Below are 55,825 nucleotides of genomic sequence, written 5' to 3' on the forward strand. Positions count from 1 at the left end.
CTGATCCGCAAGCTGTTCAAGTTCGAGAACGCCCATATCGTGCGCGGTTGCAGCACGCGCCGCTGCTCGCATTCGATCCACGGCCATTCGTACAAGGTCGAGCTGATCCTCGAAGCGCACGCCTTTGACAACGGCCAGATGCTCTACGACTTCGGCCTGCTCAAGGGCGGCCCGCGCGACCTGATCGACGCCTTCGATCACGCCGTCGCCATCTGGGACGGCGACGACGCGGATTATGTCGCTGCCTGCAAACGCTTTTCCGAACGCTGGATCAGCCTGCCGGTGTCGCCCAGCGCCGAGCAGTTCTCGCGTCTGTTCTTCCGCCTGGTCGATACGCTGTTGCGTCTGACCGACACCGTCAACGGCGAGCAGGACGTGCGCCTGCATTCGGTGATCGTCCATGAAACCGAGACCGGCTACGCCCAGTGCTTCCGCGAGGACGCCGACAACCCGCGCATGGGCTTGATCGACCTCGACCGCATCGTTTTTTCCGAGGCCATCACCCAGGCCTGGCGCGACCCGCAGCTGTTCGAAAAGCTCAGGCGCGGCGAGCGCCTGCGCAACCCCTCCGCCGTCTGATTTTGTCTTGAAGGAGAACCCGATGAAAAAGCTCCCCCTGATCCTGGCCGCCCTGCTGCCGGCCCTGGCTTTTGCCCATAACGACCACGCCCATAACCACGGTGTCGGTCAGCTTGGCATCGTCGTCGAAGGCGACCAGCTGACCCTGTTGCTGGAGCTGCCGCAGCACGATGTGGTCGGTTTCGAACGGGCGCCGCGCAACGCCCGCGAGCAACTGACGGTGCAGGCGGCGCTGGAAAAACTGAAGACGCCGGCCAAACTGTTCACGCCGACGGCGGCCGCCCAGTGCGTGGCGAGCGAACAGAAGATCGATGCGCCCCTGCTCGAAGGCGCCAAGGGCCATCACGGCCACGGCGATGTCGAGGTGCGTTACGTTTACCGCTGCGCCCAGCCGGCCGCGCTGACCAACCTCAAGTCCACGGTGTCGGCGGAATTCCCGCGCGTGCGTTCGCTCAACGTCAGCTTCGCCGGTCCCAAGGGCCAGAAGGCCGGCAAACTCGACGCCAAGAACCCGGTATTCGCCTGGTAAACATGACGCCGGCGGCGATCCGCATCGATGATCTGCTGTTTCGCTGGCGTCCCGATGCGGCGCCGGCGGTCTGCCTGCGCGGATTGCAGGTCGACGCCGGCAAAAGTTTGTTCCTGCACGGTCCCAGCGGCGCCGGCAAAAGCACGCTGCTGAATCTGCTTGGCGGTGTGCTGCTGCCCGAACGTGGGCGCATCGAAGTGCTCGGGCAGGTGCTCGGCGACTTGCCGGCGGCGCGCCGCGACGCCTTCCGCGCCGATCACCTCGGTTTCATCTTCCAGCAATTCAATCTCCTGCCCTGGCTGTCGGCGCTGGAGAACGTGCTGCTGCCCTGCCGCTTTTCGCGCCGCCGCGCGCAACGCGCCGGCGACCCGGTGGCCGAGGCGCGCCGCCTGCTCGCCGCGCTCGATCTGGCCGCGCCCGTGCATGACGCGCCGGCCGCCGAACTGTCGGTCGGCCAGCAACAGCGCGTTGCTGCCGCCCGGGCGCTGATCGGTCGGCCGGAAATCGTCATCGCCGACGAGCCGACTTCGGCCCTCGACGCCGCCCGCCAGGATGCCTTCATCGACCTTTTGCTGGCGGAAGCGAAGGCGGTGGCCAGCACCGTCGTTTTCGTCAGCCACGACCAGCGGCTGGCGGCACATTTCGACGCCAGTTTTGCCCTGGCCGGGGAGTTGCCGGCATGAGCGCCTTGCTGCGGCTGGCCCTGGCCAGCGCCTGGAATCGCCGGCTCAGCCTGGGGCTGACCCTGCTCGCCGTGATGCTGGCGGCGACCCTGCTGCTGTCGGTCGAACGCATCCGTGAGGCGGCGCGCGACAGTTTCGCGCAATCGGTCTCGGGCAGCGATCTGATCGTCGGCGCCCGCACCAGCCCGGTCCAGCTGGTGCTGTATTCGGTCTTCCGCCTCGGCGAGGCGACCAACAACCTCGACTGGGCAAGCTACCAGAAAATTGCTGCCGATCCGGCCATTGCCTGGAGCGTGCCCTTGTCGCTCGGCGATTCGCATCGCGGGTATCCGGTGCTCGGCACCACGGCCGATTACTTCACCCATTTCCGCTACGGCGACCGTCAGCCTTTACGCCTGGCCGACGGCGTCGTCTTCGCCGGCATCTTCGACGCAGTGCTCGGCGCCGAAGTCGCCCAGCGTCTCGGCTACCGCGTCGGCGACCAGATCACCCTGAGCCACGGCGATGGCGGCCTGCCCGGCATGGCGCACGACGACAAGCCGTTCACCGTGGTCGGCATCCTGGCGCCGACCGGTACGCCGGTCGACCGCACCGTGCATGTCGGCCTGGCGGCCATCGAGGCCATCCACCTCGACTGGATCGGCGGCGCGCCGGTGCCCGGCTTCAACATCGGCGCCGAGGTGGTGCAGAAGTTCGACCTGACGCCGAAATCGATCACCGCCTTCCTGGTCGGCCTGCACCAGCGCGCCGAGGTCTTCCGCATCCAGCGCCGGATCAACCAGTTTGCCGACGAGCCGCTGCTCGCCGTGATGCCCGGCGTCGCCCTCGACCAGTTGTGGCAGACCGTCGGTGTCGTCGAACGGGCTTTGCAGGCGGTTTCCTGGCTGGTGCTGGCGGTCGGTCTGGCCGGCCTGATGGCGACCATGCTCGCCGGCCTCGACCAGCGCCGCCGCGAAATGGCCATCCTGCGCTCCATCGGCGCCGGACGACGGCACATTCTTGGCTTGTTGCTGCTCGAAAGTGGCCTGGTCAGCCTGCTTGGCTGCCTGCTCGGGCTGGCCGCGGTCAGCCTGTTTGCTGCCATCGGCGGCGATCTGCTGGCCGCTTTCGGTCTGGCGGCCCTGCCGCTGGCGGTGAGCGTGGGCGAAATGAAACTTCTCGGCGCCGTGCTGGTCTGCGGCCTGTCCGTCGGTGTGCTGCCGGCCTGGCGTGCCTATCGTCTGTCGCTGGCCGACGGACTGATCCCCCGTTCATGAAGGAACAAGAATGCTGAAGCCTTGCCTGCTGTTGTTTGCGCTGCTCGTGCCCATGCTGGCCCCGGCCAGCGATTACCGTGTCGGCGACCGGCTGCCTGCCGCCAAGGGGGGCGTCAAGGGATTCAAGGAAATCATGTGGGATGACCTGATGCCCAAGGGCTGGGACCCGATGGCGGCGTTCAAGGGCATCGATCTCAACAAATTGCAGGATAGCGATCCGCGAGCCGCCGAACTGCTTGCCAGCGTCCGCAAGGAATGGGACAAGGCGCCGGTCGAGCCCGCGCTGAATGGCCAGCGCATTCGTATTCCCGGCTTCGTCGTGCCGCTCGAGCGTAAAGGCGACGATGTCATCGAGTTCCTGCTGGTGCCGTATTTCGGTGCCTGCGTGCATGTGCCGCCGCCGCCGTCGAACCAGGTCATCCATGTCGTCCCGGCCAAGCCGGTGAAGGGCATGCGGACCATGGAAACCTTCTGGGTCAGCGGCACCATCAACCTGCAGGGCGGCGACAGCGGCATGGGCGTCTATGCCTACCGTATCGCTGCCGAGCGGGTTGAACCCTATCAAGTGAATCAAGGAAAGAAACGATGAGTACCCTGAGCATGATCCTGCTGGCCTGCCTGGCCGGCGGTTTGATCAGCATGGCCGCAGCGGCGATGGTGGTGTTCCGCCTGTCCCGGCAGTCGACGGCAATCCTGGTGGCGTTTGCTGCCGGCGTCATGCTGTCGTCGGCCTTCCTGCACATCCTGCCGGAAGCCTTCAACTCGCTGCCGCCGGTGGACATCCACGCTGGTCACGACCATGGCCCGGACGACCACGCCGCCATCGCCGCCGAGGAGGATGCGCACGCCGGGCACAACCACGGTGGCCCGTTCGCTACCTTGTTCGCGCTGATGCTGGGCACGCTGTTCACCTTCTTCGCCCTCGAGCGCCTGGCGCTGTGGCGCCACTCGCACGGCGATTGCGCGTCGCACGACGGTCACCACGCAACGGTGACGGCGCCGCCATTGATCCTGATCGGCGATGCCTTCCACAATTTCGTCGACGGCGTGCTGATCGCCGCCGCCTTCATTGCCGACCCGATGCTCGGCGTGACCACGACGGTCGCCATCATCGCCCACGAAGTGCCGCAGGAAATGGGCGACTTCGTGCTGCTGCGCAATGCCGGCTGGAGCAATACCAAGGCCTTCATCGCCAATGCCGGCTCCAGCCTGAGTTCGCTGCTCGGCGGTGCGCTCGGTTTCTTTGCGCTGTCGGCGGCCGATTTCGTCCTCCCCTACGTGCTGGTGATTGCCGCCTCCAGCTTCATCTACGTCGCGCTGGCCGACATCTTTCCGCTACTGCACAAGCAGCGCGAGAGTTTCGTCCGCCAGAGCCTGCTGATCGGGGCCGGGGTGGCGGTGGTGCCGGTGGTGGGGTGGCTCACCCACTGATTTCAGCGCGCCAGGGGTAGCTTCAGACGGGCCCGCAGACCACCGCCCGGGGCATCGAGTAGTTCAAGCTGTCCTTGGTAAAGCGTGGCCAGTTCGCTGACGATGGCCAGACCCAGGCCGGCGCCGGCGACCTTTTCGTCGCCGCGCTGGCCGCGTTGCAGCAGCGCGGCCCGTCGGTCCACCGGGATGCCGGGGCCGTCGTCGTCGATATCGAGATGCAACTGCTCCGCATCGGCCGAAATGGCGATGCGAATTTGGCTGCAGGCCCACTTGCCGGCGTTGTCGAGCAGGTTGCCGAGCATTTCCTGGAGGTCCTGGGCTTCGCCGCGAAACAGCATTTCACGTGCCGTCTCGCCGGGGGTGAAGGTGAAGCTGCGCTCGGGGTGGACGCGCTGCATGACGCGGACCAAGCCCTCGATGACCGGCGCCACTTGGCAGCGCAAGCCTTTATCCTGGGCGGCGGCAGCAACCCTGGCCAGCGCCAGGTGACGGTCGATCTGCTGGCGGGCGGCGATGACCTGGTTGTGCACCAGTTCGGCGAACGGGCCATCTGCCTCGGCGGCAGCGTTGGCCATCACCGCCAGCGGGGTCTTGACCGCGTGGGCGAGATTGCCGGCCTGGTGGCGGGCGCGGGTGACGAAATCGGCATTGCGGCTGAGCACGGCATTCAGTTCGTCGACCACCGGCTCGATTTCGCTCGGGTGGTCTTCGCTCAGTGTTGTCCGTCGGCCGTCGCGCAGCAGTGACAATTCTTCGCGCAGGCGCTTGAGTGGGCGCAGACCAGCGACAACCTGGAAGGCTGCAGCGACCATCAGCCCCAAGGCGAGCAGGGCCAGGGCGCCGATCAGCAGCGTGCGGAAGCGGGCTACGGGCTCGGCCAGCAAGCGTTCGTCGGCGGCGACGATCAGGCGCCAGCTCTGATCCGGGCCTTCGGCCGGTTGCATGACCTGTTCCAGCATGCGCAGCGCTTCCCCGTCCGGGCCGCTGACGCGATGGGTGTGGCGCTCGCCATCGGCCAGCCGGTCGGCGGGCACCGGCAATTGGGCATCCCACAGCGAACGGGAACGCAGGGCGATCACGCCGCTGTTGTCGGGTGCCATGCGCTCGACCTGCCAGTAAAGGCCCGAGTAGGGACGTTCCAGGCGCGGGTCGCTGAGCGGCCGGGCAAGCACGGGATTGCCGCCGGCATCGGTTTCAAGATGGGCGGCCAGTTGGGCCAGGTGCATGCTCAGTTCGTTGTCGAACTGGCGCGACAGTTGTTGTTCGAACATGCTTTGCAAGACCCAGCCGGCAATGCCGACGGTGGCGGCCACCCAGACCAGCGTCCCGACCAGCAGGCGGAAACGCAGCGAGGTGCTGCCTGCCTTCATGCGGGCTGCCCCAGGCGGTAACCGAAGCCGCGTACCGTTTCGATCATTCCGTTGGGCAGTTTCTTGCGCAGCCGGCCGACGAAGACTTCGATGGTGTTGGAGTCGCGGTCGCTGTCCTGCGGGTAGATGTGCTCGGAGAGTTCGCTACGCGAGACGACCTCGCCACGGCGCTGCATCAGGTAGGCCAGCACCTTGAATTCGTGGCTGGTCAGCGCCAGACTCTGACCTTCGACGCTCGCTGCCGCCCGCCGGATATCCAGGCGCAAACTGCCGCATACCAGCTCGTTGCTGGCCTGGCCGGCGCTGCGCCGGATCAGGGCGCGCAGGCGGGCAAGCAGTTCTTCCATGTGGAAGGGTTTGACCAGGTAATCGTCGGCACCGGCGTCGATCCCGGCCACCCGTTCGTGCCAGTCGCCGCGCGCAGTCAGGATCAGTACCGGCATGGTGCGCCCGCCACCCCGCCAGCGTGTCAGTACCGACAGTCCGTCGAGCAGCGGCAGGCCGAGGTCGAGGATCACCGCGTCGAAATCGTTCTCCATGCCCAGATGCAGCGCATCGCGCCCGTTGACCGCGACCTCGACGATGTAGCCCTCGGCCTTCAGCTTGCGGGCGACCTGGAGATTCAGTGTCGGTTCGTCTTCGACCAGCAGGATGCGCATCGATATTCTCCTGGTTATTCCCGATCGAGTGCCTGGTCGTCCATTGAACAGGGGTCGTCAAGCGGTTCGATGTGTGAAGTGATATGCATGCCCGGAATGGCCAGCCGTAATGCGTGTTCGATTTGCTCGGCCCGGTCGTGCGCTCTCTGTACCGACCAGTTACCCGGCACGAGCAGGTGAAAACTGGCGAAGGAGCGTCGCCCGGCCTGCCGGGTGCGCAAGGCATGATAGGTGATGCCGTCTTCGGCGTGTTGCTCCAGTATCCGGGTGATCTGGCCGATTTGTTCGGCCGGAAGGGCGATATCCATGAGACCGGAAGCGGAACGACGCATCAGGTGCCAACCGGCCCAAATGATATTGGCCGCAACGAGCAGCGCAATCGCCGGGTCGAGCCAATGCCATCCGGATAGTGCCACCAGGCCGACGGCCAGGATGACACCGCCCGATGTCCAGACATCGGTCATCAGGTGGTGGGCGTTGGCTTCCAGTGTGATGGAGCGGTGTTCGCGTCCGGCCTTGATCAGCAACATGGCAACGGCCAGATTGATGAGCGAGGCCAGCAGCGACACCAGCAGGCCGACGCCGACCGCCTCCAGTGCCTTTGGCGCCAGAAGTCGCTCAATGGCGGTATAGCCGATACTGATTGCCGCCAGAAAGATGAGAAAGCCTTCGAAGGCACTCGAGAAATATTCTGCCTTGCCGTGACCGTAGGGGTGATTGTCGTCCGCCGGTCGTTCTGCTAGGGAAAGCATCCACAGCGCCATCAACGCTCCCGCCAGATTAACGAAGGATTCCAGGGCATCCGAAAGCAAGCCGACAGAGTCCGTCAGCCACCAGGCCAGGCCTTTGAGCAGGATCGTGGCAACTGCGGCGCCGATGGAAATCCATACGTACGGCTTTAGACTGGTGCTGCTCTGGTTGTCGTCAATCGTCATCTCTTCTTCCTTCTCGTCTTCCTGTTTTTTGTTCGCGACCGGGCATCCGTATGTCGTGTTCGTCGGCGTTTCGATGACATTCGACGCAGTTCTCGAAGTCACGTATACCTTCCTCGATATGCTCCCGACGGATCTTGTCCTGAGTGTGCTCGTGGCAGCCGTAGCAGGTATAGCGGCTGTAGTCATTGCGGATATGGCAAGTCACGCACTGAACGTTGTGGTCCCGGTCCAGTTCGAAGTATTTTTCATGCGCAAAGCTCGCTGGTATCCACTTGTCCTGGCGGTGGCATTGGCTGCAATTGCCGGATATCTGTTGGTGAAGCTTGTCCTTCGGCGATTTGTGGCAGGACTGGCATTGTTTCCTCGCATCAGCCTGGAGCAAGGCATGGTCGAATCTGCCTTCAACACGGAAGCGCTTCACGCCCGCGTGATCGCTATGACAAGCGAGGCAATCCTGCTTCAGCAGATTTTGATGGAATGGGGTACTGGAGCGTGGTTTGCTGATCGCTTGTCCGAGACTCGTCAGTTTGCCGATTTCCTCCGGTTTGTGGCATGCGATGCAGCGTTCGTTGGCTGTTCCAAAGAAAGGCGCATGACAGGCAAAGCAGTCGGTTTCCAGCTTACTGTGTGCGGCGATCAATTTCCCGGGGCCAACCATCAGGTGCGGATAAGCGAAGGTAAGAACCGCTAGTGCGATCAGGTTGATCGCAAGAATGATCTTGAGCGTTTTGCTCATCGCCAACCCCAGAATAGAAAGATGCTGATGATGTGACCAAGGGCCAGAACAGCGAAGGCAATGAAAATCGGAATATGTATCTTGCGCCACCTGGACATGGCATCGAGTGTCACGGCGTCCCAGAAAACTGCCCTTTCGATTTCTTCCTTGGCCATTCCGCGCAACTGATAGTGCTCCCGCTGTCCGATGACGTGCTCACGCGAACGGGCGAGCAACAATTTGCCAACCATGCCGCTGATGACATTGATGCCCATTGCCAGGGTTGCCAGCCAGGGGAGGATGGCGTTGAAGTGAATCCCCGCGTGCAATAGCACCATCAACGATCCTAGCCAGGTGCCGATCTCGTGCATGCTGAGCCATGACTTCACGTTGCCGGCGGTGATCATCTTGCGCTTGCGCAGCGAGTAGAGCAGCGATCCGATGATGAGCAGCGTTCCGGGAATGCCAAGATAACGGCCAACCCAGACCAGATCGAAGCGGTGCAGAAGATAATCTCCGAGCAGGGTTGCTGCAGCGAGTAGGCCGACCAGCAAGGTGAAGGGAAGAATATGGTTGCGCCAAAGCGTGTTGGTCATTTAAGCCTCCAGGGTCACGTTGCTCTTCGGGCTGCAACTACATAGCAGGCAGCTTCCCGGTTCGGGATCAAAGTCAGGCAGATGCTTGTAAGCGACCTCTCCTGAGCGGATGACGGTCTGGCAGCTGCCACAGCTTCCGCTTCGGCAACCGGAGTCGATCTTTACGCCATGCGCCTCGGCAAAATCGAGCAGATTACCGGTCTCTGGTTGCCACGGTAGCTGCTTGCCGGATTTGGCGAAGGTTACGACCAGATTGCTCTGGGTTTCCGCTGCTGCTCCCGGAGTCGTCGTGCTCGACTTGCGTTTGATTGACGCCGGGCCAAAAGCTTCGTAATGGACATGGTTTTCCGCTACCCCCCAGTCTTCCAGCCCCAACACAAGACTTTCCATCATGGCGGTCGGGCCGCAGATGTAGAAATCGAACGGCTTGAGTGGTAATTCACTTCTCAACAGCGGAATATCCACGCGCCCCTGGTGGTGGTAATCACGACCCAATGCTTCGTCCGGCGAGGGGGCGCTGAAACACAGGCGAAGATGGAAATTCGGGTGGGTTGCAGTTTGCGCTTCGAGTTCGCGACGTTTGATCAGCTCAACGCCGTTACGTACGCCATAGAACAGCCAGACCTCGCGTCCAGGCTGTTCTGTCAGGCACCAGTTGAGCATTGAAAGCATCGGGGTGATGCCGATACCCCCACCGATAAGAACGACGGGGGATTGGCTACGGTCAATGTGGAAATGCCCTCCGGGTGCGCGAACCTGCAGGATATCTCCGGGCTTCACATGGTCATGGAAGTGGTTTGAAGAGCGCCCCGGGGGATACTGACTGGCAATCGGCGCAGGTACTCGTTTGATCGACACACGATAAAACTCTTTTCCGGGTGCATCGGACAAGGAGTAGCAACGAACGATCTGCTCGATTTGGCCATCAGGCTTGGGTATGTCGAGTCGAAATGTAAGAAATTGACCCGGCCGGAACGTCGGCAGCGGTAACCCGTCTTCCGGTACCAGGTAAAACGAACAAATGGATTGGGCTCCATCCTCAACCTCTTTGCGCGCTACCCGGAAATTTCGGTAAGCGCCCCATCCTGAAGCGGGAGCAGGTTCGGGAGTCTCAGCGAACTGTGTGCCAGTTCGTATACCGTTACGCAGTGCCTGGTATTCCGCCCAATGCTGCCAGAAGCTTATGCCGAGCCACAGTGCAATCTGCACCATGATCCCCAGCGCGATCCAGAGCAGGAGAGAAGAGGATGTCATTTCGGGTAGCGATAGCATTGACGAGGGTTCTCGTGGTTATTATTTTTGGTTTTCAATCGGCAAATTCCGCCCCCGACGACCGCCGTGCCGACCCTTGACCTCCAGCACCCTGCCGTCGCGCGCGTCGATGATCAGTTTGTTGATGCCGCCGTCGCGGCGCAGCATCTTCACTTCGTAGATCCAGCGGCTATCTTCGTGCTCCAGTTCGACTTCCAGCACGTCGCCGCGGTGCTCGCTCTCGATGCGCGCGAGCACCTGGCGCAGCGACAGAATCTCGCCCGCCTCCAGCGCCCGCCGGGCGACTTCATGATCCTGGCGGCTGTCGGCCTGGACCGGCGCAATGCCGATGCAGGCCGACAGCAGGAACAAGCGGAGCAATCGCAACAACATCATCGGGCTATTGACGACCGCGACCGGGACCCATGCCCTGACCGCCGGCATTCATGCCCGGCCCCATGCCGCCGCGCGGGCCCGCATAAGGCCTTTGTTCCGGTGGCGTGGCCGGCAGGGTGACGCCACGTTCCTGCGCGCGTTGCACCATCTGTTCATGGTGTTTGGCGCGCACGGCCGCGCGTTCCTCCTCGGTACGGGCGCTGCGCATGGCATTGCGGTGCTCGACACGCTCCTGCTCGGTCATCAACTGGCTACCAAAAATCGGTTCGGCGACCGGGTCGGCCGCAAATGCGCCGCCTGAACTCAAGAGCAGGCCAGCAGTGACGAGACTGATCAGTAATTTGCTTTGGGACAACATGATGGACTCCTTCACGAATTGAATGATGGCACAGGCTTGTTCATTCCCCGATTCCCGTTCTACGCCCGTCAACATGAACACGGCCTGAATACTGTCAGTGCCTAGTTCGGGTTGGTCAGACTGACTCCCAGCCGTCTCATCACCGACGCAAATACCCAGTTCTGCCCAGGCGCCGGCACCTACTCCCGGGTCACCAAGTAAATCCGGCGTTCAGGCTGGATTCAGGTAGCCGCAATTAGAGTAACGCCAATCTTTACTCGGACCTATCATTCATGTCCCGTCATTTTTTGATCAAGCCTTATGCCGTAAGCCTGTTCCTCTGCCTGCTTTCTTTGGAGGGCCACGCCGCTGAAACGACCTTACTCAACGCCCGCCAGCTCCAATCTCTGGGTATTCAGACCCGCACATTGCCTCCTGAGGAGGATGTCCGACTACCGGGGTTGCCCGGCCGGGTCGATATCCCTGCTGGACAACTACAAATGCTTGTCGCGCCCCTGGAGGGAACGCTGCAAGAGGTGCTGATCCCCCCCGGGGAGATGGTCAAGAAAGGACAGGTGGTGGCCCGTCTGATCAGCCCGCAGGCCCTGGAACTGCAGCGGCTCCATGTCGAGGCCAGCGCCCGGGCCGCCCAGGCCGGCGCCGCCCGCCAGCGGGATGAGCAGCTGTTCAAGGAAGGCATCATCGCCCAGGCCCGCCTCGAAAGCAGCCGGGCCGCCGCCGCCGAGGCGGGGGCGCAACTGGCCCAGAGCCGCCAGTCCCTGGCCCTGGCCGGCGGCCGTCCCGGTGCGGGCGGAGCCGTGCTGGAACTGCGGGCCGGCCTGGATGGCGTGCTGCTCGAACAGCTGGCCCAGGTGGGGGATCGCCTGCCCGCCGCCACCCCCATTGCCCGCATCGGCCGCCCCGCGCCGCTCTGGGTCACCCTGCAGGTGCCGGCCGGCGTGGCCGCCCGGGTCAAGGCCGGCGACATCGTGCGCCTGCCCCTGCTGGGAGTGGAGGGCAAGCTGCTGGCCGTGAGCCGCAGCGTCGATGCCGCCAGCCAGAACGTCACCCTGCGTGCCCAGGTGGACCGGGGCAGCGAGCAGTTACGCCCGGGCCAGGCGGTGGAGGTGGAAATCCAGGTCAGCGGCCAGCCCGGCCAGGCCCTGCCGAGCCGGGCCCTGGCCCGCCACGAGGGGCAGTTGCTGGCTTTTGTGCAGCAGGGTGGCGGCGAAACCGTTCGCTTCGTGGCCAAACCAGTGAAGGTGCTCTCCCAACTGGGTGACACGGTGATGGTGGCAGGGCTCGTCCCTGGTGAGCGGGTGGCCGTCCAGGGCGTGGCCAGCCTCAAGGCGATGCTCGCCGGGGCGGGGGGCGAGTGATGCTGGCGCACCTGATCCGTTTTTCCCTGACCCAGCGCCTCCTGGTGTTGGTGCTCACCCTGATCCTCGCGGGTCTGGGCCTGAGCGCCTTCCTGCAACTGCCCATCGACGCCTTTCCCGATGTATCCACCACCCAGGTGAAGATCATCCTCAAGGCCCCCGGCATGACGCCGGAGGAGGTGGAGGCCCGCATCGTCACCCCGGTGGAACAGGAGATGCTCGGCATCCCCAACCAGCGCCTACTGCGCTCCACTTCCAAGTACGCGATCACCGACATCACCATCGACTTCGAGGACGGCACCGACATCTACTGGGCCCGCCAGCAGGTGGGCGAACGCCTCTCCAGCGTCATGGACAGCCTGCCCCCCGGCGTTAATGGCGGACTGGCCCCCATCACCACCCCCCTGGGGGAAATGTTCATGTTCACCATCGAGGGGGAACTGCCCCTGGAGGAAAAGCGCAGCCTGCTGGAATGGGTGATCCGCCCGCAACTGCGCACGGTGCCCGGCGTGGCCGACGTGAACAGCCTGGGCGGCTACGTGAAAACCTTCGAAGTGGTGCCCGACACCACGGCTCTGGCCGCCCGGGGGCTTTCCATGGCGCAACTGCGCGAGGCCCTGGCCCGCAACAACCGCAATGACGGGGCCGGACGCCTCAACGACGGGGAGGAATCCCTGCTGGTGCGTACCGAGGGCGCCATCCGCACCCTGGAGGACGTGGCCGCCATTGTGGTGCGCAGCGGTACCGGCGGCGTGACCCGGGTGGGCGACGTGGCCGTGGTGCGCTACGGCCACCTGACCCGCTACGGCGCCGTGACCCGGAGCGGCGAGGGCGAGGCGGTGCAGGGCCTGGTGCTGGGCCTGAGGGGTGCCAACGCCCGGGCCGTGGTGGCCGGGGTCAAGACCCGGCTTGCGGAAATCGCCCCGTCGCTGCCCCCCGGCATCAGTATCGTGCCCTTCTACGACCGCAGCTCCCTGGTGGACCGGGCCGTGCAGACCGTTTCCAAGGCCCTGCTCGAAGCCATCGTGCTGGTGGTGATCCTGTTGCTGGCCTTCCTCGGCAATCTGCGTGCCGCCCTGGTGGTGGCCCTGATGCTGCCCCTCTCGGCCCTGGCCACTTTCATCCTCATGCGCAGCTTCGGCCTCTCGGCCAACCTGATGAGCCTGGGGGGCCTGGCCATCGCCATCGGCATGCTGGTGGATGCGGCCGTGGTGGTGGTGGAAAACGTGGAAATCGAGCTGGCCCACGCCCCGGAAAACCTGCCCACCTTGCACCTGATCTACCGGGCCGCCCGGGAAGTGGCGGCGCCGGTGGCTTCCGGGATTTTCATCATCATCATCGTGTTCCTGCCCCTGCTCTCCCTGCAGGGCCTGGAAGGCAAGATGTTCGGCCCGGTGGCCCTCACCATCGTGTTCGCCCTCTCGGCTTCCCTGCTGCTGTCCCTCACCGTGGTGCCGGTGCTCGCCTCCTGGCTGTTGCAGCGGGGCGTGCATCAGGAGCCCTGGCTGGTCAGAAAGCTCAATGTGGGCTACGATCACCTGCTGGGCTGGGCCCTGAGCCACACCCGGCCCCTGATCATCGGCGCCCTGGTCAGTCTGGCGGCGGCGGGGGGCGCCTATACCCTGCTCGGCAAGACCTTCATGCCCACCATGGATGAAGGGGACCTGATCATGCAGCTGGAAAAGCTGCCCTCTATCACCCTGGAACAGAGCCTTGCACTGGATGGCCGCATCCAGCAGGCGATCATGGAGCAGGTGCCGGAGGTGAAGGCCATCGTCGCCCGCACCGGGGCCGACGAACTGGGCCTGGACCCCATGGGCCTGAACCAGACCGACACCTTCATGGTGCTGAAGCCCCGTAGCGAATGGCGGAAGCCCGACCCGGACTGGCTGGCCGACCAGCTGCGCCAGGTGATGGCGGATTTCCCAGGCATCGGATTTTCCTTCACCCAGCCCATCGACATGCGGGTTTCCGAAATGCTCACCGGGGTGCGCGGCGATCTGGCGGTGAAAATCTACGGCCCCGACCTGGCCGCCCTGAACCAACTGGCCGGTCAGGTGGAAACCGCCATCAAGGCCGTGCCCGGCGCGGAGGACACCTTCACGGTGAAGAACGAGGGGGTGCAGTACCTGCAGATTCGCGTGGACCGCCTCGCCGCCGGCCGTTTCGGCCTCAATGTGGAAGAGGTGCAGGACACCCTGAAGGGGCTACTCGAGGGGCAGGTCGTGGGCACCGTGATCGAGAGCGGCCGGCGCCTCTCCCTGTTCATCAAGGGCACTGCCGACCTGCGCGACAGCCCCGCCGCCTTTGCCGGCCTCTTCATCGCCACCCCGGACGGCCAGAACATCCCCCTCACCAGCATTGCCCGCATCGAACGGGTGGATGGCCCGGTGAAGGTGGACCGGGAAAATGCCCAGCGCTTCGTGGTGGTCCAGTCCAACGTGCGCGGCCGGGACCTGGTGGGCTTCGTGGAGGACGCCCGCCGGGCCGTGGAAGCTGGCATCCAGCTGCCCCCGGGCTACCGCGTCGCCTGGGGCGGCCAGTTCGAGAACCAGCAGCGGGCCGCTGCCCGGCTGGCGGTGGTGGTGCCCATGGCCCTGGCGCTGATCTTCTTCCTGCTCTTTTCCACTTTCCGCTCGGTGCGCCAGGCGGTGCTGGTGCTCTCCAACATCCCCTTCGCCCTGGTGGGCGGCGTGTTTTCCCTGCTGCTGGCGGGCGAGTACCTCTCGGTGCCCGCCTCCGTGGGCTTCATCGCCCTGCTCGGCATCGCCGTCCTGAATGGCGTGGTGATGGTCAGCTACTTCAACCAGTTGCTGGCCACCGGCATGCCCATCGCCCAGGTGGTGGTGGAGGGGGCCAAGCGCCGCCTACGTCCGGTGCTGATGACCGCCAGTATCGCCGCCCTGGGTCTGGTGCCCTTGCTGTTCGCCACGGGTCCCGGCTCGGAAGTGCAACGGCCGCTGGCCATTGTCGTGATCGGCGGGCTGGTGACATCCACTCTGCTGACCCTACTGATCCTGCCCATCCTCTACCGCCGCTTCGGCCTGAGACCCCCAACCCCTTTCCGCGAGGCTGACCGTGTCTGACGCACCCCTGCTCCTCACTCTGATCGTTCCCCACGAACTCGAAGAGGCCGTGGCCGACGCCCTGCTGGCCCGGCCGGACCTGACCGCCGGCTTCTCCTCCATGGCGGCGGAAGGCCACGGCCGTTCCATCCAGCTGGTGGAGGCCGACGAACTGGTCTGCGGCCATGTGCGCCGGAAGCGCCTGGACACGGTATGCAGCAACCGGGAAAAGGCCGACGCCATCCTCGCCATGCTGCGCGAGCAGTTCCCCGGCGCCAATTTCTACTACTGGCTGACCCCGGTGCTGGCCCATGGGAGGCTGGCATGATGCGCCGTACCCTCCTGCTTTCCCTGCTGCTGGCCGCCTGGGGAGCCCTGCCTGCCCAGGCCGGGCCGGCCCTGCCCCCCGAAGCCGCCGTGCGCCAGGCCCTGATGGACCTGCCCTCAGTACGGGCCGGACAGGGCGAAATCGCCCAGGGCGAAGCCCGGCAGCGCCAGCTCGAAGCCGGTCCCCACGAATGGGCCATGACCCTGGAAGGCCAGCGTCGCCACACGCGGGACGCAGGCGGCGGGCCGGACAGCCGCACCCGGGATTGGGCCGTGGGACTGGAGCGGGCCTGGCGCCTGCCCGGCAAGGCCGCCCTGGACAGCCAGCTCGGCCAGGAGCACCGGGCCCTGGCCGAAGCAGCGGCAGAAGAACGCCTGCACGGCGGCGCCCGGCTGCTGCTGGAAACCTGGTTCGCCTGGCTGCGCGCCCGGGAGCGCCTGGTCCAGGTCGAAGAAGCCCGGGCCAGCCTGGAAAAGGAAAACCGCGCCATGACCCGCCGCCGGGAACTGGGTGATGCCTCGGAACTGGAAAGCCTGCAGATGGAAGCGGCCTTTTCCCAGATGCGGGCCGAATACCAGACCCGGGAAGCCGAGTTGCTCGCGGCCCGGGAACGGCTGCAGCAACTATTCCCTGGCTTGCCCCTGCCGGAACAGGTGAACCTGCCGGCGCCGCAACCCATCGCGGGTAGCCTGGAAGAATGGGAAGAAGCGCTCCTGACCCAGGAGCCCGCCCTGCGCCTGGCCCGGCTGGAGTCCAGCCGCAGTCGGCTACAGGCCCAGCGCGCCGATCGGGATCGGCTGGCTGATCCCACCGTGGGAGTACGTGTTGCTCGGGAAAAGGATGGCGAGGACCGGCTGCTCGGACTCACCCTGACCATTCCCCTGATGGGCAGCGCACGCCAGGCCGAGGCTGACCGTAGCCGGGCTGAAGCCAGCATTGCCAGCGAACGGGAAGCCCAGGTGCTGCGTGAAACCCGCGCCGCCGCTCGGGCCGCCTGGCAACAGGCCCGGGGCGCCTGGCAGGCCTGGCAGGCGAGCCAGGACGCCGCCGCCCGCATGATCCGGGCCGCGAAGTTGCAGACTCGGGCTTACGAGCTGGGGGAAGGCAGCCTGGCGGAAATGCTGGCCATTCGCCGCCTGGCTTTCAATGCTGAACTGGACAGCCGCCTGGCCCAGTTGGATGCACTGGAGAAATACTATCGGCTGGAAATTGATCGCCATAAGCTTTGGGATTTCTCCCTGCCGAACTCACCAGAAGTTCAGCCATGATCGCGGTTGACGGCAACTGCCATACGAATGGCAGGCCAAAATCCACCCAGCATCAAAGTGATAACTAATCTTACAAAGTAGAACTAATCGTCTTCGCCATGACCGTGGCGTGCGCGGTAACGTGGCGCTTCGTATGGCGCTTTGGGTTGCTCGCCGAAACCGGCGCGATAAACCTCGGCGCTGGTGAAGCGGCAGTCCTTGCGGACGCCGACCGTCTTCAGCAACTCGGTATCGGGTTTGGGCAGCGTCCCGATCTGGCTGGTGATCCGGGCTCTGATCTGTTCACAACTTTCATCCGGTACCGGGTTGGCAAGGCTGCTTAGGGGCAGAAGCAGCGATAAGCAGAGTACGAGTGGTGTTTTCATGACGGTTTCCTTCGAGTGGAATGTCGCCATGCTCGTTGAGATGAGCTGAATATTCGCTGAACACGCGCTTCAGGTTCCGTTCAGGTGTGCGGCGGCATAGTTCGCTCCATTGTTGATCTGGAGGATGTCCGCCATGAAATTCCGTCTCGCCCTTTCCTGCTTCGTGCTTTCGTTTCACTCACTGCTGGCCAGCGCCGGTCCGCTCGAAGCGCAACTGGCTACCTACGCCACTGCCGCCAAGGCGGCCAACCCGGCGTTTTCGGGTTTCTCCGCCGCTCGCGGCGAAAAGCTGCATGTCACCAATTTTGCCCTGGGCAAGCCGGATACGCCGGCGTGCACCAGCTGTCATGGCAACGATCCCCGCGCTGCGGGCAAGACCCTGACCGGCAAGTTGATCGAGCCAATGGCCCTGTCGGTCTCGCTCGGGCGTTATGCCGATCCGGCCAAGGTCGAGAAGTGGTTCAAGCGCAACTGCAACGAGGTGCTCGGCCGCGAATGCACCCCGCTCGAGAAGGGCGACTGGCTGACTTTCGTCAGCAGCCGCTGAAACAGAACGGAGGAAACGACCATGAAATTCCCGACCCGACCCCTTGCCCTCGGCCTGCTGGCCCTCGGTTTTTCCGCCCTGATCTTCAGCCGCGCTCAGGCCGGCGGCGGTCATTACTATCCGCCGGTCGCCGATCCGCTGGTCAAGGAAGAATGCGGTAGCTGCCACCTGGCGTTCCCGGCGTCGATGCTGCCGGCTTCGTCGTGGAAACGCATGATGGGCGAACTTGACAATCACTTTGGCGACAACGCTTCCGTCGATCCCGAGGTCGCCCGCAAGATCACCGCCTATCTCGTCGCCAACGCCGCCGATACCGGTGGCCAGCGCTACGGCGCCAAGTTGCAGCGTGGTGTCGATCCGGCCTCGGCGCCGCAGCGCATCACGGCCTTGCCCAAGTGGGTGCGCGAACACCGCGAAGTGCCGGATTGGGAATGGCGGCACAAGGACGTGCGCAGCAAGGCCAACTGCACGGCCTGTCATGCCGACGCCGAGCTCGGCTACTACGAAGATTGAACGTTTCAGGGAGATAGCACCATGACTTTTTCGCACCGGATGTTTTCCTTGGCCCTGGTCGCCGCGCTGATGGCCGGCGTGCTGAGCTTTTCTCAACCGGCTCTTGCCGATTCCGAGCGCAGCGGCAACTGGCTGCCGATTCCCCGTCTGATCGAAAAGCTGGAGGCGGCCGGCTATCGCAATATCGAGAAGATCGAGCGCGAGCACGGCCGTTACGAAGTGCGGGCCACCAATCCCCAGGGGGGGCGCAGCAAGCTGCTGCTCGATGCGCGTACCGGCGAATTCGTCGGCGCGCAGCGCGCGTACGAGCGGCAAGATGCTCGCCGCGGAGAAAGCAGCGGCGAGTGCAACAAGCGCCGCTGTCGTGACGACATGCCGGCGACGCCGGCCGGGAGCCGCTGATGGTCAGGGGCGTGCTTGTCTTGCTGACTGCCGCGCTGGCCCTGCTCTGGGGCTGGGATGTGCTGCAGGCACCGGCCTCGCCGGCGCATCCCTGGTGGATCGCGCGGCAGGAGGCGATGTACCTGAGCGGCCTGCTGGCGATTGGCCTGATGTCGCTGGCGATGTACCTGGCGACGCGTCCGGTCTGGCTGGAAGCGCCCTTCGGCGGCATGGACCGCGTCTATCGCGCGCACAAATGGGCGGGCATCGTCGGCGGCAGCTTTGCGATCATGCACTGGCTGGTCGAGATGTCCGACGACATCCTCAAATCGACCATCGGTCGTGCCGGCCGGGTGCCCAAGGAAAAGGCCACCGGCCTGCTCGACAGCCTGCAGGATCTGGCCGAGGACTTCGGCGAATGGGGCTTCTACATCCTGCTGGTGCTGCTGGCGATCACGCTGTGGCAGCGTTTTCCCTATCGCCCCTGGCGTTTCCTGCACCGGGCGATGCCGGTGATCTACCTGCTGCTGGCCTTTCACTCGGTCCTGCTGGCGCCGCGCGATTACTGGACGCAGCCGGTCGGCTGGGTGCTCGCCGGGCTGGTTGCGGCCGGCATCTATGGCGCGTTGCGGGCCTTGCTCGGCAACATCGGACAGGCCCGGCGCGTGCGCGGCGAAATCCTCGCCGTGACGCAGCCGGCCCCCGATGTCGTCGCCGTTTCCTGCCGTTTGCCGGCGGCCTGGCACGGGCATCGTGCCGGACAGTTCGCGCTGGTCACCTTTGACCCGGACGAGGGCGCGCATCCCTTCACCATCGCCAGCGCCGACGGCGGCGACCGGACCGTCGAGTTCCGCATCAAGGCGCTCGGCGACCATACCCGCCAGCTGCCTTCGCTGCTGCGCCCGGGCCAGCCTGTCGACATCGAAGGGCCCTACGGACGCTTCGATTTATCCCGCATCAATCCCCGGGCGCGGCAATTCTGGGTGGCCGGCGGCATCGGCGTGACGCCTTTCCTGGCCTGGCTGGGCGCCTTGCAGAACAGCAGCGCGCCGGCGCCGGCGGCGGACCTGCATTACTGCACCCGCGACCGCGAGCACGATCCCTTCGTGGCCGAACTGCAGGCGCTATGCGCCGGCTTGCCCAGTGTTCGCCTGCATGTCCATGGCAGCGCTCAGGGAGACGTGCTGGATGCGCATCGTCTGCTCAAGGATACCGGTCCCGGCGAAGCAGCCGAAGTCTGGTTCTGCGGTCCGGGTGGGCTGGCCGATTCGCTACGCCGGGGAATTGCCGGGATCGGCAGGCGGCGCCTGAGTTTCCATCAGGAAGCCTTCGTCATGCGCTGAGTAGTCTGTCCTGCTTGGCTTCTCAAGTGTTTCGGGTGCCCAGGGCATCCAGCCCGCCAGCCAGAACCCGGACGTCGAAGCCGCGCTGGCTGAGCAGGAAAGCGGCGGCGCTGCTGCGGCGTCCGCTCTGGCAGAGCAGGATGTAGGTGCGTTGCCGGTCGAGGCTGGCGGCTTTCAGACGGAGCAGGTAGAGCGGCAGGTTGACGCTGCCTTTCAGGCTGCCGGTCTGGTACTCGCTCTCCAGTCGGACGTCGATCAGTTGCGCGCCGCGCTTGATCAGTTCGGCGCCCTGGGCGAGGTTGATGTGCTTGACCAGCGGAGTCCGCAGCAGTGTGTCGAAATCGGCGGCCGGCAGGCGCATCAGTTCGCCGGCCTGGCTCATGGTGACGGTAGCGTTGCGTGGGTCACCGGAAATCAGGGCTTCTTCGCCAAAGCCCTGGCCGGCTTGCAGATTGGCCAGCGGGACTTGCTTGCCGTCTTCGGTAGTGCGGGTGACTTGCGCGCTGCCGCTGCGGATCAGGTAATAGTAGTCACCCGCTTCGCCCTGGCGGACAACGACTTGTCCGGCGGCCACCGGCATGGCCTCGAATCGGCCGAACAGCAGGTGCAGGTTGCCCGGCGGGATCTTGCTGAAAGCCGGGTTGCTGAGCAGCTGAAACATCCATTGCGGATCGTCGCCCTCGAATTCGGTGACTTCGTAAGCCGTTGCCTGGTCGCGGGCGAGCAGGTCGTCGAGGTCGTCGTCGGTAAAGATCAGCAACTGACCATGGTCGACCGCCTTGCAGGTATGGGCGCGTGGTTTCAGGCGGGAGAGCGGATGACAGGCGGCCTTGTCGTCGGCGCGCAGGCGCTGCGGCGGGCTGCCGTCGCCGGCATCGAGCACGACTTCACCGGACAACAGGTAGCAGGTGTAGATGTCCTTGTCGCCCTTGTTGAAGGCAAGCTGGCCGGGAACCAGTTGCATGCCCCGCGCCAGATTCAAGGCCTGCGCCTGCGCTTGCCGGGAAAGGTCGGAGATCGGGATGAAGCGCGAAATTTCTGCCGGAGTCATGATGGGTGGTCTGTCGTCAGGTGGGACATTCGTCGCAGTGGTGGATTTCCACCGTGACATGAACGATTTCCTCGTGGATGGCCAGCGCCTGGCGCACGGTCAGCGGGGTCAGTGCGGAACTGTGGGTGAGCAGCGAGACAGCGCAGGCGTAGGTGCCGTTGCCGACGCGCCAGACGTGCAGGTCGGTCAGGTGGGTGCCGGCCGGTAGCGTGGCGATGACCTCGCGGATTTCCTCGACCACCGGGTGGTCCATCTCGCGGTCGAGCAGGACGCGCCCGGTGTCGCGCAGCAGGTTTTTCGCCCACAGCGCCACCAGCACGGCACCGACCAGCGCGCAGGCCGGGTCGAGCCAGTCCCAGCCGTAGATCCAGCCGCCGGCCAGGGCGGCGATGGCGAGGATGGAGGTCAGCGCGTCGGTGATGACGTGGATGTAGGCGGCTTTCAGGTTGAGGTCTTCATGGTGATGACTGTGGTCGTGCCCATGTCCGTGGTGATGGTCGTGACCGCCGGCCCGGTGCAGGATGGCGGCGCAGCCGAGGTTGACCAGGAGGCCGAGGATGGCGACCGCCATTGCCTCGCCGTAACGGATCGGTTGCGGTTCGAGCAGGCGGTCGAAGGCGCCGAGCACCATCAGGCCGGCGACGGCGAGCAGGAAGAGGGCGCTGGTATAGCCGCCGAGCACCTCGATCTTCCAGGTGCCGAAGGCGAAGCGCGGGTCGTCGGCATACTTGCGCGCGGCACCGTAAGCGAAGACCGACAGGCCGATGGCCAGCGCGTGCGAACTCATGTGCCAGCCGTCGGCCAGCACTGCCATCGAGTTGAACCACCAGCCGGCGGTGATCTCGACGATCATGGTCACCAGGGTGATCCACAGTACCCAGCGGGTGCCGGCTTCGGCGCGGGCGTTGCCGGTGCCGTAGTCGTGCGATTGTTCCCAGCGGGAAAGATCGTGGTGGGCGTTCATTGCTGTCCGTAACTCCGGAATTTTTCGATGACTTCGTCCATGTCGGCCTGGCCCAGCAGGACCGGCTGGCCGAGCTGGCAGGCGCGCCAGTACTGCTCGCACAGTTCTTCCAGCTCGATGGCCAGGGCCAGTGCCTGGTCGAGGTCGCGGCCGGCGACGAGCAGGCCGTGGTTGGCCAGCAGACAGGCGCAACGGCCTTCCATGGCGCGCAGTGCAGCGTCGGACAAGGCCTGCGAGCCGAAGATGGCGTAGTCGGCGCAGCGTACGGTGTCGCCGCCGAAACGGGCGATCATGTAGTGGAAGGGCGGAATCTCCAGACGCAGGCAGGCCAGGCTGACGGCGAACGGCGAATGGGCGTGGAGCACGGCGCCGAACTCGGGCCGGGCGGCGTAGAGGTCGCGGTGGAAGCGCCACTCGGATGAGGGTTTGCGCCGCCCCTGGTGCGAGCCGTCGAGCGCCATGCGCGGGATGTCTTCTGTTTCCAGGCCGGCGTAGGGCATGCCGGTCGGCGTGATCAGGAAGCCGTCGCCGTCGCGCACGCTGACATTGCCGGCGGTGCCGCGATTGAGCCCGGCCGGCTGCATGGCCCGGGCGGTGGCGATCAGTTGCCGGCGCAGTTCAGTCACGGCTTTCTTCCGGGTAGAGCGCGAGCAGGCCTTCCCGGCTGGCCGGGCAGACGCCGCGCTCGGTGATGATGGCGCTGACCCGCGCCGCCGGCGTGACGTCGAAGGCCGGGTTGGCCACAGCTTCCTCGGCCGCCAGCTGGCGCACGGCAGCGGGCTGGGCGTGGTGGTCGAGGCCGTGCACCAGGCGGAATTCGTCGCCGTCGCGTTCCTCGATCGGAATGGCGTTGCCGTCCGGGCAGGCGAAATCCAGCGTCGAGCGCGGCGCGGCGACGTAGAAGGGAATGGCGTTGTCGGCGCAGGCGAGGGCCTTCAAGTAAGTGCCCACTTTGTTGGCAACGTCGCCATTGGCGGCAATGCGGTCGGCGCCAACGATGACGGCGTCGACCTGGCCGCTGCGCATCAGGAGGCCGGCAGCGTTGTCGGCGATCAGCGTGTGCGGCACGCCGTGCTGGGCCAGTTCCCAGGCCGTCAGCAGGCCCTGGTTGCGCGGTCGGGTTTCCGACACCCAGACATGTACCGGCAGGCCGGCGTCGTGCGCGGCATAGACCGGCGACAGCGCGGTGCCCCAGTCGACGGTGGCCAGCCAGCCGGCGTTGCAGTGGGTCATCACGTTGAGCACACGCCCCTGTTCGCGCTGCAACTGCCGGAACAGCGCCAGGCCGTGCTGGCCGATGGCGGCGTTCTGGGCCACGTCCTCCTCGGCGATCGCTTCAGCTTCCTGCCAGGCCGCCGCCAGACGCTGCGCCGGGGCCAGCGGCTGCAGCAGGGCCTGCATGCGGGCCAGGGCCCAGTGCAGGTTGACCGCCGTCGGCCGGGTCGCGCCGAGTTCGGCGATGGCCTGGGCCAATCCCGGATCGGAGGCGTCCTCGGCGACGGCGATGGCCAGGCCGTAGGCGGCGGTGGCGCCGATCAGCGGCGCGCCGCGCACCTGCATGGCGCGGATCGCATGCGCCGCCTCGGCCAGCGTACGCACGCGCACCCAGTGCAGCGCATGCGGCAGCCGGGTCTGGTCAATGATGTCGATGGCGCGCTGCTCGGGATGGGCGCGCAGGGTTCGGGTGGGGATGCCGTCGATGTTCATGGGGTGTCATTGTGGCATAGTGGGCGCTTGCCCAGAACCCGTTCCCAGCATGGATACCCCGATTCACATTGATTCCCGCTTCCCCGCGATGGGGACGACCATTTTCACGGTCATGTCGAAACTGGCGGCCGATTGCGGCGCCGTCAACCTGTCGCAGGGCTTTCCCGATTTCCAGGCCGAGCCGGCGCTGTTCGACGCCATGCACCGCTACATGCTGGCCGGGCGCAACCAGTATGCGCCGATGGCCGGCCTGCCGGAGTTGCGTCAGGCCATCGTGGACAAGGTGGCGGCGCTGTACGGCACCCGTTTCGACGTCGACCGCGAGGTGACGGTGACGGCTGGCGCGACGCAGGCGATCTTCACGGCGATTGCCGCTTTCGTCCGTCCCGGCGATGAAGTCATCGTCCTTGAGCCGGTCTACGATTCCTATGTGCCGGCGATCGAGACGGTGGGCGGCAAGGCGGTGTTTTCGCGGCTGCGTTTTCCCGATTACACGCCGGACTGGGACGAGGTGCGGTCGCTGGTGACGCCGCGGACGCGGATGATCATCGTCAATTCGCCACACAACCCGACCGGCAGCCTGCTCACCGCCGCCGATCTCGACCGCCTGGCGACCATCGTGCGCGGCACCGACATCGCCATCCTGTCCGACGAGGTTTATGAGCACATCGTCTACGACGGCGAGGCGCACGCCAGCCTGTGCGGTCATCCGGAACTGGCGGCGCGCAGCATCGTTGTTTCCAGCTTCGGCAAGACCTACCACATCACCGGCTGGAAGATCGGCTACGTGGTTGGGCCGGAAGCCCTCATGGCCGAGTTCCGCAAGGTGCACCAGTTCAATGTGTTCACTGTCCATGCGCCATCGCAACTGGCGATTGCCGAGTACATGCAGGACGCTTCGCGCCATCTCGGTCTGGCGGCGTTCTACCAGGAGAAGCGCGATTTCTTCCGCGCGCTGATGCGCGACACGCCGTTCGAGTTGCTGCCCTGTCGTGGCACCTATTTCCAGTTGGCGCGCTACGGACAGATTTCCGAGCTGCCGGATACCGATTTTGCGCAGTGGCTGACCCGCGAAGTCGGTGTCGCCGTGATCCCGGTGTCGGTATTTCATGCCGATGGCCATGACGAAAAGGTGGTGCGTTTCTGCTTTGCCAAGCGGGAGGAAACGCTGGTTGCGGCGGCCGAGCGCCTGCGTGCGGCATTTGCAAAGTAGTGTGGAGAAATGCAAAGCGCCTTGACGGGTGTTCACCATCGCCCGAATAATTCACCGGTCACCTCATTTCAATAAAGGAAACAGCATGGGAATGCTTCAGGAATTCAAGGAGTTCGCCGTCAAGGGCAATGCGATGGACCTGGCGGTCGGCGTCATCATCGGCGCCGCGTTCGGCAAGATCGTCGATTCCATCGTCGGCGACCTGATCATGCCGCTGGTCAGCATGGTCGTCGGCAAACTGGATTTTTCCAATCTGTTTGTCGTGCTTGGCGACAATCCAGAGAATCTGGTTGCGCTGGCTGACCTGAAGAAGGCCGGGATTCCGGTGTTTGCCTACGGCTCCTTCGTGACCATCCTGCTCAATTTCGTCATCCTGGCTTTCATCATCTTCATGATCGTCAAGCAGATGAATCGCTTGCGCAAGCAGGAACAGGCAGCCCCGGCGCCGGCCGAGCCGCCGCCGACGCCGGAAGATGTCGTTCTGCTGCGTGAAATCCGCGACGCGCTGAAGAAGTAATCAGCCTTCGGCGCGCTCGCCGAAAACGGCGCGCCACAAACGGTCCACCGCGGCGATGTGCTTTTCCACCTCCTCGCGGGCGACCGGTGCTTTCGGCGTCGCCGACAGCCGGCGGATATGTTGCAGGCGACGGTATTCGCGGTAGGCGTTGCCGGCAGCGAGCGCCAGCTCCGGTTCGATCAGGCCGAGTTCGCCGGCGATGCGCAGCAGCGCGATATTGCCCAGATTGCCGGTCAGTTCCGGGTGCCGGTGGGCATGGCCGAGGACCAGGTACTGGACGATGAACTCGACATCAATGATGCCGCCTGGGTCGTGCTTGAGGCCGAAATGGCTGTCGCTCTTCGAGGCATGGGCGTCGTACATCTTGCGCCGCATGGCGGTGACTTCCTCGTGCAGTTTGGCGAGGTCGCGCGGTTGCTGCAGGATTTCACAACGGATGGCTTCGAAGCGAGCGCCCACTGACTTGTCGCCGGCGCAGAAACGGGCGCGGGTCAGTGCCTGGTGTTCCCAGGTCCAGGCATGGTTCAGCAGGTAGTCGCGGAAGGCATCGACGGTGACCGCCAGCAGGCCGGCGTCGCCGTTGGGGCGCAGGCGCAGGTCGGTCTCGAACAGGATGCCGGCCGAAGTCTGGCTCGATAGCCAGGTGTTCATGCGCTGGGCCAGGCGGGTGTAGTTTTCCTGGGCATCCTGATCGTCGTCCTCGTAGAGATAGACGAGGTCGAGGTCGGAGGAATAACCGAGCTCCTTGCCGCCCATCTTGCCGTAGCCGATGACGGCGAATTTCGGCGTTTCGCAATGGCGTTTCTTGATCTTGCGCCAGACCAGCGGCAGGGTCTCCTGGACGATGCTGTCGGCCAGTTCGGTGAGGTGGTCGGATAGCGACTCGATGGTCTGCAGACCAGCCAGATCCTGCGCCAGCAGCCGGAAGACCTGGGCATGGTGCATCTCGCGCAGGATGTCCATCTCGCGCTCGGTATCGTCGAGGTGATCGGCCAGGCTGATGCGCAATTGCTCGCGGAAACCGTTCCAGTCAGTGGCGCTGTCGTAGAGCCGGGGGTCGAGCAGTTCGTCGAGCAACAGCGGGTAGCGGTTGAGGTATTCGTTGGCCCAGGTCGACGCGCACATCATGTCGGCGACGCGCTTGAGCGCCAGCGGGTACTGCTGCAGCAGCGCCAGGTAGGCGCCGCGCCGGGCAATGCCTTCGAGGAAGGTGATGCCACGGACCAGCGTTGTATCCGGGTCGCTGGTCTGGCCGGCCGCTTCGATCAGGCGCGGGCCGACCGCGTCGAGGCGCTGCCGGTTGCTGGCCGGCAATTGCTGGTAGCGACTGCCGGCGCGCAGGTCGGCCAGGCGCGCGATGGCGTCCAGGGGGCGGCGAAAGCCGAGGTTGCCGAAGGCTTCGATGGCGGTGTCGTCGTCAAGCTGGCCGAACCACAGACCGGTCAGCGGGTGGTCGCCGGCTTCGGGGTCGGAGAAGATGGCCTCGAAATGTTGGCTGACCTTGCTGCGATGCGCGTCGAGCACGGCCAGCATTGCCGGCCAGTCGGCAAAGTCCATGCTGGCGGCGATTTTCTGGCGCTCGTCGGGGTCGCTCGGCAGCATGTGCGTCTGCGCGTCGTTGACGTATTGCAGGCGATGTTCCAGCCGGCGCAGGAAGACATAGGCTTCGCGCAGTTCCTGTTCGGTTTCGGCGGGGATCAGCTGGCGGGCCACCAGTTGCTTGAGGACCGACAGGGTCGGCCGGATCTGCAGGCCGGGGTCGCGGCCGCCGCGGATCAGCTGGAATACCTGGGCCATGAATTCGATTTCACGGATGCCGCCGGGGCCCAGCTTGACGTGGTCGGCCATGTCCTTGCGCGCGACTTCGCGGCGGATCTGCGCGTGCAGGTCGCGCATCGCGTTGATCGCGCCGAAATCGAGGTATTTGCGGAAGACGAAGGGGCGGGCAATCTTCTGCATCGCCTCGATCCATTCCGGCTGCAGGTTGACGCCGGTGTTCATCGTCCGGCCCTTGATCCAGGCGTAGCGTTCCCACTCGCGGCCCTGGGTGATGAAGTAGTTCTCGAGCGAGTCGAGCGAGCAGACCAGCGGCCCGGAGTCGCCGTTCGGGCGCAGGCGCATGTCTACGCGGAAGACCTGGCCGTCGGCGGTGATGTCGCCGAGCGCCTGGATCACGCGCTTGCCCAGGCGGGTGAAGAAGTCGTAATTCTCGATCGACTTCGGGCCGGCGGTGTCGCCTTCCTCGGGGTAGATGAAGATGTAGTCGACGTCGGACGAGACGTTCAGCTCGCGTCCGCCGAGCTTGCCCATGCCGATCACCAGCATGCGTTGCGGCCGGCCCCGGGCGTCCAGCGGTTCGCCGTGGGTGGCGGCAAGCTGGCGGTGATAGTGTTCGAGGGCGAAATTGGTGGTGACGTCGGCGAGCAGGGTCATGCTTTCGACGACTTCAGCCAGCGGCGCCAGACCGCACAGGTCGCGCAGCGTGATGTGCGCCATGGCCCGCTGACGCAGGTGGCGCAGGCCGGTTTTCAGGGCTTCGTCGTCGGCGAACGGGCGGTTCAGCGGCGAACGCAGCATTTCTTCGTCGAGCGGCCGCAACCAGTCGGCGGCCAGTTCGGCAATCAGTGCCGGGCGGGCCTGCAGCAGGTTGCTCAGGTAACGGCTGTGGGCCAGTGCCCTTTGCCAGCGGGGGTCGATCGGGGTGGTGTCCATGTTTGCGTTCGGCTCCCTGCCGAGAGGGTAGAATGGTCGTCCTGTTTTCAGTCTTTCGATTGTAGTGATCTATCACCCTTTCTGGCAAAGCGACGCGACGCTTGAGTAATCCGTCCAGCCACCCCATTCCCGAACTTTCCCCGGATTCGCGCCGGGCACTGTACTACCGGCTGCATGGCTTGCGTGCCTTGCTCGGCCGGCCCTGGGTCGCGCGTGCGCTGCGGCTGGCCGGCTGGCTGGTGCTGGCCAGTTGGTTGCTGTTCGTGGCGCTGGTGCTGGCCCTGCGTTTCTTCATCCTGCCGTCGGTCGCCGATTACCGGGGGGAAATCGAAAGCCTGGCCAGCCAGGCGGTCGGTCAGCCGGTACGCATTGCGCGGATTGAGGCGCATTGGCGCGGGCTCAATCCCGAACTGGTCCTCGACGGCGTCTCACTGCTCGACGCCGACGGCCAGCCGGCACTGACGCTTGAGCGTATCGATACCGTCCTCTCCTGGCACAGCCTGTGGCAGTTCCAGCCGGTCTTGGCGTTATTGTCCTTCGACCGACCGGTGCTGCATGTCCGGCGCGATGTCGACGGGCGAATCCGTGTTGCCGGGATGGCCTCCGACGATGGTGGCGATCCTGCTTTCGCCGAGTGGGTGCTGGACCAGTTACGCATCCGTGTCCATGACGCGACCATCGTCTGGGAGGATGCCCTGCGCGGGGCGCCGCCGCTGGTGCTCGAAGACCTCCAGTTCGGCCTGGATAACCGGGGGCGGCGACACCGGTTCGGGCTGTCGGCCTTGCCGCCGGCGGAACTGTCGACGCGCATCGATCTGCGTGGCGAGGTGTATGGGGATATGCACGAGGCGCTTGAGCATTACTCGGGCAGTCTGTATCTGGAAGTCGATCGCGCCGATCTGGCCGGCTGGCAGCCGTGGATCGATTACCCGGTATCCCTGCCGCGTGGTCGCGGTGGTTTGCGTCTGTGGGGGAAACTGGCCGAGGGCAACGGCAAACTGACTGCCGATCTGGCCCTGGCCGACCTCAGCGTCCGCCTCGGCGAGCAACTGCCGGTCCTCGATCTGTCGGCAATGCGTGGGCGCCTGCTTGGTGAATACCGCAGTGATGCCTGGGCGGTGACGGCGCAGAAGCTCGAATTGCAGACCACCGACGGGGTACACGTTGCGCCGACGGATTTTCATGTGGATTGGCGCAATCTGCCGGGCGGGATCAATGGCAATCTGCGCGCCAATCGCCTCGATCTCGCGGTACTGGCCCAGCTGGCTGGCCACCTGCCGCTCGATGCGCGTAGCCGGGAACTGTTGCAGGCCTATGCGCCGCAAGGCCGGATCAGCGACCTGCGGGCCAGTTGGGGCTTGCAGGGCGACAAACTGGTGCGTTATGCCCTGGCCGCCGGCTTCTCCGGCCTGGGCGTGCAGGCTCAGGAATATTTCCCCGGAGCGCTTGGCCTGGCCGGCAGCATCGACTTGAGCGAGAAGGGCGGGCGGGTGCAGATCGATGCGGCGCAGTCCTCGCTGTCCTTGCCGGCTGTGTTTCCCGAGCCGGATATCGCCTTCGACACGCTCAAGGCGCGGGTCGGCTGGAAGAACACGCCGGCGGCACTCGAGGTCGCCATCGAGGAGGTGCTGTTCTCCGGTCCGGACGCCACCGGCAAGGCTCAGGGCAAATATCGTTTCAATGGCGACGGGCCGGGCGAGATCGATCTCGAAGCCAGCATCGAGCGGGCCAACGGCAACGCGGTGTGGCGCTACATGCCGCACGCGGTCAATCGTGATGCCCGGGAATGGCTACGGCGCGGCATCACTGGTGGTACTGCCCACGACGCCCGGCTGGTGCTCAAGGGCAATCTGCACGATTTCCCGTTCCGCGATCCGGCCACCGGCAAATTCCTGGTGACCGCCAAGGCGCGTGATGCGCGGATCGACTATGCCGATGGCTGGCCAGTCATCGAGGGGGTCAGTGGCGACATGAGCTTCGATTTCGGCATGCGCGTTCATGCGACCGCCGGCCGCATTCTGGGCGCCGAGTTGCCGGATGTGACGGTGGTCATTCCTGATTTTGACGTCGAAGACGAGGTGTTGCTGGTGCGCGGTGCGGCGACCGGTCGGACCAGCGAATTTCTCGATTTCATCGAGCGCAGTCCAGTGGCTGCCAGTATCGATCACTTTACCGAAGGCATGCGTGCCGTCGGCAACGGCCGTCTTGATCTCGAGCTCGATATTCCCTTGCGGCGCCCGCTGGAAACGCGGATGCGCGGGGCCTACCATTTTCACGATAATCAGGTGCATCTGGTCGAGGGGCTGCCGACGATCACGCAGGTCAATGGCCGGCTGGATCTGACCGACAGATCGATATCGGCCACGGAAATCACCGGCCGTGGATTTGGCGGGCCGTTGCGGGTCAAGGTCGGTAGCGAAGGCGGCAAGGTTCTGGTCAGTGCCGCCGGCACCGCCGGAATCGTCGAGGTGGCAAGGCATTTCGGCTGGCCGCTGCTCGATCAACTCGCCGGAAGCACGCCCTGGAAGGCCGACCTGGTCATCCATCGTCGCAATGCCTACGTGCTGGTGACCTCGGATCTGCTCGGTATCAGTTCGCCCTTGCCCGACCTGCTCAACAAGTCGGCGACAACCCGCCTGCCATTGCGTATCGAGCGGACGGCACCAGCCCCGGATAGCGAGCAATACCGGATCAGCCTCGGCGATGTGGCCCGCGGCGTGATTCAGCGTCAGGGTGGCAAATGGACCCGAGGAGCGTTTGCCCTGGGGGCGGCTGAGGCTGTCCTGCCCGCCAGTGGGCTGGATGTTCGTGTGGCGATGCCCAGAATCGATGGCGATGCCTGGCGCGCTTATCTTCCCGAAGGCGATGGGGCGGCCGAAAGTGCCTTGCCACTGTCGTCCCTCAGCTTGCGCACGCCGCTGCTACGTCTGTTCGGCGGCGACTATCATGAAGTCGAACTCGGCCTGGTGCCGCAGGCGCAATCATGGAAGATCGACCTGAAAACGCGCGAGTCGGCCGGTAGCCTGGTCTGGCGCAGTGCTGGCGACGGTTGGGTGGAGGGGCGGCTGCAAAAATTGCATCTGCCTCAATCAGCGGGTGGGGGAAGCTCATCGTCGTCGGTCATCGACAGCCTGCCGGGCATGAATCTGCAGGTCGATGACCTGCGTCTGGGCAACAAGTTGCTCGGCCAACTTGAGTTGCGGGCGCGTAATCTACGCGGGGCCTGGTTGCTGGAGAAACTGCGACTGAGCAACGCAGACGGAGAACTGGCCGGTAGTGGTCGGTGGACGCGCGGTCAGCGTCAGCGTACCGATCTCGACTTCGAACTGACCGCCAACGATATCGGCAAGCTGCTGACCCGGCTTGGCTACGAGGACGCGGTCCGCCAGGGCAAGGCCCGGCTGGCCGGTAGCCTGCGCTGGAATGGACCATTGACTGACCTGCATTACCCGTCGCTGAGCGGCGAACTTGAGGTCAAGGCGGAAAAAGGGCAGTTCAACAAGCTCGAACCCGGGGTTGGTCGTCTGCTCGGCCTGATTTCGCTGCAATCGCTGCCGCGCCGCTTGACGCTGGATTTTCGCGACCTGTTCAGCGAAGGGCTGGCCTTTGACAGCATCGAAGGCAAGCTGGCGGTCGAAGCCGGCATGATGCGCACGCTCAGCCCCCTGATGATCAACGGGCCGGCGGCGCAGGTGGCGATCGAGGGCAGTACCGACCTGAAGCAGGAAACCCAGGATCTGCGTGTGGGTGTACGGCCGGAGGTCAGTACCCTGGCCATCGGTGCGGCGGCGCTGGTCAATCCAGTGGCCGGCGCGGCGGCGCTGGTTGCCAATACCGTGCTCAAGAACCCGCTCAGCCGAGTGTTCAGCTACCGTTATCATGTCACCGGGAGCTGGAGCGATCCGCAGGTGGAAAAACTCGGCCTGGGCGAGGAAAAGGCGCCGGCCAACGTACAGGAAAAGAAACCATGAATCCGCAGAATTGCCGTATCGCCGCCTTGCAGATGGTCTCCGGGCCGCGCGTCGCCGACAATCTGGTGGTGGCCGGACGCCTGGTCGAGGACGCTGTCGCGCAGGGCGCGCAGCTGGTCGTCCTGCCCGAATATTTTCCGGTCATCGGCGCCGTCGATGCCGACCGCGTGCGTGCCCGCGAAGCCTTTGGCCAGGGTCCGATCCAGGACTGGCTGGCGCAGACCGCGCAGCGTCACGGCATCTGGGTGTTTGCCGGCTCGATTCCGCTGACGGCCAGCGTCCCGGACAAGATGCGCAACAGCAGCCTGGTGTTCAATCCGCAGGGCGAATGCGTCGCCCGCTACGACAAGATCCACCTGTTCGGCTTCCGCAAGGGCGACGAGTCCTACGATGAAGCCGCCTTCATCGAAGCCGGCGATACGCCGGTCGCGGTAACGACACCGTTCGGGCGTGTGGCTCTGTCGATCTGCTACGACCTGCGTTTCCCCGAGCTCTACCGCAGCCTAGGCGCGGTTGACCTGATCCTGATGCCGGCGGCGTTTACCGAAACCACCGGTCGCGCGCACTGGGAAATCCTGCTGCGCGCCCGTGCCATCGAGAACCAGTGTTACCTGCTGGCTGTCGGACAGGGTGGGCGCCACGAAAGCGGTCGCTTGACCCACGGCAACAGCATGATCGTCGACCCCTGGGGCGAAATTCTCGACCGTAAATTGAAAGGGCTGGGCGTCGTCATCGCCGACCTCGACCACCAATGCATTGCCGAAGTCCGCGAGAGCCTGCCGGCGCTCGCCCACCGCAAACTATAAGGACGTTCCATGAGCCAACCCAACGCGCTGGCGCAAGCCGAATCCCTGCTGCTGACGCCTTTCTCCCTGAGCGAAACCGACCTGTCGCGGACCTTTGGGCAGATCATGGCGCATCAGGTCGATTACGCCGACCTCTACTTCCAGTATTCGCGCTCCGAGGCCTGGAGTCTCGACGAGGGCATCGTCAAATCGGGCAGCTTCAATATCGATCAGGGGGTCGGTGTGCGTGCCCTGTCCGGCGAGAAGACGGCCTTTGCCTACTCCGACGACATCAGCGCTGCTGCGCTCGGCGATGCGGCCAGTGCGGTGCGTGCCATTGCCGCTGCCGGCCAGTCCGGTACGTTGCCGGCACTGCGCGCATCGGCCGGCGCCCGCGCGCTCTACCTGCCGAACGATCCGCTGGCATCGCTGCCGGCGGACGCCAAGGTCAAACTGCTCGAACGCCTGGAAGGCTTCGCCCGGGCGCTCGATACCCGTGTCCAGCAGGTCAATGCCTCGCTCGCCGGCGAGTACGAGGTGATCCTGGTCGCCGGTTCCGACGGCCGGCTGGCCGCCGACATCCGGCCACTGGTGCGTTGTTCGATCTCGGTCATCGTCGAGGAAAACGGCCGGCGCGAGCAGGGCGCCTCGGGCGGCGGTGGGCGGTTCGACTTCGGCTATTTCGACGACGAGGTGCTGCAGCGTTACGCCAGCGAAGCGGTGCATCAGGCGGTCACCAACCTGCGCGCCGAAGCGGCGCCGGCCGGGCAGATGACCGTCGTTCTTGGTTCCGGCTGGCCCGGCATTCTCCTGCACGAAGCCGTCGGCCACGGCCTCGAGGGTGATTTCAACCGCAAGGGCAGCTCGGCCTTTTCCGGGCGCATCGGCGAACGCGTTGCCGCCAAGGGCGTCACCGTCATCGACGACGGCACTATCGCCGACCGGCGTGGTTCGCTGAACATCGACGACGAGGGCAACCCGACCCAGCGCAACGTGCTGATCGAGGACGGCATCCTCAAGGGCTACATGCAGGACAGCCTGAATGCTCGTCTGAGCGGCGTCGCCCCGACCGGCAACGGTCGCCGCGAGTCCTTCGCCCACCTGCCGCTGCCGCGCATGACCAACACCATGATGCTGGCCGGCGAGCACGATCCGCAGGAAATCATCGCCTCGGTCAAGAAGGGTATTTACGCCGCCAACTTCGGCGGCGGTCAGGTTGATATCACCAGCGGCAAGTTCGTCTTCTCGATGAGCGAGGCCTACCTGATCGAGGATGGCAAGGTGACCCGGCCGATCAAGGGTGCGACGCTGATCGGCAATGGCCCGGACGCGCTGACCCGGGTGTCGATGATCGGTAACGACCTGCGCCTCGACCCCGGTGTCGGCACCTGTGGCAAGGAAGGGCAGAGCGTCCCGGTTGGCGTTGGTCAGCCAACGCTGCGAATCGATGGACTGACGGTGGGCGGGACGGCATAATTCCGCATTGTCATTTTCCGGAGTCAAGTCATGCGCGTGATCCTGTTTCTGGCCACTCTGCTGGCGAGCGGTCCCTTGTTCGCCCAGTCGGCGGCTCACGAGCGCATGAAGGCCCTGCAGGCCGATCCGGCCACGCTCCAGGCAGCAGTTGCCGCCGGCAAGAAGGCGAGCTTTTTCTGCGCCAATTGCCATGGTGAAAACGGCGTTGCCAAGACCAGCGACGTACCGAATCTGGCCGGCCAGCATCCCGCCTACCTGCTCGAACAGATTCGCAAGTTCGGTGCCGGCGAGCGCAAGGATGCATTCATGGAAGGCCTGATCAAGGTCCTCAACAACGAGGAGCGCGCCCAGATCGCCCTCTATTACGCCAGTGTCACGGTTCCGCCCTCCAAGGCCGATGTCAGCCAGATCGCCCATGGCAAGGTCCTCTTCGACAAGCTGTGTGCCCGCTGCCATGGCGCAGATGCTCGCGGCAGCGAACTCTATCCGCGGCTGGCCGGCCAGCAGCAGCCTTACCTGAAGAAGTCGATCACTCACTATCGTGACGGTACCGGCGTGCGCAACAATCAACTGATGAGGATTGCCACCGCGCCGTTGAAGAACGAAGACATCGTTTCCCTCTCGCATTACCTGACGCAACTGCCGTGAAGCCGTAGCGCCTTGCCTTCCGGTAGAATGGCCGATCTTCGGCAATTTCTACTGGATGGTTCAGGACATGGCAGCGAACAGCACGGCTACGGGTAAACCGGTCACCGACGACGTACGGATCAGGGAAATCAAGGAACTGGTACCACCGGCCCACGTCTTCCGCGAATACCCGGCTTCCGGGCGCGCCGCGCAGACCACCTATGTCGCCCGCCAGGCCATCCATCGTGTCCTGCACGGTGCCGACGATCGCCTGCTGGTGGTCATCGGCCCCTGTTCGATCCATGACTACGACGCAGCGATGGAGTACGCCAAGCGTCTCGCCCGCGAGGCCGACAAGTATGCCGACGACCTGATCGTCGTCATGCGCGTCTATTTCGAGAAGCCGCGTACCACGGTCGGCTGGAAGGGGCTGATCAACGACCCGCGCATGGACAATACCTTCCGCATCAACGAAGGCATCCGCCTGGCGCGGCGCATCCTGCTCGAGATCAACGAGCTCGGCCTGCCCTGCGCGACCGAGTTCCTCGACACGATCACGCCGCAATACACCGCTGACCTGATCGCCTGGGGCGCCATCGGCGCCCGCACCACCGAATCGCAGGTGCATCGCGAGCTGGCCTCAGGTCTCTCGTGTCCGGTCGGCTTCAAGAACGGCACCGACGGCAACATGCGGATCGCGGTCGACGCCATCCGTTCGGCCAATTCGCCGCACCATTTCCTGTCGGTGACCAAGTCCGGCCATACCGCCATCGTGTCCACGATGGGCAACGAGGACTGCCACGTCATCCTGCGCGGCGGCAAGGAACCCAACTACGATGCCGCCAGCGTCGACGCAGCCTGCCAGGAAATCGCCAAGGCCGGTCTGGCGGCGCGCTTGATGGTCGATTTCTCGCACGGCAACAGCCGCAAGCAGTACAAGCTGCAGATGGAAGTCTGCGACAGCGTCGCCGCCCAGCTGGCCGCCGGCGAGGAACGGATCATGGGGGTCATGGTCGAGTCGCATCTGGTCGAGGGGCGCCAGGACCTGTCGCCGGAAAAGCCGCTGACCTACGGGCAGAGCATCACCGACGCCTGCATCCACTGGGACGACAGCCTGCTCGTGCTCGAGCGCCTGGCCGCCGGCGTCCGCGCCCGGCGTCTGGTCGAGGCCAGCCAATAAGCTACAGTTCGAGGAAATCGCCGATTTCGCCAGCCCGGGCCAGCGTGTCGGCGTATCCGAGGTCGATCAGCTTGCGGGTGAAGGGCTTTTCGAATAGCAGGTAGCTGGTCAGGGCGCCGCCGCGCCGGTTCATCGCGCCGATCCCGCCGAGCAGGAGCTTGATCGGCCAGGGCAGCGTATGGGCGTGTTCGGCGGCGATCCGGTCGATGCGCTCGGAGGGGGAAATCACCAGCGTGTCGATCGGCCGCAGCTTGATTCCCGACGCCTGCCGCAAATCTTCCGGTATGGCTGACAAGGTGCGGTTGATCCGCTCGACGCGCTCGATGTCTACGGCCAGTCCGTCGAGGAAGATGCTCGACAGCGCATGGCCGGCGATTTGGGCGAGCGAGGGGTAATCGTCGTTGTGCAGCCGCTCCCGGTGCTCGTCGCGACGCGGTGCGCCGACGATCAGCAGGCGTTCGGCACCGAGGTGGATGGCCGGCGACAAGGGGGCGATCTGACGCATCGAGCCGTCGCCGAAGTATTCGCGATTGATCCGCGTCGCCGGGAAGATGAAGGGAATGGCGCTGGAGGCCAGCAGGTGGCCAATGCTCAGTTCGGTCTTGACGCCGATGCGCTGCGAGCGGTGCCAGGGTTGGGCATCGGTCGCAGCCTGAAAGAAGTTGATGTGTTGTCCCGAGTCGTAGCCGGAGGCGGAAATACTGATCGCGTGCAAGGCGCCGCGACGGATCGCGCGGTCGATGCCGGCCAGGTCCATGTTCCGGTGCAGCAGCGAATGCAGGGGAGAGTTGTCGAGTAGCGAGCGCGGTGGCCGGCCGAGTAGCCAGCCGAAAGCCAGTGCCGACAGCCAGCGCGCGCCGGCCGCACCGACGCCGATCGGGTCGGTGCGATAGATGTCGCCGGCCTTCATGTTGCGCCAGAAACTGGCCAGGGTGGTGACCGCCCGGCCGAAGTTGTCGGCCTGGCAGGCCAGGCCGACGGCATTGATGGCGCCGGCCGAGGTGCCGCAGATGATCGGGAAGGGATTGCGCCGCCGCTGCTTGCCGGCCAGTTTGCTGATCGCCAGCAGAACGCCGACCTGGTAGGCGGCGCGAGCCCCGCCACCTGTCAGCACCAGTGCCGTCGAGTTGCCGCCGGGGCGCACGGTCGGTGCGGGTACGTTCATGCGAGTGCCTGACTGCGGTGGATTGGCATGGGCAAGGGGTTCGCCGTTGGACAGCCCGATTATACAATGCAGGCATGCTTACCACCGTTGATCACAGCCGCGACAGCGCCGGCCTCCGCTACGTTTATCCCGTCGTTTCCCGACGTGCCGGTGGGGTTTCGGTGGGCGTCAATCTCAATCCGAACAATGCCTGCAACTGGGCCTGCGTCTATTGCCAGGTCGAGGGGCTGAGCCGCGGCGGGCCGCCGCCGATCGACCTGGATCTGCTGGCGGACGAGTTGTCGGGCTTCCTGCAGGCGGCGATTGATGGCGATTACCTGTCCCGTCATGCGCCGCCCGAAGCGCGCCGCCTGGTCGATGTCGCTTTTTCCGGCAATGGCGAGCCGACCTCGGCGGCCGAGTTTGCCGCCGCCGTTGACGTGGTCGGGCGCATCGTCGAGCGTCTGGCGCCGGGTTTGCCGGTACGCCTGATCACCAACGGCAGCCTGGTTCATCGCCCAGGGGTGCAGGATGGGCTGCGCCGCCTGTCCGAACTTTCCGGCGAGGTCTGGTTCAAGCTTGATCGGGCGTTGGCGGACGAGATTGCCCGGGTCAATGAGATTCCCGGTTCGCCGGAAAAGGCAGCGCGCAATCTCGAAATCTGTGCCGGTCTGGTGCGCACCTGGGTGCAGACCTGCTGGTTCGCCTTCGACGGTCAGGCGCCCACGAAAGATTCGGCCGATGCCTATTGCCGCTTGTTGCAACCGCTGGCCGGCAAACTCGCCGGTGTCCATCTGTACGGGCTGGCACGGCCGTCGATGCAGCCGGCGGCACCGCGGTTGAGCGCCTTGCCGGCGGCCGTCATGCAGCAATTCGCCGCGCAGATCGAAAAAGAAACGGGCCTCAAGGTGATCGTCTCACCCTGAGGCCCGTTGCGGCTGCCGTGCCCCGTTGCCGGGGCGTCGATCAGGCGGCCTTCTTGGCGTGGTTGCGCGCCGACTTCTTCAGCGACTTGTACAGTTCCGGTTCCTGGGCCTTGAGGTACTCGACCACTTCCCAGTCATCGCGCTTGATGGTGCGGATGTCGATCTGCTCGACGTGAACCAGGCGCAGCAGTTCGCGAACCGGCTTCGGCATGTTGCGGCCGCTCTCGTAGCGGGAGCCGCCGCTCTGGGTAACGCCCAGTGCCGACCAGAATTGTTGCTGGTTCAGGCCCAGCTTGCGGCGAATCTCGCGAGCGTCGATTTTTTCGATGGTTTTGACGGAAGTCATGGAAATCTCTCCTATGCAATAAATGTATTCGTATCTGACCGTCTTAAACAGGTATTACTTAGGTCATATGACGAATTCTATATAGGCCTATGACGTTCGGCAAGTGGTAAAGCCATAAATTTTGTTAAATACGTCGATAGTTTCTTTCTTTTGTCCGTCATTCCCGACGGCGGCTGCCGGGCGGCAGGCGCAAGTCCTTTGCGAAACGCCCGCCTTAATCTAAGATCGTCGCAAAGCGCACTGCGCAATCAAGGAGAGAACAATGCAGGTCAAGGAAATCCTCCGCGTCAAGGGCGGCGCACTGTATACCGCGACACCGGGGCAGTCGCTGGCTTCGGCCATCGCGACGATGGCCGACCTGGACGTCGGTTCGCTGGTGGTCATGGACGAGGGGCGCATGGTCGGTATCGTCACCTTCCGTGAAGTGCTCAAGGCACTTAAGGCGGCAGGCGGGCAGGGAACCGATCTGCCGCTCGGTGACGTCATGATTGCAGATCCGGTGATTGCCTACCCCGACATGGAAGCCAACGACCTGCGCCGGTTGATGATCGAAAAGCACTCGCGCTACCTGCCGGTCGTCGATAACGGACAGTTGCTCGGCGTGATTTCCTTCCTCGACGTGGCCAAGGCCGTGCTTGAGGAGCAGGGCCTGGAGAACGCGCTGCTCAAGAACTACATCAAGAACTGGCCGGAGGAAACGGCGGCCTGAGTCCTGCGGGCGGGCGGCAAGGGGGCGGCGTGATACACTCCGCCCTCCTCAAATATGGTGTGATTTCATGTCCGGCAATACCTTCGGCACCCTGTTTACGGTGACTTCCTTTGGCGAGTCGCATGGTCCGGCGATCGGTTGTGTCGTCGATGGCTGCCCGCCGGGGCTGGCGCTCTGCGAAGCCGACATCCAGGCCGAACTCGACCGGCGCAAGCCGGGCACCTCGCGGCATGTGACCCAGCGCCGCGAGCCGGATACCGTCGAAATCCTGTCTGGTGTCTTCGAAGGCAAGACCACCGGCACGCCGATTGCCCTGTTGATCCGCAACCAGGACCAGCGCAGCAAGGATTACGGCAACATCGCGACGACCTTCCGTCCCGGTCACGCTGATTACACCTATACCCAGAAATACGGTTTCCGTGACTATCGCGGCGGCGGTCGTTCGTCGGCCCGCGAGACGGCGGTCCGCGTCGCTGCCGGGGCAATTGCCCGCAAGTGGCTGAAGGAACGCTACGGCGTCAGCATCCGCGGCTGGATGAGCGCGCTCGGGCCGATCGAGATTCCTTTCGTCAGCGCCGACGACATCGACGGCAACGCCTTCTTTGCACCCAATGCCGCGCTCGTGCCGACGCTGGAAAGCTACATGGACGAGCTGCGCAAGTCGCTCGATTCGGTCGGTGCGAAGATCACCGTGACTGCCGACGGCGTGCCGCCGGGCTGGGGCGAGCCGGTGTTCGACCGGCTGGACGCCGAGATTGCCTACGCGATGATGGGCATCAACGCGGTCAAGGGTGTCGAGGTCGGCGACGGTTTTGCCTCGGTCGCCCAGAAGGGCAGCGAGCACGGCGACGAGATGACGCCGCAGGGTTTTGCCAGCAACCACGCTGGCGGCGTTCTCGGCGGGATTTCGACCGGCCAGCGGATCGTCGTCAACATGGCGATCAAGCCGACCTCGTCGATTGCCCAGGCGCGCCGTTCGGTCGATGTTGACGGCAACGCGGTCGAGGTGGCGACGCAGGGGCGCCACGATCCCTGTGTCGGCATCCGGGCAACGCCGATTGCCGAGGCGATGCTGGCACTGGTGCTGATCGATCATGCCTTGCGCCATCGGGCGCAGTGCGGCGACGTCGTGTGCACGACGCCGCGCCTGCCGGGCTGAGATTTTCCACGGGCTGGCCATGGCGGCCGGCCGTGTCTATTGAAGGGGAGCATCATGCAGGTTGACCATCACGATCTTCTCAGCGAATTCCCGGAGTTCGCCGATGCCATTACCGCCCTCAAAGCGGGCAATGCCCTGTTCTCGCGCCAGCTCGCCAGCTATAACCGGCTGACCGGCAAAGTCGAAGACCTGGAAGCGCACGACATGCCGGTTGCCGATTTCACGCTGGAAGACATGAAGAAACAGCGGGTCAAGCTCAAGGATGAGCTCTATCACATGCTGCTGGCCTTCCGTGCCGGCCAGCAGTCGGTTGGCTGAACTGCGCGCCGCCCGGCGGCGCCGACGCTAGGAGCGCGGTATGCAAGCCCTGCCGCACTGGCGCCTGTCGGGCTATTACTTCTTCTATTTCGCCTTCATCGGCGCTTTCTCGCCGTATTTCGGGCTGTATCTCCAGTCGCTGAGTTTCTCGGCCTGGGACATCGGCCTGCTGATGTCGCAGATGCAGCTGATGCGCCTGTTCGGTCCCAATCTCTGGGGCTGGTTGGTCGATCACTTCGGCCATCGTCTGGCGGTCATCCGGCTGGCTGGGGCTGTTGGCCTGGCGGGCTTTCTCGCTTTCTTCTGGCTCGACCGCCTGCCTGGCATGCTGGTGGCGATGGCCGTGCTGGCCTTGTTCTGGAGCGCCGCGTTGCCGCTGGTCGAAACGCTGACCTTCGATCACCTGCGCGAGGAGCGCGGACGCTACGGCAATATCCGCTTGTGGGGGTCGGTCGGTTTCATCGTCGCAGTGATGGGGACCGGCGCCTTGCTTGACTGGGTGGCGCCGGTCGGCGTGCTCTGGGTGTGCGCCTTCATCCTGCTCGGCATTCTGGTCTTTGCCTTGGTTCTGCCGGAAGTGCCCCTTCATTCAGCGACCGGCGAGGAAACACCGATCCGCGACATCCTGCGCCAGCCGCGGGTGCTGGCGCTGATGGGGGCGTGTTTTGCCATGTCGGCGGCGCATGGCGGTTTCTACGTGTTTTATTCGATCCACCTCAGCGGTCACGGTTATGCCAAGACGGCGGTCGGCCTGCTGTGGTCGCTCGGAGTGCTCGCCGAAATCGGCGTCTTCCTGTTGATGGCACGGATCGCCCGCCGCTACAGCCTGCGCGACATCCTGCTGCTGAGTTTTGCTGCGGCCGTGTTGCGTTTCCTGTTGATGGGCTGGGCGGTCGAGTCGGTGGCGGCGATGATCTTCGTTCAGCTGCTGCACGGCCTGACTTTCGGCGCTTATCATGCCGCCGCCATTGCCGCCGTGAACCAGTGGTTTCCGGGTAAGGCGCAGGGGCGCGGGCAGGCGCTCTATTCCAGCCTGTCCTTCGGTGCCGGCGGTCTGATCGGGGCCTTGGTCAGCGGCTGGGCCTGGGATGACTGGGGGGCCGGCTGGACTTTCTCGCTCGGATCGGTGTTCGCGTTGGCCGGTCTGCTGCTGGTCTGGCGCTGGGTGACGGCCGAGACTGTGTTCCAGGCGGCAAAAACGCCCGATCCTGTGCAATAATTCAAGGCTTTACCGCACACTGCCAGGTCCCATGTCGAAGACACTTTACGACAAGCTGTGGGAGAACCATGTCGTCCATCAGGAAGCAGACGGCACGGCACTCCTCTATATCGATCGTCACCTCGTCCATGAAGTGACCAGCCCGCAGGCTTTCGAAGGCCTGAAACTGGCTGGCCGCAAGCCGTGGCGCGTTTCGTCCATCGTCTCGACCCCCGATCACAACACGCCGACCGATCACTGGGACGAGGGGATCAAGGATCCGATCTCCCGCCTGCAGGTTGAGACGCTGGACGCCAATATCCGCGAAGTCGGCGCACTCGCCTACTTCCCGTTCAAAGACCCGCGGATGGGCATCCTGCACGTCGTCGGTCCGGAAAACGGCGCTACGCTGCCAGGCATGACCGTCGTCTGCGGTGATTCGCACACCTCGACGCACGGCGCTTTCGCCTGTCTGGCACACGGCATCGGTACCTCCGAAGTCGAGCACGTGATGGCGACGCAATGCCTGGTGCAGAAGAAGTCGAAGACCATGCTGATCGCGGTCGAAGGCAAGCTCGGCAAGGGGGTTACCGCCAAGGACGTGGCGCTGGCCATCATCGGCGCCATCGGCACCGCCGGCGGCACCGGTTACGCCATCGAGTTCGGCGGCAGCGCCATCCGCAGCCTGTCGATGGAAGGCCGGATGACGCTGTGCAACATGGCCATTGAAGGCGGCGCCCGGATGGGCTTCGTCGCCGTCGACGACACCACGATCAACTACCTGAAGGGCCGGCCGTTCTCGCCGCAGGGCGAAACCTGGGACAAAGCCGTCGCCTACTGGCGTACGCTGCATTCCGACCCGGGCGCGCAGTTCGATCGCGTGGTAACGCTCAAGGCCGAAGACATCCGGCCGCAGGTGACCTGGGGCACGTCGCCGGAAATGGTGGTCGGCATCGACGCTGTCGTTCCCGATCCGGCCAAGGAAGCCGATCCGGTCAAGCGCGAGGGCATGGAGCGTGCGTTGCAATACATGGGGCTCAACCCGAATACGCCGATTCAGAACATTGCCATCGACAAGGTTTTCATCGGTTCGTGCACCAATTCGCGGATCGAGGACCTGCGCCAGGCGGCTGCCGTGCTCAAGGGCCGTCATGTCGCCGCCAACGTCAAGCTGGCGTTGGCTGTGCCGGGCTCCGGGCTGGTCAAGCGCCAGGCCGAGGAAGAGGGCCTCGATAAAGTGTTCGTTGCTGCCGGTTTCGAGTGGCGCGAGCCGGGCTGCTCGATGTGTCTGGCGATGAACGCCGACCGTCTGGAGCCGGGCGAGCGTTGCGCCTCGACCTCGAACCGTAATTTCGAAGGGCGCCAGGGGCCGGGTGGGCGGACCCATCTCGTCAGCCCGGCGATGGCGGCGGCTGCGGCCATTGCTGGCCGTTTCGCCGATGTGCGGGACGTTCTCTGAGGAGTAATGACGATGCGTTTCCTGATGGTGGTTGTGTTGTGTTTCGGGATTGCTGCGTGCAATACCGCGCAAGGTGTCAAGAAGGACGTTGCGATCGGCGCCGAAAAGACCGGTGAGGCCCTGCAGAAGGGGGGCGAGGCCGTTGAAAGTGCCCTGCATAAGGGTGGGGAAGTTGTTGGCGGTGCGCTCAAAAAGGGTGGTGAAGCCGTGCAGAAGGTGGTGGACTGATGGATAAGTTTGTACGTCTCGAAGGGCTGGTGGCGCCGCTTGATCGCAGCAACGTCGATACCGACGCGATCATCCCCAAGCAGTTCCTCAAGTCGATCAAGCGTTCCGGCTTCGGCCCGAATGCCTTCGACGAATGGCGCTACATGGATGTCGGCCAGCCCGGGCAGGATAATTCGCAGCGCCCGAAGAACCCGAATTTCGTGCTCAACCAGCCGCGCTACCAGGGTGCCGAAGTGCTGCTGACGCGTGCCAATTTCGGCTGCGGCAGCTCGCGCGAACACGCGCCGTGGGCGCTGCTTGATTTCGGCTTCAAGGCGATCATCGCCGAGAGCTTTGCCGACATCTTCTTCAACAACTGCTTCAAGAACGGCATCCTGCCGATCGTGCTGCCGGCTGCCGAAATCGAGGCGCTGTTCCAGCAGGTCGAGGCGGCGCCCGGCTACAAGTTGGTGGTGGATTTGCCGACGCAAGCAGTTGTCCGCCCTGACGGTCACGCCATTCCCTTCCAGGTCGATGCTTTCCGCAAGGAATGCCTGATCAACGGCTGGGACGATATCGGCTTGACCCTGCGCCACGCCGACAAGATCAAGGCCTTCGAAGAGAAGCGCCGCGTCGAACAGCCCTGGCTGTTCGCCCAATAAGGAGACGACATGAAGATTTGTGTGCTGCCGGGTGACGGCATCGGTCCGGAAATCACCGCCGAAGCGGTGCGGGTGCTCAATGCGCTCGACCTCAAGTTCGAGATGGAAACGGCGCTGCTTGGCGGCGGTGCGGTCGATGCGACCGGCAACCCCTATCCGGAAGCAACGCAGAAACTGGCCCGCGAAGCCGATGCTGTGCTGCTCGGCGCTGTCGGTGGTCCGCAGTGGGACAGCCTGCCCCGTGAGCAACGCCCGGAGCGTGGCCTGCTCGGCATCCGCAAGGATCTGAACCTGTTCGCCAACCTGCGTCCGGCCATCCTCTACCCGGAACTGGCCAACGCCTCGACGCTGAAGCCGGAAGTCGTCGCCGGGCTCGACATCCTGATCGTCCGCGAACTGACCGGCGACATCTATTTTGGCCAGCCGCGTGGCGTGCGCGAGGAAAATGGCGAGCGCGTCGGCTTCAATACCATGGTCTACAGCGAGTCGGAAATCCGCCGCATCGGCCATGTTGCCTTCCAGGCGGCGCAGAAGCGCAACAAGAAGCTGTGTTCTGTCGACAAGATGAACGTGCTCGAATGCACGCAGTTGTGGCGTGACGTGATGATCGAGATCGCCCACGACTACCCGGACGTCGAACTCAGCCACATGCTGGTCGACAATGCGGCGATGCAACTGGTCAAGGCGCCGAAGCAGTTCGACGTGATGGTCACCGGCAACATGTTCGGCGACATCCTGTCCGACGAAGCCTCGATGCTGACCGGCTCGATCGGCATGCTGCCGTCGGCGTCGCTCGACGACAAGAACAAGGGTCTGTACGAGCCCTCGCACGGCTCCGCCCCGGACATCGCCGGTAAAGGCGTGGCCAATCCGCTGGCCACCATCCTGTCGGCGGCGATGATGCTGCGCTACACCTTCGGCCTGGAAGAACAGGCACTGCGGGTGGAAAACGCGGTCAAAAAGGTGCTGGCCCAGGGCTATCGCACCGGCGACATCTACGAGCGTGGGACCAACAAGGTCGGGACGAAGGAAATGGGCGACGTCGTGCTGGCGGAGCTGGCGTAAACCGAAATCACGGTTAGCGCGTTAAACATAGCTTGTATTCGGAGAGAGAGTCATGAAGAAGGTTGGTCTGGTCGGTTGGCGTGGCATGGTAGGTTCCGTGCTGATGCAGCGTATGGTCGAAGAGGGCGATTTCGCTTTCATCGATCCGGTTTATTTCTCGACCTCCGCCGCTGGCGGCAAGGCACCGGTCTTCGGCGGCAAGGAAGCCTCGCTGCCGCTGCAGGACGCGTCCAACATCGATGCGCTGAAGGCCTGCGAAATCATCCTCACCTGCCAGGGCGGCGACTACACCAAGGAAGTCTTCCCCAAGCTGCGCGCTGCCGGCTGGAACGGCCACTGGATCGATGCTGCCTCGTCGCTGCGCATGGCTGACGACGCCGTGATCATCCTTGACCCGGTCAACATGCACGTGATCAAGGATGCGCTGGCCAAGGGCGGCAAGAACTGGATCGGCGGCAATTGCACCGTTTCCCTGATGCTGATGGGCCTCGGTGGCCTGTTCCAGAACGACCTGGTCGAGTGGGCCACGTCGATGACCTACCAGGCCGCTTCCGGTGCCGGCGCGCAGAACATGCGCGAACTGATCAGCCAGATGGGCGTCATCCATGACTCCGTCAAGGATCTGCTGGCCGATCCGACCTCGGCCATCCTCGACATCGATCGCAAGGTTGCCGAGACCATCCGCTCCGACAGCTTCCCGAAGAAGAACTTCCGCAACACGCCGCTGGCCGGCTCGCTGATTCCGTGGATCGACGTGCCTTACGAAAACGGCCAGTCCAAGGAAGAGTGGAAGGGCGGCGCCGAGTGCAACAAGATCCTCGGCAAGCCGGCTTTCCGTACGGCGGGTTCGATCCCGATCGACGGCCTGTGCGTGCGCATCGGGGCGATGCGTTGCCACAGCCAGGCGCTGACCATCAAGCTCAAGAAGGATGTGCCGCTCGACGAGATCAGCGACATGCTGGCCAAGGCCAATCAGTGGGCCAAGGTCGTGCCGAACGATCGCGAGATTTCCGAGCGCGAGCTGACCCCGGCGGCTGTTACTGGCACGCTGACCGTGCCGGTCGGCCGTCTGCACAAGATGGCGATGGGTCCGGAGTACCTGGCTGCCTTCACCTGTGGCGACCAGTTGCTGTGGGGCGCCGCCGAACCGCTGCGGCGCATGCTGCGCATCCTGCTCGATGCCTGAACTCGGCATGAATAGCAAAAACGGGGCGATCTGCCCCGTTTTTTATTTGTTGGGTATATGCTGAAAGTCCGTAAATGAGAAGCGGGTTTAGCTTGCATTGCTAAGTCCATGATGTTAATTTGATTCTCCCAAGTTATACGCTCAGGGCATGGCCGTGACCGAGAACAATTCTTCCAAATTCAAGAAATGTGCGCTGGCGCTTGCCGTCGCTTCCTGTATGTCGCTTGCGACCACGGCCGCTGAAGCTGCCGGACTCGGGAAGCTGACAGTTTTCTCCAGTCTGGGGCAGCCGCTGAAGGCCGAGGTCGAGCTTTCGGCGACGGGGGAGGAGCTGATTGGCATGAATGCCAGGTTGGCGCCGCCGGATATTTTCAAACAGGCCGGCGTGGAATACTCCTCGGCGCTGACCGACCTGCGCTTCGCGGTGGAGCGACGCAGTAACGGCAAATCGGTCCTGCGCGTGAGTTCAGCGCGTCCGGTCAATGAGCCCTTCCTTGATTTTCTGGTCGAGCTGACCTGGCCGGCCGGTCGCCTGGTTCGGGAATACACTTTCCTGCTTGATCCGCCGGAGTTTGCCAGCGGCCAGGGAATGCGTACCAGCGTCGATGCCAAGATCGTTGAAACCGTCAGGGGCGGTGGTGCCGCGCCTGAAACGGTGGCTCCGCCGCCCAAAAGAGCGGAAGTCGCCGCCGTGACTCCGGTTGCGAAGGCCCCGGAAAAGGCACCGGCTGGCGATTCCTCAACCCGGCTGGTCGAACGTGGCGATACCTTGCTGCGGATTGCCAATGAACGTCGTTACGCCAGCGTCTCGCTCGAGCAGATGCTGGTCGGTCTCTATCGCAACAACCGCGAAGCCTTCATCGAGAACGACATCAATCGTCTCAAGGCGGGTGTCATCCTGAACGTGCCGGATGAAGCCAGTGTTGCTGCCGTTTCCGAAAAGGAGGCGCGCGCTGTTTACGTGTCGGCCGGCGATTTTGCTGCCTACCGACGCAAGCTGGCAGCTGCGGCGGCCGAGGCGCGGGCTGAGTCGCCGGCGGCCCAGAGTGCCGCTGGCAAGATCACGCCCAAGGTCGAGGAGAAGACGCCGGCTGTCGATAGCGCACGCGATCAGGTCAAGGTGTCGCGCGCCGATGCTCCGGCTGGCACCGAGGTCGACCGCATTGCTGCCGACAAGGCGCTGCAGGAGTCGCAGGCGCGGGTGACGCAGCTTGAACGCAACCTGACCGAAATACAGAAGTTGCTGGAAATGAAGAACCAGCGACTTGCCGAACTGGAAAAGCCCGCGCCAGCAGTCGAGGCGGCCGTGCCTGAAACCAAGCCGGCCGAGACGCCGGTCGAGCCCGCCGCCCAGCAGGCTGCGCCAGCCACTGAAGCATCGACGACGCCAGCGCCAGCCGAGCCGGCTCAGCCTGCAGCGGCCGAGCCGCCGGCAGCTGAAACCAAACCGCCGGTCGCGCCGGCGCCGGTCGTTCCGGAAGCGCCTGTCGAGGAAGACTCCCTGCTCGACAATGCGCTGCCGCTGGCCGGTGGTGCTGCCGCGATTGCATTGTTGACCGGCCTTCTGCTCTATCGTCGTCGGCGCAAGCCGGATGCCCTCGGTGCTGAAACTACGGCTGCGCCGTCGCCATCCAGCCTCGGGCCGAATTCGGTATTCCGCATGACCGGTGGCCAGAGTGTCGATACCGCCAGCACGCCGCCGCATACCGGCGAGTTCAGCCAGGCGGGTCCGGGCACGATCGATACCGATGAAGTCGATCCGGTTGCCGAGGCCGATGTCTATATGGCTTACGGACGTGACGCCCAGGCTGAGGAAATCCTCCTCGAGGCGATGCAGAAAGATCCGAGTCGCTTGGCCATCCACGCCAAGCTGCTTGAAATCTACGCCAATCGTCGCAGCATCAAGCAATTCGAAACACTGGCCAGCGAGCTCTATGCGCAGACGGCAGGTGTTGGACCGGAATGGGAGAAGGTAGCGGCGCTGGGCGCCGAAATCGACCCCGAGAATCCTCTGTACGGCGGGGCTGCACAGTCCGCCAAACCGTCGCTTGCCAAATCCTTCGATGCCGATGCCACGCTGGTTGCCAGTACCGCAGCGGTAGCCGCCGCGACGGCCGCTGCCGCCACCCTGGATGTGCCGGAGCGCGTCGACTCCCCGGTGCAGACCAGTGCCGACGATGCGCTCGTTTTCGAGACGCCGACGTTTGCCGAACCGGAATTTGACACCGAACCCGAGCCGGCGCTTGAGCCTACATCGCCAATGGCCGCTGAATTTGCGGCTGCCGAACCGGCCGATGACGGGATGGCGCTGGACTTCGATCTCGGCAATGCCGCACCGGTGGCAGAGTTGACTGAAGAAGCCGGTGCAGCAGCCGAGGCGGAATTGAGCCTGTCCGTGCCGCGGCCGGCTGAGCCCTACGTCGATACCGTGGTCACCGGTGAGAGCACGCCGGACGCGCTCGACTTCGATCTGAGCGGCATGGTCGGCGGAGATTCCTCGCTTGGTGCTGTCGCGCTCGACGCCGAGCCGGAAGACAAGGGGCTCGATGCACTTGATCTGCCGCCGCTCGATGCCGCGGTTGAAGCCCCAGCGGCGACGGTCGAGGACGAGTTCGCTGCTGCTGATCCTGCCCACGACTTCTCGCCCGAGGGCACGCTGGTGATTTCCAATGCCGGTAACTTCGGACAAGCCGTGGATACCGGCGACTTCGCGCTGGACGAACTGCCAGAAGTTGAAGCGGGTGCTGTGTCAGTAGAGGAAATGCCGGAAGCCGACGACCTGGCGGCGCTGGTTTCGACCTCGGTAACGCCGGTGGTGGTAGAAGAAGATACGCCTGTCGAAGTTCCGGCAGAAGCGTCTAAGGTCGAAGCGGAAATTGCCGCCGAGCCCTTGACCATGGATGCGCCTGACCTGGTCAATACCATCGTCAATCCGATGGCCCTGGGCGCGGATGACATGGATTTCGACGTCAAGCTCTCCGACTCGGTCTTCCTGGGGCAGCCGATGATGCCTTCCGAGTTCGACATCGGCTCGATCAATCTGGATCTTTCCGCCGAACCCTCACCGACGGAAACCGAATCCGCTGATTTGCCGGAACCGGCTGGGTTGTCCCAGGCCAGTGCCGGTGCGGACGAAACCGCAGCAGAGGTTCATGACGCGCAATGGGAAGAGGTCAATACCAAGCTCGATCTGGCCAAGGCCTACGAGGAAATGGGCGACCTTGAAGGGGCGCGCGAGCTGTTGCAGGAAGTGCTGAACGAAGGTTCCGGCGACTTGGTCGAGCAAGCGCAGAGCATCCTGGGGCGCATTGGCGGGTAAAATCTGCTGATTGCGCCTGGCAAACGGCCCCGCAAGGGGCCGTTCGCATTTATGGAGTCGTATACCCTGCATCCCTCTGCTGCTGTCTTCCTGTGGTTTGCCGCCGTGCTCGCGGTTCAGTATCTGGCTTATCCCGGCCTGCTGCTGATTTCCGCCTGCCTGCTGCTGATCCCCGGGGTCGCCCGCCCGTGGTTTGCATTTACCCGACGTGCCCGCTGGTTGTTGCTCAGCCTGTGGCTGATCCTGGCCTATCACACGCCAGGGGAAGCCTATGCCGATATCGCCTGGGCGCCGACCTACGAGGGTATGGCCGAGGCCAATGTCCATGCCTTGCGCCTGATCGTGATGCTCGGTTGCCTGTCGTGCCTCTTCTCGCGCCTGGGGCGGGAAGGGCTGCTGGCCGGTCTGGCAGGGCTGCTGTTGCCGGCCTCGCGTCTGGGCTTCGACGGCGAACGCCTGGTCGTTCGGCTGTCGCTGGTCCTGGAGCGCCTGCAGCAGGCACAGGAAAAAGGTGCCTGGCGCAAAGTGTTGTCGGCTGGCGGTGAGATGCACGACGGCCCGAATGTGCTGAGTTTGCAGACGCAGGCATGGCTGAGACGTGACAGCCTGCTGGTGCTGGTGTCGACACTGGCCTTGCTGGGGGTGATGGCGTGGTGAGGATTGCGCTCGGCGTCGAGTACTTCGGTTCGCCCTTTCACGGCTGGCAGAGTCAGGCCGGCGGCGGCACCGTGCAGGATGCGCTGGAGGCTGCCCTGGCGAAGATCGCCGGCCAGCCGGTGGCGACCTTGTGTGCCGGCCGCACCGATGCCGGCGTGCATGCGACGCAGCAGGTCGTGCATTTCGACGCGCCGGTCGAGCGACCGCTGACGGCCTGGGTGCGCGGCGTCAATACGCATCTGCCGGACGGTGTCGCGGTGCGCTGGGCGCAGCCGGTGAGCGATGAATTCCATGCTCGCTTCAGCGCCCACGGCCGGCGCTACCGCTACTTGCTGCTCAACCGGCCGCAGCGGCCTGGCCTGTGGCAGGGACGGGTCGGCTGGTTCCACCTGCCGCTCGACCTGGCGGCGATGCAGGATGCTTGCAGTCGACTGCTTGGCGAGCACGATTTTTCGGCCTTCCGGGCGGCGCAATGCCAGGCCAAGTCGCCGGTCAAATTGATGATCGGCGCCAGCGTCCGCCAGCACGGGGCAATGTTCGTCTTCGATTTTGCCGCCTCGGCCTTCCTGCACCACATGGTGCGCAATCTGGTCGGCACGCTGGTTCATGTCGGTAAAGGCGCGCAGTCGCCGGACTGGGTCGATGCGCTGCTGCAGATGCGCGACCGGACGCAGGCGGCACCGACTTTCTCGCCGGACGGCCTGTATTTTCGCGGTCCGGTTTATGCGCCGGAATGGGGGCTGCCCGAACCGGCCGATGATTTTCTCGATGGATTGCTGACATGAAAACCCGCATCAAGATCTGTGGCCTGACCCGCGAAGCTGACGTGGATGCCGCCGTCGCCGCCGGTGCCGACGCCATCGGTTTCGTCTTCTACTCGCCCAGTCCGCGTTACGTGACGCCGGAACGGGCCGCCGAACTGGCGCGCCGGGTGCCGCCCTTCGTCGATGTGGTCGGCTTGTTCGTCAATGCCTCGGCTGAGGAAATCGGGGCGACCTGCGCCGCAGTGCCGCTCAATTTGCTCCAATTTCACGGCGACGAGGCGCCGGCGTTCTGCCGCAGCTTCGCCAGACCCTGGCTGCGAGCGGCGCGCGTGAGGCCGGGGCTCGATCTGGTAGAATTCGCGCGCTCGTATTCCGATGCGCGCGGTTTGTTGCTCGATGCTTTTGTCGAAGGCTATGGTGGTGGCGGTCACGTGTTCGACTGGACGCTGATTCCGCCGGGCCTGCCGGGGCATCTGGTGCTTTCCGGCGGGCTGCACGCGGACAATGTCGGCGACGCGATCCGTCGGGTGCGACCGGTGGCGGTCGATGTCTCGTCGGGTGTCGAAGCGGGCAAGGGGATCAAGGATCACGACAAGATCGCCGCTTTTGTTGCTGCCGTTCGGGCAGCCGATGCGGCGATCGGCGAAGTTTAGGAAAATCATGCGGAAATCGGTGGGCGGTATCACCCGAACCTGTTGGCGGCGTCACCTGGCGAACCATCCCTGAAACGGGATCTTCGCCGGTTCCCGTTCACCCATTTTCCAGGAGTTTCGCCATGTCCCAATCGCAATACAATTTTCCCGACGCCAGCGGCCATTTCGGCCCCTACGGCGGCGTCTTCGTTGCCGAAACGCTGTTCGGCGCGCTCGATGAGCTGAAGGCCGCCTACGCTGCGGCCCAGGCCGACCCGGCCTTCCGCGCCGAGTACGATTACGAGCTCAAGCATTTCGTCGGCCGTCCGTCACCGATCTATCACGCCAAGCGCCTGTCCGAGGTCTGCGGTGGCGCCCAGATTTACTTGAAGCGCGAGGATCTGAACCATACCGGCGCGCACAAGGTGAACAACTGCATCGGCCAGGCCTTGCTGGCCAAGCGCATGGGCAAGCCGCGCGTCATCGCCGAAACCGGCGCTGGCCAGCACGGCGTCGCCACGGCGACGGTTGCCGCCCGCTACGGTTTCGAGTGCGTCGTCTACATGGGCAGCGAGGATGTGCGTCGCCAGGCGGCCAACGTCTATCGCATGAAGCTGCTCGGCGCCACCGTGGTACCCGTCGAGTCCGGCTCGAAGACGCTGAAGGACGCGCTCAACGAAGCGATGCGCGACTGGGTCACCAACATCCACAACACCTTCTACATCATCGGCACGGTCGCCGGTCCGCACCCGTATCCCATGCTGGTGCGCGACTTCCAGAAGATCATCGGCGAGGAATGCCTCGAACAGATGCCGGAAATGGCCGGGCGCCAGCCCGATGCGGTGATCGCTGCGGTCGGTGGCGGTTCCAACGCGATGGGCATCTTCTACCCCTACATCGACGTGCCGGATGTCCGCCTGATCGGTGTCGAAGCCGCCGGTTCCGGCATCGAGACCGGCATGCACGCCGCTTCGCTGACCGCCGGCGTCCCCGGCGTGCTGCACGGCAACCGCACCTACCTGCTGCAGAACGAGGACGGCCAGATCATCGAGACGCACTCGGTTTCCGCCGGCCTCGACTATCCCGGTGTCGGCCCGGAACACGCCTGGCTGAAGGACATCGGTCGCGCCGAATACCAGCCGATCAAGGACGGCGAGGCGCTCAAGGCCTTCCACGACCTGTGCCGCCTGGAAGGCATCATCCCGGCGCTGGAGTCCAGCCACGCCATCGCCTACGCGATGAAGCTGGCGCCGACACTGGCCAAGGACAAGATTCTGCTGGTCAACCTCTCCGGCCGGGGTGACAAGGACATGCACACCGTGGCCGAGAAGTCGGGGATCGTGTTTTGATGCCCCCACGCTCATTTCATTCGCTGCCCCCCGAGGGGGCGCTGGCCTCCTTTGGGGCGGCCCGGCAGGAGTCCGTCTGATGTCGCGCATCCAAAAAACTTTCGCACGCCTCAATGGCGAGGGCCGCAAGGCACTGATTCCCTTCATCACCGCCGGCGATCCCGATGCCGACCTGACCGTGCCGCTGATGCACGCCCTGGTCGAAGCCGGCGCCGACATCATCGAGCTGGGGGTGCCCTTCTCCGACCCGATGGCCGACGGCCCGACCATCCAGCGCGCGTCCGAGCGGGCGCTGGCCAAGGGCATGAGCCTGCGCAAGGTACTGCAACTGGTGACCCGCTTCCGTACCGAGGACGATAAGACGCCGGTGGTGCTGATGGGCTACGCCAATCCGATCGAAGCCATGGGCCTGACGACGTTCGCCGAGAAGGCCGCGCAATCGGGCGTCGATGGCGTGCTGGTGGTCGATTATCCGCCGGAAGAGGCGGAGAAATTCGGCGCGGCGATGAAGGCGCAGGGCATGGATCCGATCTTCCTGATCGCGCCGACTTCCAGCGCCGAGCGCATCGCTCACACGGCGAAGATCGCCAGCGGTTATGTCTATTACGTGTCGCTGGCCGGCGTGACCGGTTCCGGCGCGCTGAATGTGGAGGCGGTGGCGCAGAAGCTGCCGCTGATCCGCGAACAGACCGGTCTGCCGGTCGGTGTCGGCTTCGGCATCCGCGACGCGGCCACCGCCGCGCGCATCGCCGCGTTTGCCGATGCCGTCGTCGTCGGCAGCCGGATTATCGAAGAGATCGAGAAATCAACCGCGGGAACTGCCTGCGCCAACGTCAAGGCGCTGGTTGCAGAGATTCGTCGCGGTGTGGATGAGGTGAAGAAATGAGCTGGCTGACCAAACTGCTACCCCCGAAGATCAAGCGCGAACAGGGCGCCCAGCAGCGCCGCGGCAATCTGCCCGAAGGCCTGTGGAGCAAGTGCCCGGCCTGCGAGGCGGTGCTCTACGCGACCGATCTGCAGAACAACCTGCAGGTCTGCCCGAAGTGCGGTCATCACCACCGCATCAATGCCCGCCAGCGCCTCGACCTGCTGCTCGATCCGGAAGGCCGCTTCGAGATCGGTGCCGAGGTGGTGCCGGTGGACAGCCTCAAGTTCAAGGATTCGAAAAAGTACCCGGATCGCCTGATGGATGCCAACCGCGATACCGGCGAAAGCGATTCGCTGGTGGTCATGCAGGGCGCGATCAAGAACATTCCGGCGGTTGCCGCTGCCTTTGAATTCGACTTCATGGGCGGTTCGATGGGTTCGGTCCTCGGCGAGCGTTTCGTGCGCGGGGTCAACGTCGCGATCGAGCAGAAGACGCCGTTCATCTGCGTTGCCGCTTCCGGCGGTGCGCGCATGCAGGAAGGCCTGTTCTCGCTGATGCAGATGGCCAAGACAACGGCGGCGCTGACCCGCCTGTCGCAGGTCGGTCAGCCGTTCATCTCCATCCTGACCGACCCGACCATGGGCGGCGTTTCGGCCTCGTTCGCCTTCGTCGGCGACGTCGTCATCGCCGAACCGAACGCGCTGATCGGCTTCGCCGGCCCGCGCGTCATCGAGCAGACGGTGCGCGAGAAGCTGCCGGAAGGCTTCCAGCGTGCCGAGTTTCTGCTCGACAAGGGCGCCATCGACATGATCGTCGATCGCCGCGAAATGCGCGACCAGGTCGCGCGGACGCTGGCGCTGCTGCTCAACCAGCCGGCCGCCGCTTGAAGACTCTCGCCGACTGGCTGGTCCATCTCGAAGGCCTGCATCCGAAGGGGCAGGCCGGCATCGAGCTCGGCCTGGAACGCATCCGCCAGGTCAAGGCGGCGCTCGGCCAGGTCCAGCACTGCCCGGTGATCGTCGTCGGCGGCACCAACGGCAAGGGCTCGACCTGCGCCTACCTCGAGAACATCATCGATCGCGCCGGCTACAAGGTCGGCTGCTACACCTCGCCGCACATCCTCGCCTACAACGAACGCGTCCGCCTGAACGGCGTGCCGGTCGACGATGCCGCGCTCTGCGCCGCCTTCGCCAAGGTCGAGGCAGCGCGGTTGGCGACCGGTGTCGCCCTGACCTATTTCGAATTCGGCACGCTGGCCGCCTGGGAAGTCTTCGCCGCCGCCGGTGTCGAGGCGGCGGTGCTCGAAGTCGGCCTGGGCGGTCGCCTTGATGCGGTCAACGCCTACGAACCCGACGTCTCCATCGTCACCACCGTGGCCCTCGACCATACCGACTGGCTGGGGCCGGATCGCGAATCGATCGGCTTCGAGAAGGCCGGCATCTTCCGCGCCGGCAAGCCGGCGCTGTGCGCCGATCCGCAGCCGCCCCAACGCCTGCTCGACCACGCCGTGGCGATCGGCGCCGACCTGCGCCTGGTCGGCCGCGACTTCGGTTTCGAACGGCCTGGCGCCGAGGCCGCCGAAAACCGCCTGCAGTGGCGCTGGTGGTGCCGTAGCGGCGACCAGATCGTGCGCCGCTCGCTGGCCTATCCGGGGCTGCGCGGACCGACCCAGTTGTTCAACGCCAGCGTCGCCTTGGCCGCGCTGGAGGCCATCGCTGACCAGTTGCC

56 protein-coding genes (3 of these 56 running past the window's edge) are annotated in these 55,825 nt (G+C 64.6%); 40 read left to right on the top strand and 16 right to left on the bottom strand.

Translation table 11 applies throughout. The annotated features are described in order from the left end of the window. Positions 1-4, top strand: partial view of a GTP-binding protein gene (locus tag AADV58_RS05440; protein ID WP_341744258.1) — the 3' portion only. The gene continues 1,064 nt to the left of window position 1, outside the view; the window shows 4 of its 1,068 coding nt (coding positions 1,065-1,068); its start codon lies beyond the left edge, outside the window; its stop codon occupies positions 2-4. Then, positions 1-579: the 3' portion of a 6-pyruvoyl trahydropterin synthase family protein gene (locus AADV58_RS05445; protein WP_341744259.1), read on the top strand. Its footprint begins 3 nt before the window's first position; 579 of the gene's 582 nt are visible here — the last part of the coding sequence; the start codon falls outside the window, past its left edge; the stop codon is at positions 577-579. The genes AADV58_RS05440 and AADV58_RS05445 overlap by 7 nt, the downstream gene beginning before the upstream one ends. 22 nt (positions 580-601) lie before the next feature. Beyond that, a complete protein-coding gene (locus AADV58_RS05450) occupies positions 602-1,108 on the top strand; it encodes a DUF2796 domain-containing protein (protein WP_281984815.1) in 507 nt (168 codons plus the stop codon). Positions 1,109-1,110: 2 nt separating this feature from the next. Beyond that, a complete protein-coding gene (locus AADV58_RS05455) occupies positions 1,111-1,791 on the top strand; it encodes an ATP-binding cassette domain-containing protein (protein WP_281984817.1) in 681 nt (226 codons plus the stop codon). Then, positions 1,788-3,047 carry an ABC transporter permease gene (locus AADV58_RS05460; protein WP_341744260.1) on the top strand — a complete coding sequence of 420 codons (1,260 nt, stop codon included), beginning with the start codon at positions 1,788-1,790 and terminating at the stop codon, positions 3,045-3,047. The genes AADV58_RS05455 and AADV58_RS05460 overlap by 4 nt, the downstream gene beginning before the upstream one ends. A gap of 10 nt (positions 3,048-3,057) precedes the next feature. Next, on the top strand, positions 3,058-3,636 hold the full coding sequence (locus AADV58_RS05465) for a DUF3299 domain-containing protein (protein WP_341744261.1): 579 nt from the start codon (positions 3,058-3,060) through the stop codon (positions 3,634-3,636). Then, positions 3,633-4,478, top strand: coding sequence for a ZIP family metal transporter (locus tag AADV58_RS05470; RefSeq protein ID WP_341744262.1), 846 nt, complete (start codon positions 3,633-3,635; stop codon positions 4,476-4,478). Before AADV58_RS05465 ends, AADV58_RS05470 begins: the two co-directional genes overlap by 4 nt. Before the next feature lie 2 nt (positions 4,479-4,480). Here AADV58_RS05470 and AADV58_RS05475 read toward each other — a convergent pair whose 3' ends face one another. Genes AADV58_RS05475 through AADV58_RS05510 form a run of 8 tightly spaced genes read right to left on the bottom strand, consistent with a single transcriptional unit; the run spans position 4,481 to position 10,758 of the window. After that, the gene (locus AADV58_RS05475) at positions 4,481-5,848 is read right to left on the bottom strand and encodes a sensor histidine kinase (protein ID WP_341744263.1); all 1,368 of its coding nucleotides are present in this window, start codon (positions 5,846-5,848) and stop codon (positions 4,481-4,483) included. Continuing rightward, entirely contained in the window at positions 5,845-6,507 is a 663-nt protein-coding gene (locus tag AADV58_RS05480) for a response regulator transcription factor (RefSeq protein ID WP_341744264.1), read from the bottom strand. Before AADV58_RS05480 ends, AADV58_RS05475 begins: the two co-directional genes overlap by 4 nt. A gap of 14 nt (positions 6,508-6,521) precedes the next feature. Further along, entirely contained in the window at positions 6,522-7,442 is a 921-nt protein-coding gene (locus AADV58_RS05485; RefSeq protein WP_341744265.1) for a cation diffusion facilitator family transporter, read from the bottom strand. Then, positions 7,432-8,178, bottom strand: coding sequence for a cytochrome c3 family protein (locus tag AADV58_RS05490; RefSeq protein WP_341744266.1), 747 nt, complete (start codon positions 8,176-8,178; stop codon positions 7,432-7,434). Before AADV58_RS05490 ends, AADV58_RS05485 begins: the two co-directional genes overlap by 11 nt. Continuing rightward, positions 8,175-8,753 (bottom strand): hypothetical protein, encoded by a 579-nt coding sequence (locus AADV58_RS05495; protein ID WP_341744267.1) that lies wholly within the window; start codon positions 8,751-8,753, stop codon positions 8,175-8,177. Before AADV58_RS05495 ends, AADV58_RS05490 begins: the two co-directional genes overlap by 4 nt. Continuing rightward, positions 8,754-10,025: a 2Fe-2S iron-sulfur cluster-binding protein gene (locus AADV58_RS05500; protein ID WP_341744268.1), complete on the bottom strand. Its 1,272-nt coding sequence runs from the start codon at positions 10,023-10,025 to the stop codon at positions 8,754-8,756. 21 nt (positions 10,026-10,046) lie between these two features. Continuing rightward, positions 10,047-10,391, bottom strand: a complete 345-nt coding sequence (locus AADV58_RS05505; RefSeq protein ID WP_341744269.1) for a PepSY domain-containing protein — start codon at positions 10,389-10,391, stop codon at positions 10,047-10,049. Between the two features lie 13 nt (positions 10,392-10,404). Next, positions 10,405-10,758 (bottom strand): hypothetical protein, encoded by a 354-nt coding sequence (locus tag AADV58_RS05510; protein WP_341744270.1) that lies wholly within the window; start codon positions 10,756-10,758, stop codon positions 10,405-10,407. Between the two features lie 272 nt (positions 10,759-11,030). Here AADV58_RS05510 and AADV58_RS05515 point away from each other — a divergent pair, with 272 nt between their 5' ends. Genes AADV58_RS05515 through AADV58_RS05530 form a run of 4 tightly spaced genes read left to right on the top strand, consistent with a single transcriptional unit; the run spans position 11,031 to position 16,777 of the window. After that, on the top strand, positions 11,031-12,116 hold the full coding sequence (locus tag AADV58_RS05515) for an efflux RND transporter periplasmic adaptor subunit (RefSeq protein ID WP_341744271.1): 1,086 nt from the start codon (positions 11,031-11,033) through the stop codon (positions 12,114-12,116). Beyond that, positions 12,116-15,202 (top strand): CusA/CzcA family heavy metal efflux RND transporter, encoded by a 3,087-nt coding sequence (locus AADV58_RS05520; protein WP_341744272.1) that lies wholly within the window; start codon positions 12,116-12,118, stop codon positions 15,200-15,202. Before AADV58_RS05515 ends, AADV58_RS05520 begins: the two co-directional genes overlap by 1 nt. Next, positions 15,195-15,509 (top strand): DUF3240 family protein, encoded by a 315-nt coding sequence (locus AADV58_RS05525; RefSeq protein ID WP_341744273.1) that lies wholly within the window; start codon positions 15,195-15,197, stop codon positions 15,507-15,509. The genes AADV58_RS05520 and AADV58_RS05525 overlap by 8 nt, the downstream gene beginning before the upstream one ends. Further along, a complete protein-coding gene (locus AADV58_RS05530; RefSeq protein ID WP_341744274.1) occupies positions 15,506-16,777 on the top strand; it encodes a TolC family protein in 1,272 nt (423 codons plus the stop codon). Before AADV58_RS05525 ends, AADV58_RS05530 begins: the two co-directional genes overlap by 4 nt. An 83-nt stretch (positions 16,778-16,860) precedes the next feature. Here the strand turns inward: AADV58_RS05530 and AADV58_RS05535 are convergent, their stop codons facing one another. After that, positions 16,861-17,142 carry a hypothetical protein gene (locus tag AADV58_RS05535; protein ID WP_341744275.1) on the bottom strand — a complete coding sequence of 94 codons (282 nt, stop codon included), beginning with the start codon at positions 17,140-17,142 and terminating at the stop codon, positions 16,861-16,863. A 133-nt stretch (positions 17,143-17,275) separates the two neighbouring features. On the opposite strand from AADV58_RS05535, the gene AADV58_RS05540 reads away from it, so the two are divergent. From AADV58_RS05540 to AADV58_RS05555, 4 genes are read left to right on the top strand one after another with little or no spacing between them, the layout of a single operon-like run. Beyond that, positions 17,276-17,689, top strand: a complete 414-nt coding sequence (locus AADV58_RS05540; RefSeq protein ID WP_341744276.1) for a DUF1924 domain-containing protein — start codon at positions 17,276-17,278, stop codon at positions 17,687-17,689. Between the two features lie 21 nt (positions 17,690-17,710). Next, the gene (locus AADV58_RS05545; protein WP_341744277.1) at positions 17,711-18,202 is read left to right on the top strand and encodes a diheme cytochrome c; all 492 of its coding nucleotides are present in this window, start codon (positions 17,711-17,713) and stop codon (positions 18,200-18,202) included. 21 nt (positions 18,203-18,223) lie between these two features. Next, the gene (locus AADV58_RS05550; protein WP_341744278.1) at positions 18,224-18,604 is read left to right on the top strand and encodes a PepSY domain-containing protein; all 381 of its coding nucleotides are present in this window, start codon (positions 18,224-18,226) and stop codon (positions 18,602-18,604) included. Next, positions 18,604-19,926 (top strand): ferredoxin reductase family protein, encoded by a 1,323-nt coding sequence (locus AADV58_RS05555; RefSeq protein WP_341744279.1) that lies wholly within the window; start codon positions 18,604-18,606, stop codon positions 19,924-19,926. The genes AADV58_RS05550 and AADV58_RS05555 overlap by 1 nt, the downstream gene beginning before the upstream one ends. 22 nt (positions 19,927-19,948) lie before the next feature. On the opposite strand, the gene AADV58_RS05560 is transcribed toward AADV58_RS05555, so the two are convergent. The 4 genes from AADV58_RS05560 to mtnA are packed head-to-tail and all read right to left on the bottom strand — an operon-like array spanning position 19,949 to position 23,648. Continuing rightward, positions 19,949-20,977: a cyclic nucleotide-binding domain-containing protein gene (locus AADV58_RS05560; protein WP_341744280.1), complete on the bottom strand. Its 1,029-nt coding sequence runs from the start codon at positions 20,975-20,977 to the stop codon at positions 19,949-19,951. Between the two features lie 16 nt (positions 20,978-20,993). Further along, a complete protein-coding gene (gene dmeF, locus AADV58_RS05565; protein WP_281982611.1) occupies positions 20,994-21,941 on the bottom strand; it encodes a CDF family Co(II)/Ni(II) efflux transporter DmeF in 948 nt (315 codons plus the stop codon). Beyond that, complete coding sequence (locus tag AADV58_RS05570; protein WP_341744533.1) at positions 21,938-22,525, bottom strand: class II aldolase/adducin family protein; 588 nt, start codon at positions 22,523-22,525, stop codon at positions 21,938-21,940. Before AADV58_RS05570 ends, dmeF begins: the two co-directional genes overlap by 4 nt. Before the next feature lie 34 nt (positions 22,526-22,559). Further along, positions 22,560-23,648 (bottom strand): S-methyl-5-thioribose-1-phosphate isomerase, encoded by a 1,089-nt coding sequence (gene mtnA, locus AADV58_RS05575; protein ID WP_281982615.1) that lies wholly within the window; start codon positions 23,646-23,648, stop codon positions 22,560-22,562. A 49-nt stretch (positions 23,649-23,697) separates the two neighbouring features. Between mtnA and AADV58_RS05580 the strand changes: the two genes are divergently transcribed. Together AADV58_RS05580 and mscL are read left to right on the top strand one after the other, a co-directional pair. Beyond that, positions 23,698-24,861: a pyridoxal phosphate-dependent aminotransferase gene (locus AADV58_RS05580; RefSeq protein WP_341744281.1), complete on the top strand. Its 1,164-nt coding sequence runs from the start codon at positions 23,698-23,700 to the stop codon at positions 24,859-24,861. Between the two features lie 85 nt (positions 24,862-24,946). Further along, positions 24,947-25,378: a large conductance mechanosensitive channel protein MscL gene (gene mscL / locus AADV58_RS05585; protein ID WP_341744282.1), complete on the top strand. Its 432-nt coding sequence runs from the start codon at positions 24,947-24,949 to the stop codon at positions 25,376-25,378. On the opposite strand, the gene glnE is transcribed toward mscL, so the two are convergent. Beyond that, positions 25,379-28,090, bottom strand: a complete 2,712-nt coding sequence (gene glnE / locus AADV58_RS05590) for a bifunctional [glutamate--ammonia ligase]-adenylyl-L-tyrosine phosphorylase/[glutamate--ammonia-ligase] adenylyltransferase (protein WP_341744283.1) — start codon at positions 28,088-28,090, stop codon at positions 25,379-25,381. 101 nt (positions 28,091-28,191) lie between these two features. Between glnE and AADV58_RS05595 the strand changes: the two genes are divergently transcribed. From AADV58_RS05595 to aroG, 5 genes are all read left to right on the top strand, one after another. Then, entirely contained in the window at positions 28,192-32,061 is a 3,870-nt protein-coding gene (locus AADV58_RS05595) for a YhdP family protein (RefSeq protein WP_341744284.1), read from the top strand. Continuing rightward, entirely contained in the window at positions 32,058-32,867 is an 810-nt protein-coding gene (locus AADV58_RS05600) for a carbon-nitrogen hydrolase family protein (RefSeq protein ID WP_341744285.1), read from the top strand. Before AADV58_RS05595 ends, AADV58_RS05600 begins: the two co-directional genes overlap by 4 nt. A gap of 9 nt (positions 32,868-32,876) precedes the next feature. Beyond that, positions 32,877-34,322, top strand: a complete 1,446-nt coding sequence (gene tldD, locus AADV58_RS05605) for a metalloprotease TldD (RefSeq protein WP_341744286.1) — start codon at positions 32,877-32,879, stop codon at positions 34,320-34,322. A gap of 30 nt (positions 34,323-34,352) precedes the next feature. Continuing rightward, the gene (locus tag AADV58_RS05610; protein WP_341744287.1) at positions 34,353-34,970 is read left to right on the top strand and encodes a c-type cytochrome; all 618 of its coding nucleotides are present in this window, start codon (positions 34,353-34,355) and stop codon (positions 34,968-34,970) included. Between the two features lie 67 nt (positions 34,971-35,037). Continuing rightward, a complete protein-coding gene (gene aroG, locus AADV58_RS05615; protein ID WP_341744288.1) occupies positions 35,038-36,129 on the top strand; it encodes a 3-deoxy-7-phosphoheptulonate synthase AroG in 1,092 nt (363 codons plus the stop codon). Between the two features lies 1 nt (position 36,130). On the opposite strand, the gene AADV58_RS05620 is transcribed toward aroG, so the two are convergent. After that, positions 36,131-37,294 (bottom strand): patatin-like phospholipase family protein, encoded by a 1,164-nt coding sequence (locus tag AADV58_RS05620; protein ID WP_341744289.1) that lies wholly within the window; start codon positions 37,292-37,294, stop codon positions 36,131-36,133. Between the two features lie 74 nt (positions 37,295-37,368). Between AADV58_RS05620 and AADV58_RS05625 the strand changes: the two genes are divergently transcribed. Further along, positions 37,369-38,199 carry a radical SAM protein gene (locus tag AADV58_RS05625; RefSeq protein WP_341744290.1) on the top strand — a complete coding sequence of 277 codons (831 nt, stop codon included), beginning with the start codon at positions 37,369-37,371 and terminating at the stop codon, positions 38,197-38,199. A 40-nt stretch (positions 38,200-38,239) separates the two neighbouring features. Here the strand turns inward: AADV58_RS05625 and AADV58_RS05630 are convergent, their stop codons facing one another. Then, the gene (locus AADV58_RS05630) at positions 38,240-38,545 is read right to left on the bottom strand and encodes a helix-turn-helix domain-containing protein (protein ID WP_028993517.1); all 306 of its coding nucleotides are present in this window, start codon (positions 38,543-38,545) and stop codon (positions 38,240-38,242) included. A gap of 262 nt (positions 38,546-38,807) precedes the next feature. Here AADV58_RS05630 and AADV58_RS05635 point away from each other — a divergent pair, with 262 nt between their 5' ends. The 17 genes from AADV58_RS05635 to folC all read left to right on the top strand — a co-directional run. Beyond that, a complete protein-coding gene (locus AADV58_RS05635) occupies positions 38,808-39,254 on the top strand; it encodes a CBS domain-containing protein (RefSeq protein ID WP_028993516.1) in 447 nt (148 codons plus the stop codon). A gap of 67 nt (positions 39,255-39,321) precedes the next feature. After that, entirely contained in the window at positions 39,322-40,413 is a 1,092-nt protein-coding gene (gene aroC / locus AADV58_RS05640; protein ID WP_281984460.1) for a chorismate synthase, read from the top strand. A 54-nt stretch (positions 40,414-40,467) separates the two neighbouring features. Continuing rightward, on the top strand, positions 40,468-40,731 hold the full coding sequence (locus tag AADV58_RS05645; protein ID WP_028993514.1) for a YdcH family protein: 264 nt from the start codon (positions 40,468-40,470) through the stop codon (positions 40,729-40,731). 40 nt (positions 40,732-40,771) lie between these two features. Further along, the gene (locus tag AADV58_RS05650; RefSeq protein WP_341744291.1) at positions 40,772-41,950 is read left to right on the top strand and encodes a major facilitator superfamily domain-containing protein 6; all 1,179 of its coding nucleotides are present in this window, start codon (positions 40,772-40,774) and stop codon (positions 41,948-41,950) included. A gap of 31 nt (positions 41,951-41,981) precedes the next feature. Beyond that, a complete protein-coding gene (gene leuC, locus AADV58_RS05655; protein ID WP_341744292.1) occupies positions 41,982-43,388 on the top strand; it encodes a 3-isopropylmalate dehydratase large subunit in 1,407 nt (468 codons plus the stop codon). Positions 43,389-43,400: 12 nt separating this feature from the next. After that, positions 43,401-43,616 (top strand): hypothetical protein, encoded by a 216-nt coding sequence (locus AADV58_RS05660; protein ID WP_028993511.1) that lies wholly within the window; start codon positions 43,401-43,403, stop codon positions 43,614-43,616. After that, positions 43,616-44,257 carry a 3-isopropylmalate dehydratase small subunit gene (leuD, locus tag AADV58_RS05665; RefSeq protein WP_341744293.1) on the top strand — a complete coding sequence of 214 codons (642 nt, stop codon included), beginning with the start codon at positions 43,616-43,618 and terminating at the stop codon, positions 44,255-44,257. The genes AADV58_RS05660 and leuD overlap by 1 nt, the downstream gene beginning before the upstream one ends. A 9-nt stretch (positions 44,258-44,266) precedes the next feature. Next, entirely contained in the window at positions 44,267-45,322 is a 1,056-nt protein-coding gene (gene leuB / locus AADV58_RS05670; RefSeq protein WP_341744294.1) for a 3-isopropylmalate dehydrogenase, read from the top strand. A gap of 52 nt (positions 45,323-45,374) precedes the next feature. After that, a complete protein-coding gene (gene asd / locus AADV58_RS05675; RefSeq protein ID WP_341744295.1) occupies positions 45,375-46,508 on the top strand; it encodes an aspartate-semialdehyde dehydrogenase in 1,134 nt (377 codons plus the stop codon). A gap of 154 nt (positions 46,509-46,662) precedes the next feature. Further along, positions 46,663-49,827: a FimV/HubP family polar landmark protein gene (locus AADV58_RS05680; protein WP_281984471.1), complete on the top strand. Its 3,165-nt coding sequence runs from the start codon at positions 46,663-46,665 to the stop codon at positions 49,825-49,827. Positions 49,828-49,878: 51 nt separating this feature from the next. Beyond that, positions 49,879-50,484 (top strand): CbiQ family ECF transporter T component, encoded by a 606-nt coding sequence (locus AADV58_RS05685; RefSeq protein ID WP_028993506.1) that lies wholly within the window; start codon positions 49,879-49,881, stop codon positions 50,482-50,484. Then, on the top strand, positions 50,481-51,269 hold the full coding sequence (gene truA / locus AADV58_RS05690) for a tRNA pseudouridine(38-40) synthase TruA (RefSeq protein WP_028993505.1): 789 nt from the start codon (positions 50,481-50,483) through the stop codon (positions 51,267-51,269). The genes AADV58_RS05685 and truA overlap by 4 nt, the downstream gene beginning before the upstream one ends. After that, positions 51,266-51,901: a phosphoribosylanthranilate isomerase gene (locus tag AADV58_RS05695; protein WP_341744296.1), complete on the top strand. Its 636-nt coding sequence runs from the start codon at positions 51,266-51,268 to the stop codon at positions 51,899-51,901. The genes truA and AADV58_RS05695 overlap by 4 nt, the downstream gene beginning before the upstream one ends. Before the next feature lie 122 nt (positions 51,902-52,023). Then, positions 52,024-53,229 (top strand): tryptophan synthase subunit beta, encoded by a 1,206-nt coding sequence (trpB, locus tag AADV58_RS05700; protein ID WP_028993503.1) that lies wholly within the window; start codon positions 52,024-52,026, stop codon positions 53,227-53,229. A 79-nt stretch (positions 53,230-53,308) separates the two neighbouring features. Beyond that, positions 53,309-54,115: a tryptophan synthase subunit alpha gene (trpA, locus tag AADV58_RS05705; RefSeq protein WP_341744297.1), complete on the top strand. Its 807-nt coding sequence runs from the start codon at positions 53,309-53,311 to the stop codon at positions 54,113-54,115. Continuing rightward, complete coding sequence (accD, locus tag AADV58_RS05710; protein WP_028993501.1) at positions 54,112-54,984, top strand: acetyl-CoA carboxylase, carboxyltransferase subunit beta; 873 nt, start codon at positions 54,112-54,114, stop codon at positions 54,982-54,984. The genes trpA and accD overlap by 4 nt, the downstream gene beginning before the upstream one ends. Beyond that, positions 54,981-55,825 carry the 5' portion of a bifunctional tetrahydrofolate synthase/dihydrofolate synthase gene (gene folC / locus AADV58_RS05715; protein WP_341744298.1) on the top strand. It continues 463 nt past the right edge of the window, so the window shows 845 of its 1,308 coding nt (coding positions 1-845); the start codon lies at positions 54,981-54,983; its stop codon lies off the right edge, out of view. The genes accD and folC overlap by 4 nt, the downstream gene beginning before the upstream one ends.

Source organism: Azonexus hydrophilus (assembly GCF_038368255.1).
GTDB classification, from domain to species: domain Bacteria; phylum Pseudomonadota; class Gammaproteobacteria; order Burkholderiales; family Rhodocyclaceae; genus Azonexus; species Azonexus hydrophilus.

Bases quoted from the DNA above. Each gene is read 5' to 3' on its own strand.
- aroG (WP_341744288.1), top strand. From the start codon at position 35,038: ATGGCAGCGAACAGCACGGCTACGGGTAAACCGGTCACCGACGACGTA.
- mscL (WP_341744282.1), top strand. From the start codon at position 24,947: ATGGGAATGCTTCAGGAATTCAAGGAGTTCGCCGTCAAGGGCAATGCG.
- trpB (WP_028993503.1), top strand. From the start codon at position 52,024: ATGTCCCAATCGCAATACAATTTTCCCGACGCCAGCGGCCATTTCGGC.
- AADV58_RS05485 (WP_341744265.1), bottom strand. From the start codon at position 7,442: ATGACGATTGACGACAACCAGAGCAGCACCAGTCTAAAGCCGTACGTA.
- AADV58_RS05645 (WP_028993514.1), top strand. From the start codon at position 40,468: ATGCAGGTTGACCATCACGATCTTCTCAGCGAATTCCCGGAGTTCGCC.
- leuB (WP_341744294.1), top strand. From the start codon at position 44,267: ATGAAGATTTGTGTGCTGCCGGGTGACGGCATCGGTCCGGAAATCACC.
- AADV58_RS05580 (WP_341744281.1), top strand. From the start codon at position 23,698: ATGGATACCCCGATTCACATTGATTCCCGCTTCCCCGCGATGGGGACG.
- leuD (WP_341744293.1), top strand. From the start codon at position 43,616: ATGGATAAGTTTGTACGTCTCGAAGGGCTGGTGGCGCCGCTTGATCGC.
- AADV58_RS05625 (WP_341744290.1), top strand. From the start codon at position 37,369: ATGCTTACCACCGTTGATCACAGCCGCGACAGCGCCGGCCTCCGCTAC.
- asd (WP_341744295.1), top strand. From the start codon at position 45,375: ATGAAGAAGGTTGGTCTGGTCGGTTGGCGTGGCATGGTAGGTTCCGTG.
- AADV58_RS05630 (WP_028993517.1), bottom strand. From the start codon at position 38,545: ATGACTTCCGTCAAAACCATCGAAAAAATCGACGCTCGCGAGATTCGC.
- AADV58_RS05560 (WP_341744280.1), bottom strand. From the start codon at position 20,977: ATGACTCCGGCAGAAATTTCGCGCTTCATCCCGATCTCCGACCTTTCC.
- AADV58_RS05470 (WP_341744262.1), top strand. From the start codon at position 3,633: ATGAGTACCCTGAGCATGATCCTGCTGGCCTGCCTGGCCGGCGGTTTG.
- AADV58_RS05465 (WP_341744261.1), top strand. From the start codon at position 3,058: ATGCTGAAGCCTTGCCTGCTGTTGTTTGCGCTGCTCGTGCCCATGCTG.
- mtnA (WP_281982615.1), bottom strand. From the start codon at position 23,648: ATGAACATCGACGGCATCCCCACCCGAACCCTGCGCGCCCATCCCGAG.
- AADV58_RS05695 (WP_341744296.1), top strand. From the start codon at position 51,266: ATGAAAACCCGCATCAAGATCTGTGGCCTGACCCGCGAAGCTGACGTG.
- AADV58_RS05540 (WP_341744276.1), top strand. From the start codon at position 17,276: ATGAAATTCCGTCTCGCCCTTTCCTGCTTCGTGCTTTCGTTTCACTCA.
- AADV58_RS05530 (WP_341744274.1), top strand. From the start codon at position 15,506: ATGATGCGCCGTACCCTCCTGCTTTCCCTGCTGCTGGCCGCCTGGGGA.
- AADV58_RS05535 (WP_341744275.1), bottom strand. From the start codon at position 17,142: ATGAAAACACCACTCGTACTCTGCTTATCGCTGCTTCTGCCCCTAAGC.
- AADV58_RS05500 (WP_341744268.1), bottom strand. From the start codon at position 10,025: ATGCTATCGCTACCCGAAATGACATCCTCTTCTCTCCTGCTCTGGATC.
- AADV58_RS05635 (WP_028993516.1), top strand. From the start codon at position 38,808: ATGCAGGTCAAGGAAATCCTCCGCGTCAAGGGCGGCGCACTGTATACC.
- AADV58_RS05490 (WP_341744266.1), bottom strand. From the start codon at position 8,178: ATGAGCAAAACGCTCAAGATCATTCTTGCGATCAACCTGATCGCACTA.
- AADV58_RS05455 (WP_281984817.1), top strand. From the start codon at position 1,111: ATGACGCCGGCGGCGATCCGCATCGATGATCTGCTGTTTCGCTGGCGT.
- AADV58_RS05555 (WP_341744279.1), top strand. From the start codon at position 18,604: ATGGTCAGGGGCGTGCTTGTCTTGCTGACTGCCGCGCTGGCCCTGCTC.
- AADV58_RS05650 (WP_341744291.1), top strand. From the start codon at position 40,772: ATGCAAGCCCTGCCGCACTGGCGCCTGTCGGGCTATTACTTCTTCTAT.
- AADV58_RS05520 (WP_341744272.1), top strand. From the start codon at position 12,116: ATGCTGGCGCACCTGATCCGTTTTTCCCTGACCCAGCGCCTCCTGGTG.
- AADV58_RS05610 (WP_341744287.1), top strand. From the start codon at position 34,353: ATGCGCGTGATCCTGTTTCTGGCCACTCTGCTGGCGAGCGGTCCCTTG.
- AADV58_RS05450 (WP_281984815.1), top strand. From the start codon at position 602: ATGAAAAAGCTCCCCCTGATCCTGGCCGCCCTGCTGCCGGCCCTGGCT.
- AADV58_RS05460 (WP_341744260.1), top strand. From the start codon at position 1,788: ATGAGCGCCTTGCTGCGGCTGGCCCTGGCCAGCGCCTGGAATCGCCGG.
- AADV58_RS05685 (WP_028993506.1), top strand. From the start codon at position 49,879: ATGGAGTCGTATACCCTGCATCCCTCTGCTGCTGTCTTCCTGTGGTTT.
- AADV58_RS05620 (WP_341744289.1), bottom strand. From the start codon at position 37,294: ATGAACGTACCCGCACCGACCGTGCGCCCCGGCGGCAACTCGACGGCA.
- trpA (WP_341744297.1), top strand. From the start codon at position 53,309: ATGTCGCGCATCCAAAAAACTTTCGCACGCCTCAATGGCGAGGGCCGC.
- glnE (WP_341744283.1), bottom strand. From the start codon at position 28,090: ATGGACACCACCCCGATCGACCCCCGCTGGCAAAGGGCACTGGCCCAC.
- accD (WP_028993501.1), top strand. From the start codon at position 54,112: ATGAGCTGGCTGACCAAACTGCTACCCCCGAAGATCAAGCGCGAACAG.
- AADV58_RS05515 (WP_341744271.1), top strand. From the start codon at position 11,031: ATGTCCCGTCATTTTTTGATCAAGCCTTATGCCGTAAGCCTGTTCCTC.
- AADV58_RS05545 (WP_341744277.1), top strand. From the start codon at position 17,711: ATGAAATTCCCGACCCGACCCCTTGCCCTCGGCCTGCTGGCCCTCGGT.
- AADV58_RS05600 (WP_341744285.1), top strand. From the start codon at position 32,058: ATGAATCCGCAGAATTGCCGTATCGCCGCCTTGCAGATGGTCTCCGGG.
- AADV58_RS05570 (WP_341744533.1), bottom strand. From the start codon at position 22,525: ATGCAGCCGGCCGGGCTCAATCGCGGCACCGCCGGCAATGTCAGCGTG.
- aroC (WP_281984460.1), top strand. From the start codon at position 39,322: ATGTCCGGCAATACCTTCGGCACCCTGTTTACGGTGACTTCCTTTGGC.
- AADV58_RS05480 (WP_341744264.1), bottom strand. From the start codon at position 6,507: ATGCGCATCCTGCTGGTCGAAGACGAACCGACACTGAATCTCCAGGTC.
- tldD (WP_341744286.1), top strand. From the start codon at position 32,877: ATGAGCCAACCCAACGCGCTGGCGCAAGCCGAATCCCTGCTGCTGACG.
- dmeF (WP_281982611.1), bottom strand. From the start codon at position 21,941: ATGAACGCCCACCACGATCTTTCCCGCTGGGAACAATCGCACGACTAC.
- AADV58_RS05660 (WP_028993511.1), top strand. From the start codon at position 43,401: ATGCGTTTCCTGATGGTGGTTGTGTTGTGTTTCGGGATTGCTGCGTGC.
- AADV58_RS05510 (WP_341744270.1), bottom strand. From the start codon at position 10,758: ATGTTGTCCCAAAGCAAATTACTGATCAGTCTCGTCACTGCTGGCCTG.
- AADV58_RS05495 (WP_341744267.1), bottom strand. From the start codon at position 8,753: ATGACCAACACGCTTTGGCGCAACCATATTCTTCCCTTCACCTTGCTG.
- AADV58_RS05550 (WP_341744278.1), top strand. From the start codon at position 18,224: ATGACTTTTTCGCACCGGATGTTTTCCTTGGCCCTGGTCGCCGCGCTG.
- leuC (WP_341744292.1), top strand. From the start codon at position 41,982: ATGTCGAAGACACTTTACGACAAGCTGTGGGAGAACCATGTCGTCCAT.
- AADV58_RS05475 (WP_341744263.1), bottom strand. From the start codon at position 5,848: ATGAAGGCAGGCAGCACCTCGCTGCGTTTCCGCCTGCTGGTCGGGACG.